This window comes from Azonexus sp., assembly GCF_041909095.1.
Taxonomy (GTDB): domain Bacteria; phylum Pseudomonadota; class Gammaproteobacteria; order Burkholderiales; family Rhodocyclaceae; genus Azonexus.
In genome coordinates this window covers 1-56341 of the sequence record NZ_JAYREB010000004.1, presented here as the reverse complement: position 1 = coordinate 56341, position 56341 = coordinate 1, and the positions used below count along the sequence as shown (strand labels likewise).

Sequence of the window (56341 nt, the reverse complement as noted above, 5' to 3'; positions counted from 1 at the left end):
CGTAGCTGGGGTTGGCGTTGAGCAGTTCGTCGAGACGCGCCGGGTTGGCCCGCGCCCAGGCCTGGATGCCCTGCATCGACGCCTCTTCCAGCTTGAGGTCGCCGCGGTCGACGAGCAGGCGGCCGATCGAGCGGTAGGGATGGCCGTTCTGGTCGGCGTAATTGACCCGCAGCAGGCTGCCGTCGGGCAGGCGGATGCGCCCGGAGCCCTGGATCTGCAGGAAGAAGAGTTCGACCGCGTCATCGACCCAGGCCAGGGTCTTGGCCGGCAGGCGCTTGCCCTGGGCGGCGATCTCTCCGCGCGACCAGTAGGGAACGACCTTGTTGCCTTCGATCCGGCCGCGCACGCGCTTGCCCTTGAGTTCCGGGAAGAGATCGCCGAGTTCGACGGTCAGCAGATTGTCCGGCACGCCATGCACCGGGTAAAGGTTACGCTTGTCGCGCTGGCGGCTGCCCTGCAGCAGCGGTTCATAGTAGCCGGTGATCATGCCTTCGACGGCGCTGCGGTCGTCGGTCGATACCGCGTAGGGCTGCATGACGTTCTCGAAGTAGCGGCGGATCGCCTCGGCGGAGCGGGCGTCGACCTCGGCGGCGTGGGCGCAGGCCTGCTGCCACGAGGCGCCGCCGGCGCGGCTGCGCAGCGCCTGGCAGCTTTTCAGGAAAGGTTGCCAGGCGGCGCTCAGGTCATCTTCCTGCCAGCCCGGCAGCTCGCTCCAGGCGGCCAGCGTGAACACCCGGCTGAACGCGGGGGCGGCCGGCTTGTCCGCGGCGGCCTCGGCGCAGGGCGGGCAGTCCGGCGCCTTGGCCGTGGTTTCCGGCGAGACGATGCGCGGCGGCACGGCACAGGCGGCCAGTGCCAGCGTGGCGGCGAGAATGGCGGTTTGGAGTTTTGACATGGCTTTGGTTAGAGTGAGCAACTTTTCCCGAGTATACCTGTGACGATGATCGATCCCGCCCAACTCGAACGCTTGCTGAACCGCGCAGAACACGTCCTGTCCCGCCTCGAAGGCATCCTGCCGCCGCCCCCGGTACAGCCCGACTGGGCCGGCGCGGTGGCCTTCCGCTGGCGCAAGAGTGGCGGCCGCGGCTGGCTGCAGGGCGTCGCCTACCCGCACCCGATCCGCCTTGCCGACATCGAGACGGTCGACGATCAGAAGGCGCGCATCGTCGCCAACACCCGCCAGTTCGTCGCCGGCCACGGCGCCAACAACGTGCTGCTGACCGGCGCCCGCGGCTGTGGCAAGTCCTCGCTGGTGAAGGCGGTGCTCAACGAATTTTCAGCCGACGGGCTGCGCCTGATCGAGGTCGACAAGCACGACCTGGTCGACCTGCCGGACATCGTCGACCTGGTCGACGGGCGGCCGGAGAGGTTCATCATCTTCTGCGACGACCTCTCGTTCGAGGCCGGCGAGACCGCCTACAAGGCGCTGAAGTCGGTGCTCGACGGTTCGGTCGCGGCGCCGCCGGCCAACGTGCTGATCTACGCCACCTCCAACCGCCGCCACCTGATGCCGGAGTACATGTCGGAAAACCTCGAAGTGCAGCGCGTCGGCGACGAAATCCATCCCGGCGAGGCGGTCGAGGAAAAGGTCTCGCTGTCCGAACGCTTCGGCCTGTGGATTTCCTTCTACCCCTTCTCGCAGGACGATTACCTGGCGGTCTTCGCGCACTGGGCACGGGAGTTCGGCGTCGCCGCAGCGGTGATCGCCGGCAGCGAGCGCGAGGCGCTGAACTGGGCGCTGTCGCGCGGTTCGCGTTCGGGCCGCGTGGCCTGGCAGTTCGCCCGCGACCTCGCCGGCCGTCAGCCGGAGGGCGGCGCGTGAGCGATATCGTCGAAGTCGCGGCGGCGGTGATGCTGCGCGCCGGCGGCAGCGAGTTCCTGCTCGCCCAGCGCCCGGTGGGCAAGGTTTACGCCGGTTACTGGGAGTTCCCCGGCGGCAAGGTCGAACCCGGCGAGAGCGTGCGCGACGCGCTGGTGCGCGAACTGCAGGAGGAACTGGGCATCACCGTCACCGCCTGCCACCCCTGGCTGACCCGCGAACATATCTATCCGCACGCCACGGTACGCCTGAATTTCTGGCAGGTGACTGCCTGGCAGGGCGAAATCGGCATCACCGCGCCACTTGAGCACAGCGCGGTGGATTGGCAGCGGCGCGGCGCGGCGGCCAGCGTCGCCCCCATCCTGCCGGCCAACGGGCCGATCCTGAAAGGCCTGGCGCTGCCCGAGACGATGCTCGTCTCGTCGCTCGACGCAACGACGCCGACGGCCTGGCTGGCTCGACTGGAACACCGCCTGCAGAGTTCCGGCGACGTCCTGCCGCCGCTCGTCCAGGTGCGCGACAAGACACTACCGGCAACGGAGCGCGCCACCTTTGCCGCTGCCGTGGTCGAACTGGCGCGGCGCTACGGCGCGCCGGTGGTGATCAACGACGACCCGGCGCTGGCTGCCGCCTGCGGCGCCGACGGCGTGCACCTTTCCGCGACGGCGCTTGCCGCCTGCGTGGCGCGCCCGGATTTCGCCTGGGTCGGCACGTCCTGCCACACGGCGGCGGAAATCGCCCGCGCTGGCGAACTGGGGCTGGATTACGCGCTCTTGAGTCCGGTGCTGGCGACGCCGACCCACCCCGGCGCCCCCGGACTGGGCTGGCCGGAATTCGCCCGGCGCTGCGCCGGCAACACCTTGCCGGTGTTCGCCCTGGGCGGCATGCGCGAGTCGCTGCGCGACAGCGCCCGCGAGCACGGCGCCCACGGCATTGCGCTGATGCGCGGCTGGTAGGAAAGAAGAAGCGGCGCGCCGTTCAGCGCGGCGTGCTGCTGAAGTCGATGCCCGGCGCTGCGGTTTCCTCGTCGGTCGGCGCACCGGGGATGGTGTAGCTCTCGCTCGCCCAGGCGCCGAGATCGATCTGCTTGCAGCGTTCGGAGCAGAAGGGGCGCCAGCGGTTTTCCGGCGACCACGGGGATTCCTTGCCGCACTGTGGGCAGCGGACGAGACGAGGCGGTTTCACAGGTTGCAGAAGGTCAGCTTGAATTCGACGTCGCGCTCGCAGCCACGCGCCTTCAGCTCGTTGAGCGGCGGCTTGGTGAAGCGGATGTTGAGGAAGTACTTGTTGGCGCTGACTTCGGGCACCGCGGCTTCTTCCGCCGCCAGTTCGACGCGCACCATCTGCGCCGAGGTACCGCCGAGGTTGAGCTGGAACTGACCGTTGCTGGCAACATGCTGCTTCGGCCGGCCGCTCGAACGCAGCAGGCGAAGGACGATCGCCGATGCGTCGCGCAGCGCGAACAGCGGCTTGCTCCAGGCTTCCAGCGCATTGCGCCGGGCTTCCGGCGTGCGGTGCAGCCACCAGTGGTAGGACGGCAGGTCGAATTCGCAGACGCCGCCGGGAATCGCCGCCCGGCTCTTGATGCTCATCAGCCAGTCGTTGTCGCGCAGGTACTGGCCGATCTTGCCGCTCATCGCCAGCAGCGAGGCCGACGACTGTTCGATTTCGTAGAGCGCGCCGGACAGCGCCTCTTCGGAAATGTCCGGGTTGTTGCGAAAGGCGAGCAGGGTCTGGCGTTGCCGTTCGAGTTCCTGGATCAGGTCCATCTTGAGGTCGGCGCGACCGGCGGCCTCAAGGATTTCGAACAGCGTGACGAGGGCCACGTGATGTTCGTGCTGACCGTCGGCCCGAGCGAAATACGCCGTCTTCTCGAAAAGGTCTTCGAGACGCAACAGCGTACGGATGCGCTCGTTGAACGGGTATTCGTAGGTGATCACTCGGCCGGGTTCCGGAAATCGGAAAAATTTGCTGAATTCTGAGGCATTTGCGAGCAAATCTCAACAGCCAGCTTTAAGTTCTGCCGGCAAGATGAAGATATTTTGCATGCAGTTCGGCAACCGCCCGGTAAAGAATTGTGCGCTCGCCGTCATTGAGCACGATGTCGTCGGCAATCGCCAGCCTTGCCTCACGGCTGGCCTGGGCAGCGAGGATGGCGCGCACCTCGGCTTCGCTGATGCCGTTGCGCGCCATGACGCGGACGATCTGCAGGTTTTCCGGGCAATCGACGACCAGGATGCGCCGGCAGCGTTCGCGGTAGCTGCCGGATTCGACCAGCAGCGGCACGGCGAGGATGACGTAAGGCGCCGTCGCCGCCCGGCAGCGGGCGTCGGACAACTGGCGGATCAGCGGATGGAGGATGCCTTCCAGGCGCTGGCGCACGCCGGGGTCGGCGAAGGCCAGGCGGCGCATCGCGGCGCGGTCGAGGGCGCCGGACGGATCGGCGATCGCCGGCCCGAAGGCGGCGATCAGCGCCGGCATCGCGGCCCCGCCGGGCGCCGTCAGTTCGTGGGCGATGGCATCGGTATCGACCAGCGCCGCGCCGAGTTCGACGAAGGCATCGGCAACGGTACTCTTGCCGCTGCCGATGCCGCCCGTCAGGCCGACGACGAAGTCGCTCACGGACAGCGTTTCGGCGTGCTTTTCGGCAGGGCGCCAGCGAGCGCGCTGCGCAGGGCGTCGGCACGACTGGCCGGACCGCGGATTTCGAGGCGCGGCTTGCTTTCCTTGCCGTCCTTGTCCGGCCGCTGGGCAACCCGCGCCGAACGCACCCCCTTGTCCTGCAAGGTGGCCAGATGGTCGTTGGCGCCCTTCTCGCTGCTGAAGATGCCGAGCGAGATGGCGTGACGCTGACCACCTTCCTGAATGATGAAGTAATCGGTGATGCCGATCGCCTTCAACTCGGCGGCCTTCTTCTCGGCCGCCGCCCGGTTCGCCTGCGGCGGGATCGACACCCACCAGCCACGGTTCTCGACGCTGGTTTCACGCCAGGTGAAATCATCGAAGCCACCGGCCAGGACCCGCCGCACCCGGTCGCCCTCGACCTGACTCAAGCCTTCCCAGCTCAGACAGACGACCGCCGACGCCTGGGCTTTGGCGGCCTCCTTGGCTGCTGCTTCCTTGGCTGCTGCTTCCTTGGCTGCCGCTTCCTTCTTGGCCGCAGCCTCTTTGGCTGCTGTCTCCTTCTTGGCGGCGGCTTCTTTCGCGGCCGCTTCCTTGGCAGCCTTGGCGGCTTCCTTGGCCGTCAGCGCCGGTTTTTCCGCTGGCTCTTCCTCCGGCTCCGGCACTTCGGCTTCCAGTGCCGGAGCCGGCTGCGGCAGCGCTGGCGCTTCGCCGCGAGCGACGATGCGGATGCTTTCCGGCTTGATCTGCTGCGTGATGCGCACGCTTTCACCAACCTCCGCCGAACCGATCAGTCCCTGGCTGAAGGCGTAGAACAGCAAGTTGCCGAGGACGAGCAGGAAGACGATGAACTTCACGATCTCAGCCGACCTGGGGCAGGTGCTTCAGCGATTCGACGATGGCTTCGGCCGGGTACTCGTAATCCTCCAGCTTGCCGGCGAAATACTTGTCGTACGAGGCCATGTCAAAGTGACCGTGACCGGTCAGGCAGAAGAGGATCGTCTTGGCTTCGCCGGTCGCCTTGCAGCGCAGGGCTTCGTCGATGGCGGCGCGGATGCCGTGGCAGGATTCCGGTGCCGGGATGATGCCTTCGGCGCGGGCGAACTGGACGCCTGCCTCGAAGGTGCCGACCTGCGGCACCGCCACCGCTTCCAGCAGCTTTTCGTGGAAGAGTTGCGAGAGCAGCGGCGAGGCGCCGTGGTAACGCAGGCCGCCGGCGTGGATGCCGGGCGGCATGAAGTCGTGGCCGAGGGTGTACATCTTCATGATCGGCGTGTAGCCGGAGGCGTCGCCGTAGTCATAGGTGTAAGCGCCCTTGGTCAGCGTCGGGCAGGAGGTCGGCTCGACCGCGACGCAGCGCAGGTTTTTCGCGCGCGGGTCGCCGGCCGCCTTGTCCGCCAGGAAAGGGAAGGCGATGCCACCGAAGCTGGAACCGCCGCCGCAGGGCCCGAAGATCACGTCCGGATAGAGGCCGATCTTGGCGAACTGCTTCTTCGCTTCGAGGCCGATCACGGTCTGGTGCAGCAGCACATGGTTGAGCACCGAACCGAGGGTGTAGCAGGTATTGGGGTCGGCGGCGGCTTCCTCGACCGCTTCCGAAATCGCCAGGCCAAGCGAGCCCTGGCATTCCGGGTCGGCAGCCAGCGCGGCGCGGCCGGCGTTGGTCAGATTGGTCGGCGAGGCGAAGACCTCGGCGCCCCAGGTCTGCATCATCGAGCGGCGGAAGGGCTTCTGCTGGTAGCTGACATTGACCATGAAGACGCGCACTGGCAGGCCGAACATCTGGCCGGCGTAGGCGATCGACGAGCCCCACTGGCCGGCGCCGGTTTCGGTGGTCAGCTTCTTGGTGCCGGCCAGCTTGTTGAAATAGGCCTGCGGCACGGCGGAATTCGGCTTGTGCGAACCGGCCGGCGAAACGCCTTCGTACTTGAAGAAGATCTTGGCCGGCGTACCCAGTGCCTGCTCCAGGCGCAGTGCCCGGCACAGCGGCGCCGGGCGCCATTGCGCGTAAATCTGGCGCACTTCCTCGGGAATCGGAATCCAGCGCTCGGCACTCATTTCCTGCTCGAGGATGGGACCGGGGAAGATCGCCCCCATTGCTTCCGGCGGCACCGGCTTGCCATCCGGCCCGAGCGGCGGCGCCGGCGGGTTGGGCATGTCGGCGACGACGTTGTACCAGTGGGTGGGGATTTCTTCCTGCTCGAGGTTGATGCGCAACGGTGTCATGTTTTTCTCTCTCCCTGCGGTCGGCGCCGCAAAGCCGGTAAATTACTCCAAAACCCCGCCCGGACCAAGGGCGCGGCCGTCTGATCCGGAGTAAAGTAGCGCCTGTTTTTTGCCCGCCAACCCGTGTCGACCTTGATCTTTCACCCCCTGCTCCAGCATGCCGCCAGCCCGCCACCGGCCGGCCTGATGATCGCCGTCACGGCCAGCCGTGGGGCCGCCGGCGAACTGCAGCTGGATTACCGGCTGCACGGTGTCACCATCCTCGCACTGCCGCCACCGGCCGTCGCCGGCCCGGCCGACGGCCTGTGGCAGCACACCTGCTGCGAAGCCTTCATCGCCGTGGCCGACGGCCCGGCCTACCGCGAATTCAACTTCGCGCCGTCCGGCCAGTGGGCGGTGTACGACTTCGCCGACTACCGTCAACGCAACGAAAGCTGGCAACCGCCAGCAGCACCGCAGATTTCCTGCCGCCGCGACGGCGACACGCTGTACCTGATGGCGACCGTTCCCGCCGCGCTGTTGCCGGCCAACGCCGCCCGCCTCGGTCTCAGCGTCGTCGCCGCCACCCCAGCCGGCGACAGGAGCTACTGGGCGCTGGCCCACGCCGCCGCCCAGCCCGATTTCCACCTCGCCGCCAGCTTCGTGCTGCCCCTGCCATGACGCAAAAACTCCTGTTCGGCATCGACCGTCTGCTTGCCGACTCCGATCTGCGCCGCCCGCTCGCCGGCCGCCGCCTCGCCCTGCTCGCCCACCCGGCGTCGGTCACTGCCGACCTGACGCACAGCCTCGACGCCCTCGCTGCGCTGCCCGACCTCAAGCTCACCGCCGCTTTCGGCCCGCAACACGGGATCAAGGGCGACAAGCAGGACAACATGGTCGAATCGCCGGATTTCGTCGATCCGCAACTGGGCATCCCGATCTTCAGCCTGTACGGCGAAGTGCGCCGGCCGACGGCGGCGATGATGGAAACCTTCGACGTGCTGCTGGTCGACCTGCAGGACCTCGGCTGCCGCATCTACACCTTCATCACCACGCTGCGCTACGTGCTCGAAGCCGCCGCCGCATCCGGCAAGGAAGTCTGGGTGCTCGACCGCCCCAACCCGGCTGGCCGACCGGCCGAAGGTTTCACGCTGCGCGCGGGTTGGGAGAGCTTCGTCGGTGCCGGCCCGCTGCCGATGCGCCACGGCCTGACCATGGGCGAACTCGGCGCCTGGTTCATCGCCCAATTGCAGCTCGACGTCGATTACCGCGTCATCGAGATGCAGGGCTGGCAGCCCGACGTCGCGCCCGGTTACGGCTGGCCGCTCGGCGAGCGGACCTGGATCAACCCCAGCCCGAACGCGCCCAACCTGTCGATGGCGCGCGCCTACGCCGGCACCGTCATGCTCGAAGGGACGACCTTGAGCGAAGGGCGCGGCACGACGCGACCGCTGGAATTCCTCTTCGGCGCGCCGGACATCGACGCCGCCGCGGTGCTCGTCGAGATGCAGGCGCTCGCTCCTGACTGGCTGACCGGCGGCAAGCTGCGCGTCTGCTGGTTCGAGCCGACCTTCCACAAGTTTCACGGTCAACTGTGCCAGGCGCTGCAAATCCACAGCGAAGGCCCCTACTACGACCACGCCGCGTTCCGCCCCTGGCGCCTGCAGGCGCTGGCCTTCAAGGCGATCCGCCGCCTCTACCCGGACTACCCGATCTGGCGCGACTTTGGCTACGAGTACGAATTCGAGCGCCTGGCCATCGACCTGATCAACGGCTCGCCGCTGCTGCGCGAATGGGTGGACGATCCGGCGGCGACGCCGGCCGATCTCGACGCCGCCGCGCGCGCCGACGAACAGGCCTGGCTGGCCGAACGCGAAGGCTTCCTGCTCTACCGATGAGCCCGGAATTCGCCGCGCCGCTGCTCGCCATCGAGACCCACCCGCTGCAAACGACCATCGTCGCCGTCTTCGCCGTCGTCTACCTCGGCATGTTCCTCGGCGGCCTGCCGAAGCTGAAGCTCGACCGCAGCGGCGTCGCGCTGCTCGGCGGCATCGCCGTCGTCGGCATCGGCGCGATGACGACCGAGGAAGCGGCGCGTGCCGTCCATCTGCCAACCATCCTGCTGCTCTTCGCCTTCATGGTCGTTTCAGCACAGATGCGCCTGGGCGGTTTCTACACCGAAGTCACCCGGCGCGTGGCCGCGCTGCCGCTCGCCGAACCCTGGCTGCTCGGCGCCCTGATCTTCGTCGCTGGCGCGCTGTCGGCGGTGTTCTCCAACGACATTGTCTGCCTGGCGATGACGCCGGTGGTCGCCCGCCTGTGCATCGAGCGCCGGCTCGACCCGGTGATTTTCCTGGTAGGCCTCGCCTGCGCCGCCAACATCGGCTCGGCGGCGACCTTGATCGGCAATCCGCAGAACATGTTGATCGGTTCGGTGCTGCAACTGCATTTTGCCGACTACCTGTGGCGGGCGCTGCCGCCGGTCGGGCTCGGCCTGCTCGCGCTGTGGGCCTGGCTGGTGTTCGCGCCGCGCCGCCTCACCCTGCCGCCGCCCGCCGCCCCGGTCGACGAGGCGCTGCCCGAGTTCGACCGCCTGCAGACCGCCAAGGGCCTCGCCGTCGCCACCGTGCTGCTGGTCGTCTTCCTGTGCACCGACTGGCCGCGCGAAGTCGCCGCCCTGGTCGGCGCCGGCGTGCTGCTGCTGTCGCGGCGTTTCCATTCCTCGCACGTCATGGGCTTCGTCGATTGGGAACTGCTGGTGCTCTTCGTCGGCCTCTTCGTCGTCAATCACGCTTTCGACGGCACCGGCCTGGCCGCCATCGCCGTTGCCTGGCTGGCCGGCCACGGCATCCACCTGGGCGATAGCGGGCCACTGTTCGCGGTCGGCGTCGGCCTCTCCAACCTGGTTTCCAACGTGCCGGCGGTGATGCTGCTGCTGCCGCACCTGAAAACCCCGGAGGCTGGCATCACCCTGGCGCTGGTCAGCACGCTGGCCGGCAACCTGCTGCTGGTCGGCTCGATCGCCAACCTGATCGTCGTCGACCTCGCCCGCAAACAGGGCATCGCCATCGACTGGCGCCAGCACCTGCGCATCGGCCTGCCGGTGACGGCGCTAACGCTGGCGATCGCCTGGGGCTGGCTGATTTTGTAAAACTCCCGGGAACCGAATGGCGATTCGGCACCCCAAGTCGTTTCCAGAACATCTGCAGAAATCCATGGCCAACCCGCAACTCAAAGAATTCTTCACCAGCCTTCAGTCGAGCATCGTCGCCGAACTCGAAGCCTTCGACGGCAAGCCTTTCCTGACCGACACCTGGCAGCGCCCCGAAGGCGGCGGCGGGATTTCCCGGCTGATCGAGGAAGGTGATTTCTTCGAGCGCGGCGGGGTCAATTTCTCGCACGTCACCGGCCACGCGCTGCCCGCCTCCGCCACCGCCGTCCGCCCGCAACTGGCCGGCCGTGCCTGGGAGGCGATGGGCGTCTCGCTGGTGCTGCACCCGCGCAATCCCTACTGCCCGACGGCGCACATGAACGTGCGCTGCTTCGTCGCCAGCACGGCAGGCGAGGACGATGTCTGGTGGTTCGGCGGCGGCATGGACATGACACCTTATTACGGGCAGCGCGAGGACGTCACGCATTTCCACCGTACCTGCCGCGACGCGCTGGCGCCCTTCGGCGACGATGTCTACGCCAAGTACAAGCAGTGGTGCGACGAGTATTTCTTCCTCAAGCACCGCAACGAACCGCGCGGCGTCGGCGGCGTCTTCTTCGACGACCTCAACGAGGGCGGTTTCGAGCGCTGCTTCGCGCTGACCCAGGCGGTCGGCCAGGCCTTCACCAGCGCCTACCTGCCGGTGCTGGCGAAGCGCCGTGCCTCGCCCTACGGCGAACGCGAACGCGATTTCCAGGCCTACCGGCGCGGCCGCTACGTCGAGTTCAACCTGGTCTGGGACCGCGGCACCCTGTTCGGCCTGCAGTCGGGCGGCCGTACCGAGGCCATCCTGATGTCGCTGCCGCCGGTCGTCAAATGGCGCTACGACTGGCAGCCGGCGCCGGGCAGCCCGGAAGCTGAACTCTACGAGGTCTTCCTGAAGCCACAGGACTGGCTCTGAGCCGGCGGCGGCCGGCTCACTTCAGCGTGTTCGGGGCGACCGCCGCGCGATAGTGGCGGTTGGCGTCGTCGACGCGTTCGAGCTGGTCGTCGAGACGCGCCAGTTCGAGGTGGCCGGCCTGGGTGTCCTCGACCGCCAGCGACGCTTCCAGGAAACTCTGCGCCTTGCCCCACAACCGCTGGCGCGCGCACATCCGACCCAGCGCCAGGAGCAGCCCGGCGTGCGCCGGCCGTTGCCGCAGCCAGGCTTCGCCACGGGCGATACGCGATAGCTGGTCGCCGCCGGCAAGGCTGCCGTAGATCGCTGGCAGTTCGCTCTGCCAGGCCTCGTCGTCGTTGCCTTCCAGTTGTTCCTCGATCAGTTTCTGCGCATCGGCGTCGGCTCCCGCCGCGGCCAGGCCGCGCACCGCGGCGAGGACGACCTTGAGGCTGCGTTCCGCCTCCGGCAGCTTGCGCAGGTAGGCGACCAGCGCCGCGCGGTCGGAGCCACAGCGCGCGAGATTGGCCAGATGCGCCTTGCTCGACAGCGCATTGACCAGTTCCGGTGCCAGCGCGTCGCGCTTGGCCAGTTGGCGCAGCAGTTTGAGCACGCCGTCCCAGTCGCCGAGCCCCTGGCGTGCCCGCAATTCCAGACGCAGGGCGGCGATGTGCCGCCCCTGCTTGCCCTGCAGACGCTGCAGCGCGGCCAGCGCTTCGGCGAAACGGCGCTCCTCGTTGTACATCTCGGCTTCCAGCATCAGCGTCGCCGCTTCGTTGCGCGCGTCCTGCTGCTTGGCCTTTTCCAGCCATTCCTGCTGGCGCCCCGGTTCGCCCAGGCGCTGCGCGGCGCGGGCGGCGATCAGCGCCGCCAGGGCCGGCGCCCGGCCGGCGTCGTAGGCTTCGCCGGCGCGCTTCAGGGCCTGGCCGAAACGGCCTTCGAAGAGGTGGCGCACGGCGTCCTGGAACATCTGCCCGGACTTCTCGCGCAACTGGCGCCGGCGATAGGCGCTGACCTGCCCCGGCATGCCCAGGGTCAGCGACAGCGTGCGCAGGCCGGCGTAGGCGACGACAAAGGCGAGGAGCAGCGCCAGCACGAAGAAGTTGAGCGACACCTCGACCCGCCAGGGCGGCACGACCAGCAGCACGTAGCCGGCGTTGAGGCTGGCAACAAGCGCGACGATCACCGCCAGGGCGAACAACAGGAGCAGCCAGGCCAGCCCCTTCACTGTTTTTCCCCGCTGTCGCGCAAGGCTTCCAGCGCCTGCTGGCTGGCCCGCAGGTCGGGCAGTTCGAGGACGATGTCGGCGCCGGCAAGTTCCTTCAGTTGCGCCAGGGCTGCGGCGACCGCGCGGTCATCGCTGGCAAAGTAGCGACCCAGCCAGTCCTGTGCCGCCTTCAGATCGTTGCGAAAGCTCGCCTCGTCACGCGCGAACAGCGCGAGACGGGCGCTGAGCAGACGCAGCTTGAGGTTCTCGCGCAGGAAGAAGCCCTGTTCGGGCGCCAGCAGCGGCGCTTCGTCGCGGTCGAAGCGCTGGATGCGGATCAGGTTACGCACTTCCTGCCAGGCATCGGCCAGCGCCAGGCGCCACCAGGGCAAGGCCGGCGCTGCGTCGGTCACCACCGCGACCGGCGCATCCTCGTGCGGCCGGGCATGCGCGGCGAAGGGGAACTGGTCGATGCCGCGCAGCATCTCCTCGAGACGCAGGCTGATGCCGGCGAGATCGACGCGCGGCAGGCCGTCGAGGCGAGCGATGTCGGCCGCCAGCGCCTTGCGCAAGGGCAGCAGGCTGGCCTTGTCGAGACGGGCGAGCTGGGCATCGGCGGCGCGCAGGGCAAGCAGCGCGACCGGCACGTCGCCGGCCAGTTGCAGTTGCTGTGCGGCCAGCGTCACGTCGCGCTCGATTTCGAGCAGATCGGCGGCCTCGCGGCCGCTGGCGACATCCTGGAACAGCGCCTGCAGTGCCGCTTCCTGATCGCGGCTGGCTTCCTGGCGGGCTTCGAGGGTGGCGATGCGCTCGCCCAGGCCGGCCAGCATTTCCTTGTGCGCGGCACTGTCAAGATCGGCGAAACGGCGATTGACGTCGGCGCGCAGGCTGTCGATTTCGCGCCTGCTATCGACCACATGCCAGGCCAGCACACCACCGAGCAGCAGCGCCGGAACCAGCCACAGCGCCCCCTGAGCGCCGCGGCGGCGGGGCGCCACACGGGGCGCTTCCGGCTCGACGGCGGGAGTTGAAGATTGTTCTGCGTTCATGCGCACCAATTATAAGCAAGTAATCCGCGGATCAGGCCGCTGTCGGCGCCTGCGGTGAGCACCACGCGTTTCAGACCGTGGACGCGGGCAGCTTCGGCGATCCGGGCATGTGGCACGAAGAGCGGGGTTTGCTGCAAGTATGCCCGGCCCTCGGCCGGCAGACCGTCGACCAGGTAGCGCAGCGCCTCGCTGCTGGAAACGACGATGGCATCGAGACGACCGGCGCCCCAGGCGTCGACCAGGCTGGCGAAGCCGCCGGCCGGGCCGCTGCGCCGATAGCAGGTGACGGCATCGACGCTCGCTCCGCGCTGGCGCAAGGTGTCGGCGAGCAGTTCGCGGCCACCGTCGCCGCGCAGGATGGCGACCCGGCAGCCGGCGACGGCGGCCGGCGCCAGTTCGGGCAGGGCGAGCAGGCCTTCCGAGTCGAAGCGGTCGCGCGGCGCGATGCAACCGGCGATGCCGGCGTCCTCCAGCGCCCGCACGGTGCCCGGGCCGACCGCGGCCGGGGTCAGCGTTGCCGGCCAGTCGCCGGCGGCAAGCAGGGTCGGCAGCGCGTGACTCACGGCATTGGGGCTGACGAAGACGGCCAGCCGGTAGTCGGCGAGCTGCCGGGCGAGCGTCTCAAGCTGGCCGCGATCTTCGGCCGGGGCGATTTCCAGCAGCGGAAACAGCAGGGCGTCGCCGCCAGCGGCGGCGATCAGCTTGGCCAGCGGCGCCGCCTGGTCGCGCGGCCGGGTGACGACGATGCAACGACCGGCCAGCGCGCCGGAATCCATCGTCTTCAGTGGCAAGCCAGCCCGGCGAGGATGGCGTCCGCCCCCTGCGCCCGCAGCATCTCGGCCAGTTGCAGGCCGAGCGTCTCGTCGGCGTCGGGGGCGCCGCGCACTTCGGCGCTGACCATCTGCTGGCCATCGACGCTGGCGACGAAGCCGCGCAGCCAGAGCTGGCCGTTGTCGATGATCGCGTAACCGCCCAGCGGCACCTGGCAGGAACCGCCCAGGGCCCGCGACAGCGCGCGTTCGGCCTTGACGCAGTGAGCGGTATCCGGATCGTTCAGCGGCGCGACAACGGCAGCCATCGCGGCATCACCGGCCAGCAGTTCGATGCCGAGCGCGCCCTGGCCGGGCGCCGGCAGCGATTGTTCGGCGCTGAGCACCGCCTTGACCCGGTCGGCCAGGCCGAGACGGATCAGGCCGGCGGCAGCCAGGATGATCGCGTCGTACTCGCCGGCGTCGAGCTTCTTCAGGCGGGTGTCGAGGTTGCCGCGCAGGCTCTTGATCACCAGTTGCGGATAGCGGGCACGCAGGGTCGCCTCGCGGCGCAGGCTGGAGGTGCCGACGACGGCGCCGGCCGGCAGTTCGTCGAGGCCGGCGTACTTGTTGGAGACAAAGGCGTCGAGCGGATTTTCACGGGCCGAGATGGCAGCCAGCACGAAGCCTTCCGGCATCGTCATCGGCACGTCCTTCATCGAATGCACGGCGAGATGCGCCTCACCGGCCTGCATCGCCACTTCCAGTTCCTTGATGAACAGGCCCTTGCCGCCGATTTCGGCGAGCGGGCGGTCGAGGATCTGGTCGCCGCGCGTGGTCATGCCGAGAATGACAACTTCCGAGGCCGGATTTAAACTCGCCAGACGCCCCTGGACATGGATGGCCTGCCACATGGCGAGACGGGATTCACGGGTGGCGATGACAATTTTCTGAGGAGCAGACATGAGGCAATCCTGGAATGACGGGGTCAGGCTGATCGGGGCCCTGATTCTAGCATGCCTCCCCCTGGCCTCCCCGGCCGCCGAAGCGCTGCCGGCGGCCGCTGCGCTGGATGCCGAAGCCGCTGCCGCGGCCCGCGCCGGTGGCCCGCTGATCGTCATTTTCAGCCGCGCCGACTGCAGCTTCTGCCAGACCGTGAAGCGCGACTACCTGCAGCCACTGGCCGCCGACCCGCGTTACGGCAAGCGGGTCGTCATCCGCGAGTTGCGCCAGGACAGCGACGCCGCGCTACGTGATTTCGCCGGCCGACCGACCACCCACGCCGCCTTCGCCGCCGCCGAAAAGGTCAAGCTGGTGCCGGTGGTCGCTTTCTACGGACCGGGCGGACGCCGCCTGCACCCGCCGATCGTCGGCGCCCGGCTGCCGGATTTCTACCAGACTTACCTCGAGGACGCCGTCGAGCAGTCGACTCTCGCCCTGAAAAAACCATGAACGACATCGTCAAACCGACCACGCAACGTCCGGAACACCCGGATTTCTGGTGCAGCCGCTTCGGCACCGGCGCCATTCCCTGGGATGCCGGCGGCGTTCCCGCCGACTTCGCCGCCTTCGTCGCCGCCCGGGCGCCGCTCGAAACCCTGGTTCCGGGTTGCGGCAGCGGCTGGGAAGCGGCTTTCCTGGCCGGCGCCGGCTGGCCGGTGACGGCGCTCGACTTCTCGCCGGTGGCGGTGGACAAGGCGCGCGCCGTGCTCGGCACGGCAGCGGTCGACCTGGTCTGCGGCGACTTCTTCGCCTACCAGCCGCCACGGCCGCTCGAACTGATCTACGAGCGCGCCTTCCTCTGTGCCTTGCCGCGCAAGCTGTGGGACGACTGGGCGCGCCAGGTCGCCGCGCTGCTGCCGCCGGACGCCCTGCTTGCCGGCTATTTCTTCGTCTGCGACCAGTTGAAGGGTCCGCCCTTCGGCATCCGGCAAGAGCAGCTCAGCGCGCTGCTCGAAGCCGACTTCCTGTGCATCGAGGACCAGCCGGTCAGCGACTCGATCCCGGTCTTTGCCGGCCGCGAACGCTGGCAGGTCTGGCGCCGGCGTTAAGGCGCGCCAGCAGACAGGTAGCGCAGCAGCATTTCGGCCAGCCGCTCCGGCACCACCGGCTTCGCCAGGAAATCGTCCATGCCGGCGTCAAGACAGCGTTGCCGGTCCTCGGCGAAGGCATTGGCGGTCATCGCCAGAATCGGCAGCGTCGCGCAACCCGCCAGGCGGCGGATCGCCTGCGTTGCCTGCAGGCCGTCCAGGCGCGGCATCTGCATGTCCATCAGGATCAGGTCGTAAGCCCCCGCCTCAGCCATCGCCACAGCCTGCTCGCCGTCCTCGGCAGCATCGACGACGAGGCCGAAATCCTCCAGCTGGAGCACGGCGATCTCGCGGTTGACCGGCTCATCCTCGACCAGCAGCACGCGCCGCCCGGCGTAATCGCGGCGCAGCCGGGTTTCGGCCTCGTCGAGGCCGGGTGGTGGAGGCGCCACGTTGGCGCCGCGCGCCAGGCGGACCGTAAACCAGAAGGTGCTACCCTGCCCGGGCTGGCTGTTGACGCCGGCTTCGCCGCCCATCAGCCGGGCCAGCCGGCGGGTGATCGCCAGGCCCAGGCCGGTGCCGCCGTAATGCCGGGTGGTCGAGGCATCGGCCTGCTCAAAGGCGGAAAACAATCGTGGCAACACTTCCGCCGGTATGCCGATACCGCTGTCTTCGACCTCGAAACGCAGGCTGACTGCTGCTTCGTCCTCGCCTTCGACCAGAACCCGGATGACGATCCCGCCGCGCTCGGTGAATTTCAGCGCGTTGCTGACGTAGTTGAGCAAGGCCTGCTGCAGCCGGGTCGGGTCGCCGAGCAGGGGCTGCGCCAGCGTGGCCACCTCGCTGCGCAGTGACAAGCCGCGGTCCTGGGCGCGCTCGTGTACCATCGACAGAACATTGGCGACCAGCGCCGCCGGCTGCAGCGGCAGTGATTCGAGGACGAAATGACCGGCCTCGATCTTCGACAGGTCGAGCACCGCATTGATGATTTCCAGCAGATGCCCGCTCGCCGCTTCCAGCTTGTCCATCTGCCCGGCCTGCCGCTCGTCCAGCCCGCCCTTGCGGACCAGCCGGGCCATGCCGAGGATGGCGTTGATCGGCGTCCGGATTTCGTGGCTCATGTTGGCCAGGAAAGCGCTCTTGGCGACACTCGCCGTCTCCGCCGCCTGCTTGGCCTGTGCCAGCTGGCGGGTGCGCAGCTCGACCAGTTCCTCGAGATGCCCACGATGTGCCGCCAGCTCGGCTTCGATGCGCCGTCTTTCGGTGACATCGCGCAAGCTGCACTGGATCAGCGTGCGATCAGCCAGCCGGATCGCGCCAAGCATGACTTCGGCGACGAAGCTGCGACCGTTGTCGAGACGCCGGTGCGTCCACTCGAAACGCGGAAAGCCGCCCAGCCGGGTCTCGTCGATCAGGCGCTCAGCCAGGGCCTGTGACGCTTCGCCATCTTCCTGCAGGGTCGGCGACAGGCCGACCGGTGTGCGCCCCAGCAGGTCCTCGCGGCGACTGGCGCCAAACAAGACCAGTGCGCTCGGATTGCAATCGACGATACGCGGCCCGTCGAGAATCAGGACGCATTCGGCGGTCGATTCAAAGAGCTTGCGGTAACGCAGCTCGGACAACTGCAGGGCTTCGGTCCGCTCGGCCACCCGTTGTTCGAGGGCGGCGTTGGCCTCGCGCAAGGCCTGGTCGGCGCGCCGCCAGCGGCGACTGAAACGGAAGGCGAGAAGCATGCCGATCAGACAGGGCACCAGCACCATCAGCGCCACCGACTGGATGACGCGCTGCACCTGCGGTGCGATCGCCGCGCTCAGCGCCCGCTCGCTGCGCTCCAGACTGAGGTGCCAGCCGTGAGCCAGCGGCACGACGAAGCGCAACCAGGGTTCGCCGCTGCCATCGGTGAAACGTTCGACCCCGTCCTTGCCCGCCAGCGAGCGGTCCGGCGCCTGGCCCGCGCTGGCGCCGGCGCCGGAGTCGGCAACCTTGGCACCGGCAGCGTCAAACAGTGCGGCGTGCTCGAAGGGCGCGATGTGCTCGGCGACCAGCAGGTCGGCCAGGCGGCTCAGGTGAAGGACGCCGCCCAGGTGCAGGACGATGCGCCCCGTGGCGTCGCGCACCGGGACGTCGATTGCCACCGCCGGCACCCCGTCGGCACCGAGGAAGCCCCCTGACACCACGGCCTCGCCGCTGTGCGCCGCATCGCGGAAATAGCGCCGGTCGGCCAGGTTGTACTTGCGCAGCGCGCGCTGCACGCTGAAGGGATGCGAGATGTAGTGATCGCCCTCCGGCGTCAGCACGAAGAGGACAGAGAAATTACCCTGGCGGCGCAGGTTTTCGAGAATCTCGTGTTTTTCCGGATCGACGCTTTCGGGAATGCCGTTGATGCTGCGATCGATCTGCGCCAGCGCCGGCAGATCGCGGAAGGCACGCGTCTGCGCGGCGAGGCGCAGCAATTGCAGCGGCTGTTCGATCTCGGCGTCGAGCCTTGCCGCCAGCGCGGCAACGAAGGCTCGGTTGTCGTCGATCCAGCGCTGCACTGCCCAATCAAGCAAGGAGGCGCGCAGGAAGAAGAGGAGCAGGACCAGCGACAGCAGCGTCGGTAGCAGCACCAGGGCAACGATGTGGCGTCGCTCTTCCTTCATCCTGGTCGCGCCCCCTGCCAATGATTGCAAATTTGGTGATTATGCGCGCAAGCCCCGCCAAAGCAAGACCGGGAAATCCCGCCCCCGGGGGCTTGCCGCTACGGCCCCGCCGGATCGCTGACGAAACCTATCCTGACCAGGCCGTTGCGCGCTGCGACCGCCATCACCTGCGCCACTTTTTCGTAGGGCACCAGGCGGTCGGCGCGGATGTGCAGTTCCGGCGCTTGCGCCTGGGCGGCGGCGGCGGCGCAGCGCGCGGACAGTTCTTCGAGCGTCACCGGCTCGCCGTTCCAGAACATCTCGCCGCTCTCGCGCAGGCCGAATTCGATGTGCTCGGGCTTGGTCAGGTTCACCGCGCTCGCTGCCTTCGGCAGGTCGATCTTGACCGCGTGCGTGAGCAGCGGCGCGGTAACGATGAAGATGACCAGCAGCACCAGCATCACGTCCACCAGCGGGACCACGTTCATCTCGGCCTTCGGGCCGTCGGCCTGGCCGCGGTAGCGGCGAAAGTCGCCGGCCGCCATCAGCCGCCCCGGGCGCCGCCGGCGGCTTCGTGCTTCACCGTCAGCAACACGTAGAGGTCATGCGCGAAACCTTCGAGGCGCGCCAGCCACAGCCGGTTGCGCCGGCTGAAGGCGTTGTAGGCGAGGACCGCCGGAATCGCCACGGCGAGACCGAGGGCGGTCATGATCAGCGCCTCGCCGACCGGCCCGGCGACCTTGTCGAGCGTCCCCTGGCCGGACAGGCCGATCTGCACCAGCGCGTGGTAGATGCCCCAGACGGTGCCGAAGAGGCCGATGTAGGGGGCCGCCGAGCCGGCCGAGGCGAGCACGGTGAGGCCGTGTTCGGCGGCGGCGGCTTCCTGGTCGATGGTGTTGTTCAACGTCCGCGTCAGGTATTCGGCAAGACCACCGGCGGTCGCCAGCTTGTCGTCGCCGGCCGCCGCTTCCTCGGCCGCGTCGATCGCGTTCAGCGCCAGACGGGCGAAGGCGTTGTCGATCTTCTCGGCGCGCAGGCGTTCGCCGAGTCCGCTGCGCGAACCGCCCTGCCAGAAGCGGGCGAGGAAGGCCGTCGCCTGGCGCTGCGCCAGATAGTTGGCCAGCCACTTGGTGACGATCAGGTACCAGCTCGCCACCGACAGCAGCAGCAACAGGCCGAGCACGATGCGCCCGACGCCATCCGCCTGGGCAAGAAAATGGGCAAAGCCCAGGCCTTCGACAACCGCGGGTTCCATCGATCAGTTTCCTTCCAGCACGAAATTAAAGGGTTGCAGCGCCGTCGCCTCGACCGCCTGGCCGTTGCGCCGGGCCGGTGTGCAGCGCCAGCCGCGCACGGCGCCGAGCGCCGCCTCGTCGAGCCGCGGGTAGCCGCTGCTGCGCTCGATGTTCGCCGCAGCGACCTTGCCGCGCTCGTCGAGCGTCACCCGCAGCACCACCTTGCCGGTTTCCCCGAGACGGCGCGACTGCGCCGGGTAGGCCGGCGCCTGCCGTTCCGGACAGACCACCGACAGCTCGCCGCCCAAGGCCACCGGCCCCTGCGGCAAAGGCAGCGGCGGTGCCGGCGACGCCACCTCGACCGGCGGCGTCGGCAGCGGCGCTGGCACCACCGGTTCGGCAGGACTGAGCACCGGCGCTTCAGCCACCAACTGGCGCGGCGCCGGCTTTGGCAAGGGCTTCGGCTCGGGCGGTTTGGGGGCCGGCTTGGGCGCCAACTGCTGCGGCGCCGGCGGGGCGATGAAATTGACCATCAGCGTCACCGCTTCATCCGGCATCGGCAGCAGCCGCTGCGCCATCAATGCCCACAGCGCCAGACCGTGCACCGCCAGGACGAGGGCGATGCCCAGCCAACGGGCAGCCGCTGGCGAGGAAGGAGGAAGGGACGACGGGCGCAAGATGGGCGGCGGATGATGGCGAAGCTTCGGGATGATACGCAAGAAGTCGCAGGCTGGCATCCGCCGGCCGGCCGCCGACCGGCTTTCAGAAGTTCGCGTAAAGACCCGCGGTCACCGTGCGCCCGGGCGCCAGGTAACCGATGCCGTCGTAGACCTTGTCGCCGACGTTGACGACATTCAGGCGCGCGCTGAAAGTTTTGTCCAGCGGGTAGCTGGCGGTCAGGTCGAGCGTCGTATAGGCCTTGTAGAACTTGCTGTTGATGTCGTCGGCGTAGCGCTTGCCGACCCGGTTGACGGCGGCGGACAGGTTGGCGCCGCCGGGCCAGCGGTAATCAACGCGCAACTGTCCCTGGCGGCGGGGCACGCTGGTCAGCGACTTGCCTTCGAGATCGGTGTTGCTGGAATTCTCCTCGATCCGCGAGCGGTTGAAGGTGAAGCTGGCGCTCAGCGCCAGCGCCTCGCTCGGGCGGTAAGCGGCTTCCAGCTCGAGACCACGGGTGGTGACGGCACCGACGTTGATCTTGTCGACGTTGGTCGCGTCGCGACGGACCGAGTAGATGAAGTCCTTGGCGTCGTTGTAATAGAGCGTTGCCTTGACGTAGCCGCGCTGGCCAAAATAGTAGTCGGCACCAAGATCGTAGGCCTTGACGGTTTCCGGATCGAGATCGGGATTCGCCCAGTAGGTCGTCGTGCCGCGCCGGGTGTTGGCGTAGAGGTTGAACATGTCCGGCAGGTTGAAGGCACGGCCGGCGCTGGCGCGCAGGTTGAACGACTCGTTGACCTTGAACAGGGTCGCCAGCTTGGGCGAGAAATCACCGTCGGAACGCTTGCGGTAGCTCGTGCTGGGCTGACCGACGCCGCTGTCGACCTGGTTGCCGCCGGTGGTCCAGTGATCGTAGCGGCCGGCCAGGTTGAGCTTCCAGCGCGCCGTCAGCGCCATTTCGTCCTGAATGAAGACGCCGTAACGGCGCAGGTCGCCGCGCGTATCGCGCAGGCGGCTGCTGCCCGGATAGGAGAAATGGTTGTCGACGTCGCCGTCGAGGAAATCGAGGCCCAGCGTGACCCGGTGGATGCTGCCCAGCGAGAGGGAATGCTGGGCGTTGAATCCGACGCTGCGGTCCTCGTAACGCCCTTTCTCGGAGATCGTCGCGTAGGTCAAAGGATTCAGCGTGTCGGCCCACTGCTTGCCGAAGCGGCCGTAAAGCGCGACAGAGGTGTTCGAACTTTCCCCATCGCGCACGTAGCGCACGGTCGGCACGTATTGTTCGCGTTTCGACGGCTGGTAACCCGGCGCCCCCGGGTAGTAGAAGCCGGTGGCTTCGTCCTTGAGGTAGCTGAGCCCTGCTTCGACGAAGGACTGGGCGTCGATCTCGTGCAGCAACTTGACCCCGGCGTTGTCCTTGACGGTGCCGATCTTGTCGCGATTGGCCGCCGGGATGGTGGTGTCCGGGCGCCACATGTCGTAGCCGTCGCTGGCGAAATGGCTGGCCGAGAAGCGGATCGAGGTAGCACCGAAGCGCTGCGAATGCGAGGCCAGCAGGCGCTTGCTGCCCAGGCTGCCGTATTCGGCGCCGAAGCGCGTTTTCGTACCCGGTTCGGGCGCCCGCGACAGCACGTTGATGACGCCGCCCATCGCATTGGCGCCATAGAGCCCTGAGCTGGCGCCGCGCACCACTTCGACGCGCTCGACGTCCTGGGTGCTCAGTTGCGACCAGTCGACCTGGCCGTCGTAGAGCACATTCATCGGAATGCCGTCGAGCAGCACCAGGGTCCGGCTGTTGCCGGGCAGGCCGCGGGTATAGGTCTGGGCGATGCGGTTCGGCGACGAGGCGTCCATGCGCGCCGCGTAAACGCCCGGCACGCCCTGCAGCACCTGGTCGACAGTGGTGGCGCCGGAGGCTTCGATGCGCGCCCGGTCGATCACCGACACCGCCGCCGGCACCTCGCGGATCGACTGTTCGGTGCGGGTCGCGGTGACCACGACCTGAGCGAGGCCGCGCTCGTCTTCGGCCATGGCGGTAGTCGCGGCAAGGCAGCCGCAGGCCAGCAGCAGGCGCCGGGCTGGCTCGGTCATCTGGAACATGTTTTTCCCCCTGAGATTCCGCTGCGGCCGGCCCCCTGCCGTCCGCCGTGCAGGGGCGGACTATACGGAGCGCCCGCCGGGGCCCGGAATGTGGCAAATTGCCGCATCCCGCCGGGCCACCCGACTCGGCGACCGGGAAACGCCCACTTCACGTATCATTTCCGGCTTCTCTCCGGACCCCGATCACGATGAACCGCGCAGCGCCCCAAACCATCTACCTCAAGGACTACACCCCGCCGGCCTGGTGGATCGACACCGTCGACCTCGATTTCGTCATCGCAGCCGGCGCCACCACGGTCAGCGCCCGCCTCGCGCTGCGCCGCAACCCGGCTGTCGCCGCGCAGCCGCTGGTGCTCGACGGCGAGGAACTGGAAACGCTAAGCGTCAGCGTGGATGGTCAGCCGGCAAGCTACGTCGCGACGCCAACCACGCTGACGCTGGCCGACCTGCCCGACACCTGCACGCTGACCACGGTCGTGCGCATCGACCCCGATCGCAACACCCGTTTCTCCGGCCTCTACCGTTCGCAGGACGGCTACTTCACGCAGTGCGAGGCGCAGGGTTTCCGCCGCATCACCTGGTTCCTCGACCGGCCGGACGTGATGTCGGTCTACACCGTGACCCTGCACGCTGACAAGAGCGCTTTCCCGGTCTTGCTCGCCAACGGCAACCCGGTCGCCGCCGGCGACGAGACCGACGGCCGCCACTGGGCAACCTGGGCCGACCCGTTCAGGAAACCGGCCTACCTGTTCGCCGTCGTTGCCGGCAAGCTCGACGTGCTGCGCGACAGCTTCCGCACCGCGTCCGGCCGCGACGTCCAGCTCGCCATCTACGTCGAACCCGGCAAGCTCGACCAATGCCCGCACGCGATGGCGGCGCTGCAGAAATCCATGAAATGGGACGAAGAACGCTTCGGCCTCGAATGCGACCTCGACCACTACATGATCGTCGCCGTCGGCGACTTCAACATGGGCGCGATGGAGAACAAGGGGCTCAACATCTTCAACACGAAGTATGTGCTCGCTCGCCCGGACGTTGCGACCGACGTGGATTTCGAGAACATCGACCGGGTCGTCGCGCACGAATACTTCCACAACTGGACCGGCAACCGCGTCACCTGCCGCGACTGGTTCCAGCTCTCCTTGAAGGAAGGCCTGACCGTGTTCCGCGACCAGGAATTCGGCGCCGACCTGCACAACCGGCAGACCGCCCGCATCCGCGAGGTGCGCGGCCTGCGCGCCGCGCAGTTCCCGGAAGATGCCGGGCCGATGGCGCACCCGATCCGGCCGGCGAGCTTCGTCGAGATCAACAATTTCTACACCGCCACCGTCTATGAAAAGGGCGCCGAAGTCATCCGCATGATCCAGACGCTGATCGGCCGCGACGCCTTCCGCGCCGGCATGGACGAATACTTCCGCCGCCACGATGGGCAGGCGGTGACCTGCGAGGACTTCGTTGCCGCGATGGCCGCCGCCAGCGGTTTCGACTTCAACCAGTTCATGCGCTGGTACAACCAGCCGGGCACGCCGAAGGTCGTCGTCGACGGCCATTACGACCCGCTCGACCGTAGCTACACGCTGACCTGCACGCAAAGCAACCCGCGCGCCAGCGACGATGCGCCGGCACTGATCCCGATCCGCGTCGCGCTGTTCACCGAAGAAGGCGAACTGATCACGGGCAGCGAACGCACCCTGCAACTGACCGCCAACAGCCAGTCCTTCGTCTTCAATGACATCGGCGACGAACCAGTGCCCTCCCTGCTGCGCGACTTCTCGGCGCCGGTCAATCTCGAGTTCGACTACACGGCGGAGCAACTGACCCTGCTGCTGGCCTTCGAGTCCGACCCGTTCAACGCCTGGGAAGCCGGGCAGCGCCTGGCATCGACGCTGATCCTCGCCGCCGCCCAAGCGATCGCCGCCGGCCAAACGCCGCACTGGCCGGAAAGCTTCACCGCCGCCTGCCGCCGCCTGCTGCAGACGCAACGCGAACGCGGTGCTGCCTTCGTCGCCGAAGCGCTCACCCTGCCCGGCGAAACGACGCTGGCTGAACAACTGGAGATCGTCGATCCGGACGCCCTGCACGCTGCCCGCAACGGCCTGCGCCGCCACCTCGCCGAACAGCTCGAAGGCGAGTTTTCCGGCCTTTACGCCGCGTTGACCGTCAAGGAAGCCTACGCGCCGGACAGCGAACAGGCCGGCCGCCGCGCGCTGCGCAACCTGTGCCTGTCCTACCTCCTCGAGCTCGACAGCGACGCCTTGCGCCGGATGGCCTACGCGCAGTTCCGCGAAGCCGACAACATGACCGACCAGTTCGCCGCACTGGCCGCGCTGGCCAACGTCAACGCCGCCGTCTGCGTGCAGCGCGAGCAGGCGCTGGCCGAGTTCTACGAGCGCTGGAAAGACGAAGCGCTGGTCGTCGACAAGTGGCTACAGGTGCAATCGACCAGCCGCCGGCCCGACACGCTGGCCACGGTGAAGGCGCTGACACAGCACCCGGCCTTCGACGCCGGCAACCCGAACAAGATCTATGCACTGATCCGCGCCTTCGGCGCCAATCTGGTCCGCTTCCACGCCGCCGACGGCAGCGGCTACGCCTTCATGGCCGAGCGCATCCTGCTGCTGCACGAGCGCAACCCGCAGGTCGCCTCACGACTGGCACGCAGCTTCGACCGCTGGCGTAAATTCGACGCCGCCCGCCAGGCGCATGCCCGCGCGGCACTTGAGCACATCCAGGCGCACCCGGGACTGGCGCGCGACGTGCTGGAGGTCGTGAACCGGGCGCTGGCCTGACCCCGGGCGGGCAAAAAGCGCTGGACTTGCGCCGCCCGCCCGTGGTCAAATGCATTCGACATGAAACAATGTCGCTTGGGGATGCATTGCTGGTTGTTTGGCTTGGCCCCGGGGCGATTTGAATCAAGCGGAGAGCAATGATGGGTATCCTCGATCAACTGAAAGCCTTGTTCGGCCGCCCCGCCCGGGCCCCGGAACCGCTCGCCAAGGTGGTGCCGATGCCGGTGGAAAGACGGCAGCGGCCGCGGGTCGATCCACCGCCCGGCACCTGCGTGCTGATCATCGACGACTCCAAGACGGTGGTTGCCGTGCTGCGCAAGTTCCTCCGCTCGGCCGGCCTCGACACCATCGAATGCTTCGATGCCGAAAGCGGCCTCATCCAGTTGCAGGAAAAGCGCCCGCAACTGGTCTTCCTCGACATCATGCTGCCCGGCATGAACGGTTTTGCCGCCCTGCGCGCCATCCGCCGCGACGCCCAGACGCGTGACACACCGGTGATCATGATGAGCGGCAACGAACAGGCGATGGAACAGTTCTTCGGCACCCGCATTGGCGCCGACGACTTCATGAAGAAGCCCTTCAACCGCCAGGAAGTCTTCTTCCGCATCGAGCGCCTGCTCGACGAAAATGGCATTCCCCGCCGCAACAGCCAGCCGGCCGCCACGCCGCAGCCGCCGTCCAGCCAGGCGATCAGCGCTTAAGCCGGATTGCCCAGTCCGCCCCTGGCTGCCACCCACTGCCGGCGGCTGACCGGCAGTTTCTCAGATACCCCGCGGACCAGCGCCCAACCGTAAGCTTCGGCGTCATCGCCGGCCGCTTTCTCGAAACCCGCGATCGCCCGCCGCGCCACCAGCACCGCCCGGTGCAGGCGCAGGAACTGCTCGGGAAACTCGTTCTCCAGATGGGTCAGCGATTCGTCGAGCAGGTATTCTCGCTCGACAGTGCGCGCCGCGACATACTTGAGGTCGGCACGGAAATACAGCACTTCCTCGACCGGCACCAGCAGCAAGCGGCCGCGTTCGTGGCAGGAGAGATGCGTGCGCCCGCCGCCGCGCACCGCCTGACCGATACCGGCCAGCACTGAGGGATCGGGGCGCACGCCGGGCAACTTCTGCAACGCCGTCAGCAGACGCTGGGCGCGTACCGGCTTCATCAGGTAATCGAGCGCGTTGAGATCGAAGGCCTGGACCGCGTAGTTGTCATAGGCAGTGGTGAAGATCACCGCTGGCGGCGCCGCCAGCCGGCCGAGGTGCGAAGCCAGTTCGATGCCGTCCATGCCGGGCATGCGGATGTCGCAAAGCACCACGTCGACCGCTTGCTTTTCCAGTTGCTCGAGCGCCTGCAGACCGTTCGCCGCCTCGCCGACGATCTCGCCCGGACACTGTCCGGCGATGTCGCCAAGCAGGGCGCGCAGGCGCTCGCGGGCCAGCGGTTCGTCATCGACCAGCAGGATTTTCAGCGGGGTTTGGCTTGGCATGGCAGCACGATGCGGACTTCGTAATGATGATCGTCGATCTCGGTCTCCAGCCGAGCCTCGAGATCGTAATACAGGGCCAGGCGTTCGCGGATGTTAAGCAATGCCATCTGGTTACCGGCGGCAGGCGCGACGCGACCGACGGTCGGGTTGACGATGCGGATGTGCAGTTCGTCACCGCGCCGCGCCAGGCCGACGAAGACGGTGCCGCCTTCGGGCAGGGGCTCGATACCGTGGCGCACCGCATTCTCCAGCAAGGGCTGCAGCATCAGTGGCGGGATCGGCAGGTCGAGCGCCATCTCGCCGATCTGCCAGTCCACCGTCAGGCGCTCGCCCAGACGCAACTGTTCAAGTTCCAGATACTGCCGGCCAAGGGCAATCTCGTCAGCCAGGCTGACTCGCGCCGAGGGGTCGCGCATCGCCGCGCGGAACAGGTCGGACAGCGCTTCCAGCGCTGCCTCGGCTTCCTGTGGCCGGGCCCGGATCAACGACAGGACGGCGTTCAACGAATTGAACAGGAAATGCGGCCGGATCCGCGCGTTCAGCGCTGCCAGTCGCGCCTCGGCCTGGGCCGGCGACAGCGCCCGCGAACGCAGTTCGAAATAAAGCAGCAGCAGCGCCGTGGCGATGACCGCCAGCAGGCTGCCGCGCAGGATCGCCCCGGCCTCGACCAGACGCAGTTCATGGCCGTAGGCGAAGAGCGCCGCCGCCAGCCCGCCGGCCAGCGCCAGCACGCAGACCTGGCCGACGCGCAGGCGCAGGCGCCAGAGCAGGTCGCGAGCCAGCGACAGGATGCCGAGGCCGATCAGCAGTAGCGGTTCGACCACCGAGGCCAGATCGACGAAACGGTCAACCCAGCCGGCCAGGTCGGGCGACTGGATCAGCGCGGCGACGGCGGCGAGCAGGTTGATGCCGAGCAGGACGCGCAGCATGACGCCGAAGTTGCGCCAGTCGGGCAGCGGCTGGGTCGCCGGAAAGTGCCGTATACTTGTCATTCTTCTTGCGGATTCAACCGAATTCCTCATCTCGTTTCGCGCCCCATTGTAGACCCAAGTCATGACTTCCAACGCCAACCAATACACCTGGGCCGGCCGCTTCTCCGAGCCGGTCTCCGATCTCGTCAAACGCTACACGGCCTCGGTCGATTTCGACCAGCGCATGTGGCGCCAGGACATCCGGGGCTCGCTTGCGCACGCCCGGATGCTCTCCCGCCAGGGCATCATCAGCGGCGAGGACCTGGCCGACATCGAACGCGGCATGGCCCAGGTCACTGAGGAAATCGAGTCCGGTCAGCTGGTATGGTCGATCGACCTGGAAGACGTGCACCTCACCATCGAGAAGCGCCTCACCGCGCTCGTCGGCGACGCCGGCAAGCGTCTGCATACCGGCCGCTCGCGTAACGACCAGGTGGCGACCGACATCCGCCTCTACCTGCGCGACGCGATCGACGACATCCAGATGCTGCTGAAGGCCTTCCGCAGCGCACTGGTCGACCTCGCCGAAAAGGAAGCGGCAACGCCGATGCCCGGCTTCACCCATCTGCAGGTGGCGCAGCCGGTCACCTTCGGCCACCACATGCTGGCCTATTTCGAGATGTTCGGCCGTGACGCCGAGCGCTTCGCCGACGCCAGGAAGCGCGTCAACCGCCTGCCGCTCGGCGCCGCCGCGCTGGCCGGCACGACCTACCCGATCGACCGCGAATTCGTCGCCGAGCAGCTCGGTTTCGACGGGGTCTGCGAGAACTCGCTGGACGCCGTCTCCGACCGCGACTTCGCGATCGAATTCACCTCGGCCTGCGCGCTCCTGATGATGCACATCAGCCGCCTGTCGGAAGAACTGGTGATGTGGATGAGCCCGCGCGTCGGCTTCATCCAGATTGCCGACCGCTTCTGCACCGGCTCGTCGATCATGCCGCAGAAGAAGAACCCGGACGTGCCGGAACTGGCGCGCGGCAAGACCGGCCGCGTCTACGGCCAGTTGATCAGCCTGCTGACCCTGATGAAGTCGCAGCCGCTGGCCTATAACAAGGACAATCAGGAAGACAAGGAGCCGCTGTTCGACGCCGTCGACACGGTCACTGACACGTTGCGCATCTTCGCCGACATGGCCGGCGGCATCACGGTGCGCGCCGACAACATGCAGGCCGCGCTGACCCAGGGCTTCGCCACCGCCACCGACCTCGCCGACTACCTGACCAAGAAGGGCCTGCCCTTCCGCGACGCGCACGAAGCCGTCGGCCTGGCGGTCAAGGCGGCCGAGTTCAAGGGCGTCGACCTGCCCGGACTGACGCTGGAAGAATTCCGCCAGTTCTCGCCGCTGATCGACGACGATGTTTATGCCGTACTCACCGTTGACGGCTCGCTCGCCTCGCGCAATCACATCGGCGGCACAGCACCGGCCCAGGTGCGCGCCGCCATCGCCCGCGCCCGCAACCGCCTGTGAAGCTGCGCAGCCCGGAAAGCGCCGCCGCAGCGCTTTCCGGTTAAAATAAGCGTTTTCTGATTAACCTCCCCAGGAGAACGCATGAGCAGCAAATCCTACCGCGCCGTCACCACCGACCTGACCAGGGCGCTCGGCACCCTGCGCAAGGAACTGCCGGAAGCCACGCAAGGTTTCTCGGCAATGCACAATGGCGCGATGAAGGCCGGCGCACTGAGCGAACTGCAGAAGGAATTGATCGCGCTGGCGATCGGCATCGCCCAGCATTGCGACGGCTGCATCGGCTTCCACGTCAAGGCGTTGATCCGCCTCGGCGTGACCCGCGAGCAGTTCCTGGAAACCCTGGCGGTGAGCATCTACATGGGCGGCGGCCCCGGCTACATGACGGCTGCCGAGGCGCTGCGCGCCTACGAGGAATTCACCGCCGACAAGGCCGCCTGAACGGCGCGCGTTAAAAAGCCCCGGACAGTTGCCGGGGCTTTTTTCATGCTGCCGCGCTGCTCAGGCGCTGACGACGTCGGCCAGCATCTGCTGCAATTCGCCGGCGGCGTACATTTCCTTCATGATGTCGCAGCCGCCGACGAACTCGCCCTTGATGTAGAGCTGCGGAATGGTCGGCCAGTTGGCGTAGTCCTTGACCCCCTGGCGGATTTCCTCGTCGGCCAGGACATTGACCGTGACAAAGTCGTTCACCCCGCAGGCCTTCAGGATCTGCACCGCGGCAGCGGAGAAACCGCATTGCGGGAAGCGGGCATCGCCCTTCATGTAGAGGACGACCGGGTTGCCGGTGACGGTGGCGTGGATGCGTTGTTGTACGTCGGACATGGAGACTCCAGTTGCATTACAGGTGCCCGCCGGAAACGCGATCGTTGCCGGCCAGGTCGGGTTGCGTGAATGCGTCTTGGAACCCGGCGGCGGTCAATAAGTTCCGGCTCGCCGCCCCCTGGTCGTAACCATGCTCGAACAGCAGCCAGCCGCCGCCCGTCAGATGCGCCGCGGCGCCAGCGACGATGGCGCGGATGCAGCTCAGCCCGTCGGCGCCGTCGGTGAGCGCCATCTGCGGCTCGCAGGGCAGGCCGTCGCCGGCCAGATGCGGATCGCCGGCGGCGATGTAGGGCGGATTGGCGACGATCAGGTCGAAACGCTCGCCATTCAGCGCCGCGTACCAGTCGCTGTCGACGCAGCGCACGGCGGCGCCGAGACGGCCGGCGTTGTTGCGGGCGACGGCAAGCGCCGCCGGTGACAGATCGACGGCAAGCACCTCGGCCGTCGGACATTCCAAAGCCAGCGACACGGCGACGATGCCGGAACCGGTGCCCAGATCGAGCACTCGCGCCGGCTCCCTGGTGCGCAGTCGGGCCAGCGCCAGGTCGACCAGCAGCTCGGTTTCCGGACGCGGCACCAGCACCGCCGGCGAAACCTGAAACAGGCGGCCGCGGAACGCCGCCTCGCCGACGATGTAGGCCAGTGGCTCGCCGTTGGCGCGCCGTTCGACCCAGTCCAGGAACTGCGCGGCAGCCGGCGCCGCCAGCGGCGTTTCCGGGCGCGCCAGGAGGTCGGCATGGGTGCAGCCGCTGGCGCATTCGAGGAGCAGGCGGGCGTCGAGCCGGTCGATCTTCCGCCGTGCTGCGACCAGCGCTTCGCCCAGCGTCATTGCTGCTCGGCCAGTTCGGCGAGCAGGTCGGCCTGGTGTTCGGCGGCCAGCGCGTCGAGCACTTCGTCCATGTCGCCTTCCATGATCGCGGCGATCTTGTACAGCGTCAGGTTGATGCGGTGGTCGGTGACCCGGCCCTGCGGAAAGTTGTAGGTGCGGATGCGTTCCGAGCGGTCGCCGGAGCCGATCAGGTTCTTGCGCGTGCTGGCGATGTGGCTCTGCTGCGCCCGCACCTGGATGTCCTTGATGCGCGCCGCCAGCACCTTCATCGCCGACGCCTTGTTGGCGTGCTGCGAGCGGCCGTCCTGACATTCGGCGACGATGCCGGTCGGCAGGTGGGTGATGCGCACCGCCGAATCGGTCTTGTTGATGTGCTGGCCGCCGGCGCCGGAAGCGCGGAAGGTGTCGATCCGGAGGTCGGACGGATTCAGGTCGACGTCTCCCACCTCGTCGGCTTCCGGCATCACGGCGACGGTACAGGCCGAGGTGTGGATGCGGCCCTGGGTTTCGGTTTCCGGCACGCGCTGCACACGGTGACCGCCGGATTCGAACTTGAGCCGGGAATAGGCGCCGTAACCGGCGATCCGGCAGATCACTTCCTTGTAGCCGCCGAGATCGGATTCGCTGGCCGACAACACTTCGACCTGCCAGCGCTGACGCTCGGCGTAGCGCGCGTACATGCGGAAGAGGTCGCCGGCGAACAACGCCGACTCGTCGCCGCCGGTGCCGGCGCGGATTTCCAGGATGACACTCTTGTCGTCGTTGGGGTCCTTGGGCAGCAACAACTTCTGCAGCTCGATCTCGAGCGCCGGCAGGCGCGCCTTGGCGACGGCAATTTCCTCTTCGGCGAACTCGCGCAGATCGGGATCGCCGCGCATCGCCTCGGCTTCCGCCAGATCGTCTTCGGCTTGGCGGAAAGCAGCATAATGCGCAATCACCGGCTCGATCTCGGCGCGCTCGCGCGACAGACGAGTAAACTGGGCCATGTCGCCAGCCGCGTCGGGCGACGACAGCAGGCGATCGATTTCGTCGAGGCGATCGACCAGCAGATCCAGTTTTTGACGAATGCTAGCTTTCATCGGGCGACACAATACGACGAGGGAAACGGGGCCGTAATGTTACCCGACTTGCCCCCCGGTAATACACCGAGATTGCCAGGATGGGGTTCCGTCAGCATAATTGTTCGATTGTTCAGAATGTGCGATGTCAAATTTCCCAAATTCCGTGCTCGCCCTCGCCGCCACCCTTGAGCGGGGCTGGGCCAGTTACCGCGAACAGGGCGAGTTCGATCTCTTCGTCGAATTCACCCTGTCGCTGAACGGCCTGACCGAACAACTGCATCGTCTGCAGTTGCCGGGGCTGGTGCGTGCCTGTCAGGAACTGGAAAACACCGCCCTCTCCTTTTTTGGCGAACGCGACACCCACCCCATCTCGCTCGACCAGGCGGTCGCCATCGAGCGCAAGCTGAGCGTCATCCTCAACGAACTACGCCGCCACGAGACCCCGGCCATCCTGGCCCGGCGCGTTCTTGACAGCTCCGAGGGACAGGCCGCGGAAACCTGGAACAAGCCGCGCCGCGTGGTTCTCGTCAGTCGCGCCGACCACCCCTGGTCCACCTCGCTCTCGGAACAGCTCGGCTTCTTCGGCTTCAAGCCGGAAGGCATCCGCTGGGAAGAGCAGCCGACCGACAACGAGCCGCCGCTCGCCATCATCTTCATCCCCGACGTCGAAGGCCGCGCCTATCCGCCGGCGGCGATCACCGCGATCATCGCCCTGCGCACCCGCTTCCCGACCAGTTACTTCTACTGCCTGTCGGTGCCGTCCAACCTGCAGAGCATCGTCCTCCTGCAGCGCGCCGGTGCCGATGCCTGCGTGCCGGTCGGCAACAAGGTCAGCGACGTGCTGTCGCGCATCCTCGACCTGGTCGACATGCACGAGCAGGAGATGTACCGCGTGCTGATCGTCGAGGATTCGGCCACCGCCGTTGCCCATATCCGGCGCTCGCTGACCCAGCACGGCATCGACAGCAAGGCGATCAACGACCCGCGCCTGCTCCTCGAAGTCGCCAGCGAATACCGCCCCGATGCCATCCTGATGGACATGTACATGCCCTTCTGCACCGGCGTCGAAGTCACCAGCGCGCTGCGCCAGATTCCCGAATACCAGTCGCTGCCGGTAATCTACCTGTCGAGCGAGAACGACATCGTGCAGCAGGTCGAGGCGCTGCGCCTGGGCGGCGATCAGTTCCTGACCAAGCCGGTCAACCCGATCATCCTCGCCTCGGTGGTCAAGACCAAGATCGAGCGTTACCGGGAAATGCTCTATTCCGGCCAGCACGACAGCCTGACCGGGCTGTTCAACCACTCGACCTCCAAGCTCCAGGTCGAGCGCATGCTCAATGCCGCGCAGGCCGGTGGCCAGCTGGTGGTGGCGATGATCGACATCGACCGCTTCAAGGTGATCAATGACACCTATGGCCACCCGGTCGGCGACCAGGTAATCCGCAGCCTGGCCTGGCTGCTCCGCGGCCGCCTGCGTAACACCGACCTGGTCGGCCGCTACGGCGGCGAGGAATTCCTGATCGCGCTTCCCGACATCGACCCGGAACACGCGGTCCGCCTGATCGACCAGATCCGCCTCGATTTCGGCCAGCTACCGCACGCCCACGCCCAGGGCACGCTGCGCGTCACCTTCAGTTGCGGCGTCGCCGCGCTGCCCGATTACCTGACCACCTCAACCCTGATCGAAGCCGCCGACGACGCGCTGCTCGACGCCAAGCGCAGCGGCCGCAACCGCATCGTCCTCAACCGGCCGGCGGACAGTAACGCCTGAGGCCCGCCGCCGGCGCTCAGTCGCCGTGCAGGTGGAACAAACGCGCCACCGCCTGCTGCAGACGCTGCCTTTCTTCGCCTTCGGCGGCGCCAAGGGCACTGGTCGGCGCATGCAGGAGCTTGTTGCTCAAGCGCTGCGCCAGTTGCTCGACCACTTTCTCCGGCGCCTCGCCGCGCGCCAGCAGTTTCAGCGCGTGCTCGACCTCGTGGCGCCGCATGCGCTCGGCCGAATCGCGCAAGGCGCGGATCACCGGCACCGTGTCGCGCGCCTCCAGCCAGCCGATGAATTCCTGCACCCGCTGGCCGATGATCGCTTCCGCCTCGACCACCGCCGCCTGCCGCGACTCCATGCCGCTCTCGACGATCTGCGCCAGGTCGTCGACGGTGTACAGGAAGACGTCGTCGAGTTCGCCGACTTCCTCCTCGACATCGCGCGGCACCGCCAGATCGACGATGAAGATCGGCCGGTGGCGGCGCAATTTGACCGCCCGCTCGGCCATGCCAAGACCGATGATGGGCAGCGGACTGGCGGTACAGGAGACGACGATGTCGTGCTGCGGCAGTGCGTCGGCCAGTTCGTCGAGACGGATGGCGCGACCGGCGTAACGTTCGGCCAGCTCCCGCCCGCGTTCGACGGTGCGGTTGGCAACCGTCACCTGGCGCGGCTTTTCGGCGCAGAAGTGGGCGGCACACAATTCGATCATCTCGCCAGCGCCGATGAACAGGATGCGCTGACCGGCCACCGAATCGAAGATGCGTTCGGCAAGATGGACGCCGGCCGCCGCCATCGACACGATGTTGGCGCCGATCGCGGTGGTGCTGCGCACTTCCTTGGCCACCGAGAAGGCCCGCTGGAACAGCTTGTGCAACTGGCTACCAAGGGTGCCGACGTCTTCCGCGGCGCGCACCGCATCCTTGACCTGACCGAGGATCTGCGGCTCGCCGATGACCATCGAATCGAGCCCGCAGGCAACCCGGAAGGCATGACGCACGGCAGCCGGCTGGTCATGCACGTAGAGATAGGGCGCCAGTTCCTCGTACGCCACCTGATGGTAGGAGGTCAGCCAGTCGATCACCTGCTGCGCCGATTCCGCGGCACAGTAGATCTCGGTCCGGTTGCAGGTCGACAGGATCGCCACCTCCTTCACCACCTTGGCCTGCGCCAGCTCGGCCAGCGCGTGCTGCAGCTTGTCGGCGCCGAAAGCAACGCGTTCGCGGATGGCGAGCGGTGCCGAGTGGTGGTTGATGCCTAAGGTGAAGATCACGGGAAACTGGCGTAACGAAATTTGGTGCGCGATTATACACTGCCCCGAAACCCCACCTTTCCAGGCGCAAGGGAAACTGGTAGAGCGGGCCGAGAGCGGCTATCATCCTGCGATTGCTTAGTTGCCCGATCATCATGCGCCCGATTCCCCTCATCCTCTTGCTTGCCTCCCTGCTCAGCGCCTGCGCCACCGGCAACGACCCGTCGCGCTCCCGGCAGGTCGCCCAGAGCGGCGCCCTCAAGGTTCACCCCGGCCTGCTCGGCCAGGCGGTACCGACGGAACTGCAAGGAACGAGCCCAGTCGTCACCACGGCCGCCGCAGAACCCGCCGAAACGCCGATGCGCATGGACGAGGAAGGTCTGCGCACGCAACGCAGCGTCTATTTCGACCTCGACCAGGCAGCGATCAAGGCCGATTACGACCCCATCCTGCAGGCACACGCCCGCTACCTGGCGCGCAACCCGCAAACCCGGGTGCGCATTGAAGGCCACGCCGACGAACGCGGCAGCGGCGGCTACAACGACCGCCTCGGCCTGAAGCGGGCGCAGAGCGTGCGCGCCACGCTGCTCGGCCACGGCGCCGGCAGCACCCAGGTCACGGTCAAGACCTGGGGCAAGCGCAAGCCGAAGCTGCTCGGCCGCAACGAAGAAGCCTGGGCGGAGAACCGACGGGCCGACGTCATCTACGAGCAGGACGCAGGCAAATAATGCAAACCAACCCGGCGCCCGCCGGGTTTTTTTTGCACAGTGTTTCGGGAAGGCAAAGCCCCACACGAACCAGAACTAAAGTTATATATTCGCCTCCAAACGGCAACCGCAGCGGATGAGGAAATGCGGCGGAAAAGTCCGGCCAGCAACGCATGCCCCCTGGAGCGAACATGAAAAACAACCAGCCTGTCACGCAGAACGAGGTGCGCCTGGCGAGCGATACCTTCATCGTCTCCCGCACCGACCTCAAAGGCAGCATCACCTATGTCAATAACAGCTTCGTCGAGGTCAGCGGCTTCAGCCGCGAGGAACTGATCGGCCAGCATCACAACATCGTCCGCCACCCGGACATGCCGGCAGCGGCTTTTGCCGACATGTGGAAGACGATCAAGGCTGGCCTGCCGTGGCGAGGCATCGTCAAGAACCGCTGCAAGAACGGCGATCATTACTGGATCGAAGCCTTCGTCGTCCCGATCAAGAAGGACGGCCAAGCGAGCGGCTACCTGTCGATCCGCTCGCCTGCCCCGGCTGACAAACGGGCTGCCGCCGAGGCCGCCTACCGGGCTGCCGGCCAGCAAGGTTCGCTGCCTGCCACCGGCCGCCGGACGCTGAGCCTGCGCGCCCGCATCTGGCTGGCGATGGGCGCCCTGATCGTGCTGATGGCGACGATCGGCCTCGTCGGGCTCGCCAACCTGAAAAGCACTGACGAGGAACTGAACTCGATGTACCGCAACAACCTGGTGCCGTCGAACCTGGTCAACCGGATGATGTTCCTGCTCTCGGACAACCGCTCGCAGATCATGCTGGCCCTGCAGCACGACCCGGGCAGCCAGTTCGCCAAGCTGCACGACCATCCGCTCGACCTGCACGTCGAGGCGACCCTGAAAAACCGCCAGGAGATCAACAGCCTGCTCGAACAACTGCAGGCCATCAAACTCAGCGACAAGGAAACTGCGCTATTGCAGAAATTCGGTGAGGTGCGCGAACGCTACTCCAAGGAGGGCATCAATCTCGCACGTGACCAGCTCAAGCAGGGCTTGTTCATGGACACCAACGTCACCCTGCTGCGCAGCGTCAACCCGCTCTACGCCGAGATGCAACGGGAAGGCAATGCCCTGATCCAGGAAATCTCGGATGCCGCCAACGCCCGCTATGAAGCCGCATTGAGCCACTACTACTGGGTACGCAACCTCAGCATCGGCCTGCTGCTCGGCGCCATCCTGCTGACGCTGATCGGCGGCACGCTGCTGGTGCGTAGCGTGGTCGGCCCGATCCGCAAGGCGATCCACCTCTTCGACCGGATCGCCGAAGGCAAGCTGACCGACGAGATCGACATCGACGGTCGCGACGAGCCAGGCCTGCTGCTGTGCAACCTCGGCATCATGCAGAACACCCTGAAAGCGATGCTTGACGAGATCAATAGTGCCTCGCGCGCCATCGACATCCGCTGCCGCCAGCTGGAAAACCAGATGCGCCAGGTGTCGGCGCAATCCGAGCAGCAACAGGCGAGCGTCGAGGGCGTCGCGGCGGCGACCGAGGAGTTCAGCCAGTCGGTCCAGGAAGTGGCGGCCAACGCACAGGAAACCGCCAGCGCCGCCAGCCAGTCGCAACAGCGGGTCAACGAAAGCAACGCCAACATCAGCCAGAGCATGGCTGCCACGTCGCGGGTGGTCGATGCAGTCGCCGCCTCCAACCAGATCATCGACCAGCTCAACCAGTCGATCGCCAAGATCGGCGACATCACCGGGGTCATTGCCGACATTGCCAGCCAGACCAACCTGCTCGCCCTGAACGCTGCCATCGAAGCCGCCCGGGCCGGCGAACAGGGCCGCGGCTTCGCAGTCGTCGCCGACGAAGTGCGCAAGCTCGCCGAGCGCACCACCAGTTCGACCGCCGACATCAACAAGACGGTCGGCGAAATCCAGTCGGTAACAGCGCAGGCCGTCGCCAGCATGGATATCGCGTCGCAGGAAGTGGAAACCGGCATCGGCAAACTGCGCGACAGCGTCGCTGGCCTCGAAGGCATCACCCTGTCGTCGAGCCAGGTCTCGCAGATGGCCGGGCAGATTTCCGATGCCGCCCGCCAGCAGGGGGTGGCCAGCGAGGAGGTGGCGATCAGCATGCAGCAGATCACCGACCTGATCGAGCAGAACACCAGTGCCGCCCGCCAGGCCAGCCAGGCAGCCAGCGAACTGATGCAGACCTCGCAGACCCTGGCCAAACTGATCGGCGATTTCGAATTTCAGCGCCGCTGAATCCGCGCAGCCAGCGTAAAATCGGGGGCCCGACGGCCCCCGATCTTGTTTCCAGAACCCCGATGCCTCGCTGCCTGCAAACGCTGTTTGCCCTCGTCCTGCTGCTCCTCTCCCCCATCGCTGCCGCCCAGTTGCCGCCGACCGTCGCCCAGGCGCTGCAGGCGGCCGGCATCCGCGACAGCGGCGTCGCCGTCGTCGTCCAGCCACTCGACAGCGCCGCCCCGCTACTCGCCCACAACGCCGAGGCGCTGATGAATCCGGCGTCGGTGATGAAACTGCTCACCACCTACGCCGCGCTCGACCTGCTCGGCCCGGCCCACGTCTGGCAGACCGACGCCCTGGTCGAACGCGCCCCCACGGCCGGCGTCCTTGCCGGCAACCTCTACCTGCGCGGCAGTGGCGACCCCAAGCTGAGCAGCGACCAGCTCTGGTTCCTGCTGCGCCAGTTGCGCGTGCGCGGCATCGAGCGCATCAGCGGCGACATCGTCCTCGACCGCAGCGCCTTCGCGCCAGTCGCTTTCGACCCCGCCGCCTTCGACAACAAGCCGCAGCGCGCCTACAACGTCGGCCCGGACGCGCTGCTGCTCGACTTCCAGGCGCTACGCTTCACCCTGCAACCCGACATCGCCCGGCCGCGCATCCTGCTCGAATCGCCTAGCGCCGACCTGATCGTCGACAACGGCTTGCGTACCAGCGCCGGTCCCTGCCCCGGCGACTGGCGCGACCGCATCCAGCTCAGCGTCAAGCCGGAAGGCGGCGGCCGCCGCCTCGAAGTGCGCGGCAGCTACGCCAAGCAGTGCGGCGAACGCGCCCTCAACCTCGCCCCGCTCTCCGCCGACGCCCACGCCGACGGCCTGCTGCGCGCACTGTGGCGGGAACTCGGTGGCCGTCTCGACGGCCGCGTCCGCAACGGCCGCACGCCGGCCGGAGCGATCCCGTTCGCCCGCCAGGAGTCGGCGCCGCTCGCCGACCTCGTGCGCGACATCAACAAGTACAGCAACAACGTGATGGCTCGCCAGGTCTTCCTCAGCCTCGGCAACGACGGCGCACCGGCCAGTGCCGAACAGGCGCGGCGGCGCGTCGCCGCCTGGCTGGGCACGCGCGGCCTCGACTTTCCCGGCCTGGTGCTCGACAACGGCGCCGGCCTGTCGCGCCAGGAACGGATCAGCGCCAGCCAGCTCAACCAGTTGCTGCTCGACGCCTGGCGCAGCCCGCTGATGCCGGAATTCATCGCCAGCCTGCCGCTGGCCGGCGTCGACGGGACGATGAAGAAGCGCCTCAACGGCAGCCCGGTGGCCGGCCGTGCCCACATCAAGACCGGCACCCTCGACGGCGTACGCAGCGCCGCCGGCTACGCGCTCGACGCCAGCGGCCGGCGCTACGCCCTGAGCTTCCTGATCAACGACCCACAGGCCCAGGAAGGCGGCGCCGCGATCGACGCGTTGCTCGACTGGGTCGCCGCCCGGCAATGAGCCGCCCGACCCTGCCGGCGGCCTGGCTCGACGCCGCCGGCCTCAACCGGCACTACGTCTTCGACCTCGCCGCCCTGCCCGACACACTGACCGCCGCGCTGGCGATCGCCCCCGGCGAGCGGCAACTGATCCTGCTCGGCCACGCCGGCCGTCGCCTCTGGGAATGCGTGCAGGCCGCCGGCAGCAGCGGCGATCACCCGATCGACGACTACACGGTGGCGACGGTCGAGCGCTTTTTCGCCCGATTCCTGCCGCACAGCCGCTACCGCATCGTCTATCCCGGCGGCGCCGCAATTGGCCTGCAGTCGCTCGGCAGCCTGGCCGGCTGGCATCACCCCTCGCCCTTCATGGTCGGCGTCGATGCCGTCTGGGGAAGCTGGCACGCCTACCGTGCCGCCATCGTTGCCGACAGCGCCTTCCAGCCCGGCGGCAGTGCCGGCGGCGACAGCCCCTGCGCCGAATGCACCAGCCGCCCCTGCCTCGCCGCCTGCCCGGCCGGCGCTGCCGGCGAGCCCTTCCAGCTCGCCGCCTGCAGCGCCGAACGCCTGCGCCCCGGCTCGCCCTGCGCCCACCGCTGCCTGTCGCGCCTGGCCTGCCCGGTGGGCAGCGCGCATCGCTACACTGAAACCCAACTGCGGCACAGCTACGGCCACTCGCTCACCATGCTCGAAAAGTGGTCAGTGATGCGCTAGAGTGTGAGCAAGGTGACAAGGGCGGCGTGAACAGCGCCCCAACCATGCAACACAGGGAGATAGCCATGCATCGCCGACAATTCACGCTGAGCGCTCTCGGCCTCAGTATCGCCCCGCGACTGTTCGCTGCCACCAAAACCGGGCGCAAGGTCGTGGTCGCCTTCGCCCAGGACACCATGGCCAACGACTGGCGCGCCGCCCAGGTGCGCGACCTGCGCGAGGCGCTGGCAGTCCGGCCGGAAATCGAGTTCCTGTTCAGCGATGCCGGCGGCGACACCGCCCGCCAGGTGCAGGACATCGAGAACTTTGCTGCACGCAGCGTCGACGTCCTGATCACCAGCCCGCGCGATGCCGAACTGATGCGCGAGCCGATCGCCCGCGTCCATCGCCGCGGCATCCCGGTGATCCTGCTGTCGCGCCGGGTCAATGGCGAGGAGTTCACCCACTTCGTCACCGCCGACAACCGCGCCATCGCCCGCCAGGCGGCACAGCACCTGGCACGCCGGCTGAAAGGCAAAGGCCGCATCCTAGTTCTCCAGCACATCCCGACGACGACCCCTGGGCAACTGCGTACCGAGGGCTTCCTCGACGAGCTGAAGAATCATCCTGGCCTGCAGGTCGCCGCGATCAAACGCGCCGATTCGCAGCGGGCACTGGCCATCCTCAAGGTCGAAGAAGCACTGGCCGAGAAACTCGCCTTTGACGCCATCTACGCCCAGTCGGACAGCATGGCGCTGGGTGCAATCATGGCCCTGAAGAAGAACGGCATCGACCCGAAAACTCTGCCGATCACCGGCATCGACTTCATCAGCGACGCGCGCGCCGCCATCCTCGCCGGCGAACTCGACGCCAGCTTCACCTACCCGACTTTCGGCCGCGAAGGCGCCGAAGCGGCGCTGACCCTGATCGACGGCGGCAAGCCGGCGAGCAAGGAGCGCATCGTTCCCTCAATCACCGTTACGCGTGAGAATGCCGAGCGGGTCAAACCGATTTTCTAGGTGTGCGCAAACTCTCCCTGGCACAGCGCCTCCTCCTGCTGTGGTTTGCCGCGACCATTGCCGTGTTGCTGGTCGCCGGTGGTCTGTTCTCGCTGCTGCGCAGCCAGCAGTTGCAGAGCGAGGACGAAGGCCGGCTGGTTGCCGCCTGGCAGCACCTGGACAGCGAGATCGAATACCGCGCCGGTGAATTGTCCGGGATTGCCCGCCGCCTGGCCGAGTCGGCGGAGTTGCAGGCGACCCTCAACCTGTTTCACGGCTATTTCGCCCGCGAAGGCGGCGACCCCGACATCTTCGATTTCCCGGCCCGCGAACTCGCCGGCCACCTCGCCAACAGCGGTCGCGCCAGCGGACTCGACTGGCTGGTAGCCAACGCCGGCCACGGCAGCATCGCCGGCTATGCCGGGCACCGCCAGTTCTACTGGTCACACGGCAGCAGCGGCAAGCGGCAACTGCTGGCCACCCCGCCCGACGGCAGCGATTTTGCCGCCAGCGACAACATCGCCTTCGGCCGTCCGCCCGACAGCAGCGGCAAGGCCTATCTGACCACCTGCCGCGACCGCCCCGGCATCGCCATTGCCATCGACTACCCGGTGGTCCTCAGCATCCGCCAGATGACGATCGGCCACCTGTCGCTCGGCCGCTGCCTCGACCGCGACTTCTTCGAGCGCCTGGCAGGCGAAACTGGCCTCGCCTACGCCCTCGAAGGCATGCGGCCGCTGAAATCAGCGCAGATGCCGGACGCCCTGCTCGGTCTTAGCGGCAAGCAGCCACTAACCGCAGCCACCGCCTGGCTGCCGGCCTCGCAACTGGGCCGCGCCGGCGACACCGCCTTCGCCAGCATCGCCCTCGATCTTGCCGACGGCAACCGCCAGGAATTGCGTCTGGTCCGTCTCGGCGACCATGCCAGCACGCCGACCGCCGCCCTGATCGGCTCCGGCATGGCCAGCCTCGCCCTGGTCTCGCTTGCCGTCTTCATTGCCGGCCTGCTGTTCATGCGCGACCAGGTGACGCGACCGCTGCAACGCCTGATGGCGGCAGTCGACTCAGCTCGCGCCGGCAACTTCCAGCCGCTCGCCGGCAGCATGCCGGACAACGAGCTTGGACAACTGGGCGCCGTGCTCAACGAAACGATGATGGCGCTGACCCGCGAGCAGACCCACCTGCAAACGCTGGTTTCGACGATTCCCGACCTGATCTGGCTGAAGGATGCCAACGGTGTCTATCTCGACTGCAACCCGCGCTTCGAGGCTTTCTTCGGCGCCGGCAAGGCAGCCATCGTCGGCAAGAGCGACTATGACTTCGTCGACCGGCAGCTCGCCGACTTCTTCCGCGCCAAGGACACTGCGGCAATCGCCGCCGGCGTGCCGACCAGCAACGAGGAATGGCTGACCTTCGCCAGCGACGGCTACCACGGCATCTTCCTCACCACCAAGGCGCCGATGCGCCTGGCCGACGGCCACCTGATCGGCGTGCTCGGCATCGCCCACGACATCACCCCGCTGCGCCAGGCAATGGACGAACTGGCCGAACACCGCGACCGCCTGGAAGAGATGGTCGGCCAGCGCACCGCCCAGCTCGAAGCGGCCAACCGCCAGCTGGCCGAAACCCAGTTCGCGATGGACCGGGTCGGCATCGGCATCCACTGGGCCGACCCAGAAAGCGGGCAAATCACCTACGTCAACCATCATGCCGCCAGCCTGCTCGGCTACACCCCCGAGGAAATGCTCCGCCTGACGGTCAGTGAGATCGACCGCAATTACGACCCGGCGGCCTTTGCCGACGTGGTCCGTCTGGCCCGCGAACAGGGCGCCACCCGCCTCGAAAGCCGGCAACTGACCCGGGACGGCCGGGAAATCCCGGTCAGCATCAGTCTCAACTACCGCGAAGCCTGTGCCGAGCGGCCTGCCAGCCTGATCGCCTTCATCACCGACATCAGCCAGCAGAAGGAAGCGGAAAAGGCCCTGCACGACGCCAAGGAAGCCGCCGAAGCGGCCAACGTCGCGAAGAGCAGCTTCCTCGCCAACATGAGCCACGAAATCCGCACCCCGCTCCACGCCATCACCGGCATGGCCCACCTGATGCGGCGCAGCGGCCTGCCGGACGAGCAGCGGCAACGCCTGGACAAGATCGACATGGCCGGCCAGCACCTGCTGAACATCATCAATGCCATCCTCGACCTGTCGAAGATCGAAGCCGGCAAGTTCGAACTCGACGACGCCGAGGTGCAACCCGGCGCCATCCTCGCCAATGTCGCATCGATGCTGGTCGACAAGGCAGAAGCCAAGGGCATTGCCCTGCTCACCGACAACCAGGCTGGCGCCATCCGCCTGCGCGGCGACGCCGCCCGCCTGCAACAGGCGCTGCTCAACTTTGCCGGCAACGCGGTCAAGTTCACCGAACGCGGCAGCGTCACACTGCACACGCGCGTCGACAGTGACGACGAGAGCAGCGTCCTCCTGCGCTTTGAAGTCGAAGACACCGGGATCGGCATCGACAAGGCCGCCCAGGAACGCCTGTTCAACGCCTTCGAGCAGGCCGACAACTCGATCAGCCGGCGTTTCGGCGGCACCGGTCTGGGCCTGGTCATCAGCCGCAAGCTGGCCCGGGCGATGGGCGGCGACACCGGCGTCGACAGCGAGCCGGGGCATGGCAGCCGCTTCTGGTTCACCGCCCGCCTGCAACGTGCCAGCGGGCTGACGGCGGCGAGCGTGCCGTCAGCGCCCCCGGCCGATGGCAAGCAGGAAGCGGCCGAGCTGGTACTCGCCCGCGATTTCGGCCACTGCCGGCTGCTGCTCGCCGAAGACGAGCCGATCAACCGCGAGGTCGCCCTGGCCTTGCTCGCCGATGCCAGGCTCCAGGTCGACGTCGCCGAAGACGGCGAGCGCGCCGTCGCCAAAGCCAGCAGCCAGACCTACGACCTAGTCCTGATGGACATGCAGATGCCCAAGCTCGACGGCCTCGGCGCCACCCGCCAGATCCGCGCCCTGCCCGGCTGGCAGGACATCCCGATCCTGGCGATGACGGCCAACGCCTTCGCCGAAGACAAGGCGCGCTGCCTGGCAGCGGGGATGAACGACTTCATCGCCAAGCCGGTCGATCCGGAAGTTCTTTTCCAGACCCTGCTGCGCTGGCTGCGCAGCCGGGAAATCAGGCGTTGATCGTCTCGCCGGCGTTGAGCGCCAGCCAGCCACGGACGACGCGGTAGGCGACCCAGAAGCCGAGGCCGAGGATCAACACGAAGGCAATCGGGATGCCGATGATGGTGATCAGGAACAGACCGTATACGCCAAGCCACAGCACGGTGAACCAGAAGGTCCGGATCTGCCAGCGGAAATGGCTTTCCAGCCAGGTACCGCGGACTTCGCTGCGCATCCAGTAGTTGAGGAAGACGCCGAGCAAGGACGGCAGCCCGAAGACGAAACCGCCGACGATGGTCGCCGACGAGGTGACCCCGATCAATACGGCGATGGCGTGCAGGCCGTAGATCAGATGGGTGACATTGACCAGCGACGGACGGACGCCGCCGGGGCCGGATTCGATCGGTGGGTTCATGGCTTCTCCTCGGCCAGCATCTTCTGCAGGAACAGCGCCTGGCCGGCGGCCGGGTCGAGCACGTAAGGCGCGAAACCGGCGAGCTGGTAGGAGGCCATCGCCTTGTGATTGTTCGACAGCACTTCCAGCGTCAGCTTGCAGCAGCCGAGCGCGCGCGCCCTGGCTTCGGCCCAGGCCAGCAGCGCCTGGCCGATGCCCTGGCGGCGGTGCTCGCGACGCACGACGATGTCGTGGATGTTGAGCAACGGCCGGGCGGCGAAGGTCGAAAAACCGGCGAAGCAGTTGATCAGCCCGACCGCTTCGTCGGCGGCCAGCGCCAGCCCGCCGTGGAAGAAAGGCACGCCCTTGAGGCCATCGACCAGCGCCGCCTTCACTTCTGGCTTGAGGCCATTGCCGCCGCCCATCGGGTCCTGAGCGTAGTGGTCAAGCAGGTCGAGCAAGGCCGCGGCGTGCGCCGCATCGTTGAGGTCGAGATCGACGACGCGCAGGTTCATAAGCCGAGGCTCCCCCAGAGGTTGTCTACGCGCTGCTTCACATCCTTGTCCATGACGATCGGCCGCCCCCACTCGCGGTTGGTTTCGCCCGTCCACTTGTTGGTCGCGTCGATCCCCATCTTCGAGCCGAGGCCGGCGACCGGGCTGGCGAAATCGAGATAATCGATCGGCGTGTTGTCGACCAGTGTCGTGTCGCGCACCGCGTCGAAGCGCGTGGTCATCGCCCAGATCACTTCCTTCCAGTCGCGGATGTCGATGTCCTCATCGACGACGACGATGGTCTTGGTGTACATGAACTGGCGCAGGAAGCTCCAGATGCCGAACATGATGCGCTTGGCGTGGCCGGGGTAGGCCTTCTTGATCGAGACAATGGCCATCCGGTACGAGCAGCCTTCCGGCGGCAGGTAGAAATCGACGATCTCCGGGTACTGCTTCTGCAGCAGCGGGACGAACACCTCGTTGAGCGCCACGCCCAACACCGCCGGTTCGTCGGGCGGCTTGCCGGTGTAGGTGCTGTGGTAGATCGGCTTTTTCCGCATGGTGATGCGGTCGATGGTGAACACCGGGAACTCGGCCTGCTCGTTGTAATAGCCGGTGTGGTCACCGTAGGGCCCTTCGAGCGCTTTCTCGCCGGGATGGATGTGGCCTTCCAGCACGATTTCGGCGGAAGCGGGCACTTGCAAACCGGAGCCGAGGCACTGCGTCAGTTCAGTCTTGCCGCCACGCAGCAGGCCGGCGAACTGGTATTCGGAAAGGCTGTCCGGCACCGGCGTCACCGCGCCGAGGATGGTCGCCGGGTCGCAGCCGAGCACCACCGCCAGCGGGAAAGGCTGGCCCGGGTTGGCCTGCTGGTGATCGCGGAAGTCGAGCGCGCCGCCGCGATGCGCCAGCCAGCGCATGATCACCTTGTTTGGCCCGAGCACCTGCTGGCGATAGATGCCGAGATTCTGCCGGTTCTTGTGCGGGCCTTTGGTCACCACCAGACCCCAGGTGATCAACGGCGCGACGTCGCCCGGCCAGCAATGCTGGATCGGCAGGCGCGACAAATCGACATCCTTGCCCTCCCAGACGACTTCCTGGCAGGGCGCGTTGCTGATCTTCTTCGGCGCCATGTTGAGCACCTGCTTCAGCACCGGCAGCTTGTCCCAGGCGTCCTTCAGACCCTTGGGCGGTTCCGGCTCCTTCAGGTAGGCGAGCAGCTTGCCGACCTCGCGCAGCGCCTGCACCGATTCCTCGCCCATCCCGAGGGCAACGCGCTTCGGCGTGCCGAACAGGTTAGTGAGCACTGGCATCTCGTGTTTTCGGCCGCCGGTCGTCGCCTGCTCGAAAAGCAGCGCCGGACCGCCGGCGCGCAGCACGCGGTCGCCGATTTCGGTCATTTCCAGATGGGTGTCGACCGGCACGCCAATGCGCTTCAGTTCGCCGGTCTTTTCCAGTTGCGACAGGAAGTCGCGCAAGTCATGGTATTTCAAGAAAACTCCGTCGCCCGGGATTCAGACTTCGCCGAGCAGCATGCCGTAAACATAGGCCGACAGCGCGAAATGAGCGTGGCTGTCGGTTTCGACGAAACTCAGGCCCCACAGCACCGGCATCGCCGGATCGTCGCGGTTGTCGGCGAGCGAACGAATTTCGCACAGTACCGAGAGATAGGTTTCCAGCCCCTGGATGGCGAGCTTGAACTTGAGGCGGACCTTCTCGCCGATCGGTGCCAGCCGCTGCTTGGTGCGCAAGGCGGCGCCGGTGGCGCTGAGGTTGCAGATCTTGCCCGAAGCCTGCGGCGCATCGCGGTCGACGAACTCGATGGCGGCGATCATCTGCACGTCGATGCGCGGGCTCTTGCGCACTTCCTGGACGCGCAGGTCACGCGGGTAAGCCAGGTGCATGTGCGGGAAGGGCACCGAGGTCTGTCTGACCAGCGTCGTCGAGAAGGCGAAGGCGCGCTGTCCGGAGAAGAAGCGGCCGACGAAGGATTGTCCGTCGCGCAGCATCATCAGGCCGCCGGCGCTTTCCGGCGGGGTGACGATGATCCCCTTGTTCTTCTGGTAGCCGATCAGGAAGACGACGTAGCGCGGCTGTTCCGGCGAGACTTCGAGCTGGATCGCGTCGCCGACGCGGATGCGCGAGGTGTCGAAGGCGACATCGCGCGCCTGCTTCTCGGCGTTCGACAGCAGGCGGTAGACGCCGGGGGAAACCAGCGCGTCGATCGCCTCCAGCGTATCGAAAATCTCGCCCTGACGGCGAATCTGCTCGCGGGCCTCGTTGTAGAGATTCCAGCGCAAAGGCTGGCCGACCACGATGTCGCCGAGCCCGACCCGGGCAAAATTCCCCTCATTCACTGCCATGCCTTACCTCATACCCAGTAACTGGCGACCAGCCCCGCGAAGATCGCGGCCCCCACCCGGTTGTTGTCGAGAAAGGCCCTGAAGCAGGGCATGCGCTCCCGACCGCGGATCCAGAAGAAATGCCTGAGCATCATACCTGCGGCCAGCGCCAGCCCCAAGTAGAAGGGCCAGGCCAGACCGCGCTGCGCGCCGACACCGGCGAGGATGGCCAGGGTCACCGCGTAGCAGCCCATGACAGCGGCAACGTCGAAGCGGCCGAAGGTGATCGCCGAGGTCTTGATGCCGATCTTCAGGTCGTCGTTGCGGTCGACCATCGCGTATTCGGTATCGTAGGCGACCGCCCAGAAGATGTTGGCGAGCAGCATCCACCAGGCTTCCGCCGGCACCGTCGCGAGCTGCGCCGCGTAGCCCATCGGGATGCCGAAACCGAAGGCGATGCCGAGGTAGGCCTGCGGAATGGCAAGGAAGCGCTTGGTGAAAGGGTAGCTGGCGGCCAGGAAGACGGCCGGAATCGACAGCCAGATCACCAGCGGTTTGCCAAGCGCAACAACCAGCGCGAAACTCGCCAGGCAGAGCACGGCGAACAGCGCCAGCGCCTCGCGCGTGCTGACCCGGCCGGCGGTCAGCGGCCGCTCGCGGGTGCGCTCGACGTGCTTGTCGAAATCGCGGTCGGCATAGTCGTTGATGACGCAGCCGGCAGAACGCATCAACAAGGTGCCGAGGGCGAAGACCCAGACGACGATCCAGTCCGGCCGCCCGTCGGCGGACAGCCACAGCGCCCAGAAAGTCGGCCAGAGCAGCAGCAGGGTGCCGATCGGCTTGTCCAGCCGCATCAGTTTTTCGTAGAGGTCGAGCCGGGTGCGCAAGGCCTGCCAGTTCATGGCCGCCCCTCAGTGTACGACCGGGCGCTGGGCGCGCTGCCAGGCGATCACTGCCTGCCCGGAATGCGCCAGGATGGCCTGGTAACGCTCGGCCGGCAGCGCTTGGCGCAACGCGGCGAACAGCGTTTGCGTCGCTTCCTGCGCCACGGTCGATGCCGAATTATCCTGCAGCAGGCGAATCTGGATGCTGGCCAGGGCGTCGGCCAGCAGGCGCCAGCCGAGTTCCGGCATGCGCTGGTCAAGCGCCAGCATCAGGCCGCCCAGCGGGCGGACGATGTTTGCCGCTTGCTCGCCGGTCTCGCAGGCCGCCATGGCGTGCCACAGGGCGAGGTGGATGGCGCGCCGCAATTCGATCTTGAAATCGATCGCCGCCGCCTCGTCGCCGTCGAGTTGCGCGAAAAAGCGCTGGAAACGGGCGTCGGCCTGGGCGTCGAGCGCGCTGCGCAGGGCGCCGACCAGGGCCGTCAGCGCCGGGATCGCCGTCAGCTGGAAGGCCTGGCTGTAGGCCAGCCCCCACTGGTCGAGGCCGCTGATCAGCAGGGCCAGGCGCAGGGCGCGCCCGTCGTCGCTGCCGGCAGCCCGGCACCAGTTGCTGCAGCGGCTGCCGAGATCGGCGAGACGCGCCGTGTCGTCGGCGTCGTCGCTACTCACCGCCTGCCGGAAAACGCCGGCAAACACATCCTGCGCCATACGCGCCGCCTGGCGCTGCAGATCGGTATCGGCTAGGCCCGCCAGGGAATCGGCGGGAATCGACGAAGAAAGGCTCATCTTCAAATCCACGACATGGAAAACGCCTATTCTAACCGCTCAGCGGCGCTCGCCCCGGAGCGCCAGCACGCTTTCGAACAGTCGTTCCGGCGTCGCCGCCGCGGCATCCAGCGGCGCCCCGACCTTGAGCCCGATGGCCGAGAACATGCCGCGGCGGAACGGCGTCTTCATCGCCACCCCGTCGATGCGCGAGAAGAAACTGCCCCACAGCCCGGACAACGCCATCGGCACCACCGGCACCGGGTTGGCGGCGAGGATGCGGGCAACGCCCGGCCGGAAGGGCTGCAGCTCGCCGTCGGCGGTGATGTTGCCTTCCGGGAAGATGCCGACCAGCTGGCCGTCGGCGAGCGCCGCCGCGACTTCGGCGAAGGCCTTTTCCATCAACGCGGGATCTTCCTTGGCCGGGGCGATCGGGATCGCCCCGCAGTGGCGGAAGACGAAGCCGAGCAGCGGCGTGCGGAAGATGCGGTGGTCCATGACGAAACGGATCGGCCGCGGCGACGCCCCCATCAGGATCACCGCGTCGGCGAAGCTGACGTGGTTGGCGACGAGCAGCACCGGCCCGTTCAGCGGAATGTGCTCGACGCCCTCGCAGCGCAGCCGGTACACCGCCTTGACCAGCAGCCAGGCGACGAAGCGGAGCAGGAATTCCGGCACCAGCCCGTAGATATACACCGCGACCAGCGCGTTGAGCAGCGCCGCGATGCCGAACAGCGCCGGGATCGACAGCCCGGCGCCAAGCGCCGCCGCCGCGCCGAGTGCGCCGACGACCATGAACAGCGCATTGAGGATGTTGTTGGCGGCAATGATCCGGGCACGGTGCGCCGGCTCGCTGCGCGACTGCACCAGCGCGTAGAGGGGAACGATGAAGAAGCCGCCGAACATGCCCAGCATCAGCAAGTCGAACAGCACGCGCCAGACCGCCGGCAGACTGAGCAAGGCCGTCAGCTCGTGCGCCGTCGTGCCGACCAGGCCGACCGGCGACGCGAAGTAGAGGTCGATGCCGAACAGCGTCAAACCGATCGAGCCGAAAGGCACCAGGCCGATCTCGACATGCTTGCCGGACATCCGCTCGCAGAGCAGCGAGCCGACGCCGATGCCGACGGTGAAGATGGCGAGCAGCAGCGTCACCATGGTCTCGCCGCCGCCCAGCACGTTCTTCGTGTAGGCCGGGAACTGGGCGAGGAACAACGCGCCGTAGAGCCAGAACCAGGAGGCACCGAGGATGGAGAGGAAGACGCTGCGGTTGCCGCGGGCGAAGTTGATGCTGCGCCAGGTTTCGCTCAGCGGGTTCCAGTTGATCCGCAGTTCCGGCGCCGGCGGCGGCGCCTTCGGGATGCCGCGGCTGTAGAGATAGCCGAGCACGGCGACCGCCAGTCCGCCGATCGCGATCCACATCGGCTGGGCGACGCTGCCGGCGAGCAGGCCGCCGGCCAGGGTGCCGATCAGGATCGAGACGAAGGTGCCGGCCTCGATCAGCGCGTTGCCGCCGACCAGTTCGTCGGCATGCAGGTGCTGCGGCAGGATCGCGTACTTGACCGGCCCGAACTGCGTCGATTGCAGGCCGAGCAGGAACAGCGCGGCGAGCAGCCAGGCCAGGCTGTGGAGCGCGAAACCGACGGCGGCGATGCCCATGATGAGGATTTCCAGCAGCTTGGAAAAGCGCGCCAGCGCCGCCTTGTCGTACTTGTCGGCGAGCTGGCCGGCGGTCGCCGAAAAGAGGAAGAAAGGCAGGATGAAGATGCCGGCCGCCAGGTTGCCCAGAAGTTCCGGCGCGATGCTCGTCCATTGCGCCGCCTGGAAAGTCAGCAGGACGACCAGCGCGTTCTTGTACAGGTTGTCGTTGAAGGCGCCGAGGAACTGGGTGCCGAACAGCGGCCCGAAACGTTTTTCCTTGAGGAGTCCGAATTGTCCGCTCATGCGCGCTGGCCCGAAAAGATGCGGCGGGTGTCGAACACCGCCGGCGAAAAGGAATGCCCCTGCCAGTTGAGCAGGCGCTTGAGAACGAAATCGAAGAGTAGCGGATTGTGCTCGCGCAGCGCGTCGAGATCGACGACCGCGCCCTTCGGCAGCAGCCCGGCGCGGGCCAGCGTCGCCGCCGAAATCAGCGGCAGGATGCCGGGCAGCGGGTAGTCGGAACCGTGCAGCAGGCGCGGGTGCAGATCGACGCGTTCGAGCAGGGTGCGGATCACCGCCGGCTGGCGATTACGCAGCGCGATCGCCGAGATGTCGCCGTACAGCAAGTCCTTGGCGCGCGGCTCGGCCATCGCCTTGAGGAAGAGGTCGAAGCTGGGGCGCACGCTGCCGTCGTCGTCGAGGTCGCTGCCCATGGTCGCGCAGTGGGCGACGACGACCTTGACGCCGAGGTCGAGCGCCCGACGCAGACGCAGCGGGTTGCCGAAGGCCTGCGTGTCGCTGCCCCGCACCGCCTGCTCCTCGCCGCAATGAACGATCAGCGGCGTGGCGGATTCGGCCAGCACGCGATAGAAGGCATCGCACTTCGCGTCGGCCGGGTCCATCCCCTGCGCCGCCGGCAGCCACTTGACGGCGCGGGCGCCGCCGGCAATCGCCTGTTTCAGGTCGTCGACCGCCGTCGCGTGGTAGGGATGCAGCGACGCCACCCATTCGAAGCGCGCCGGGAACTCGCGCGCCAGCTTGGCCGCCCAGGCGTTCGGCACGTAGAAGGCCGAATGCTCCGGGTGCGCCTGGCCGGCCGCGTCGTGGAAACGCTCGAAGGCGAAGAGCATGACCTTGAAGCCTTCCGGCATCGCCTCGCACAGGTTGAGCAGGCGCGCCGTGTAGGCGGCATCGACGGCACCCGGCGCATCGTGCGCGCAGCCAGCGTTCATGTAGAACAGGCGCTGCGCGTAGTGCAGCGGATGCAAGGGCGACGACAGTTGCGGCCCGACCTCGATGCCGCTGCCGCCGTCGCCCAACCCGGCGAGATGAACGTGACAGTCCCACAGCCCGGCCGGATCGATGCCGGCCCAGGCCTGCTGCAGCCAGGGACTGTCGAGCAGGCGGACGGGAATCGCCGCGCGGCAGGGATTGACCACCACCGGTTTGGCCAGGCTGGCACCGGCGGCAGCCAGGGCACCGCCAGCCGCCAGCAGGCCGAGCCAACGGCGGCGTTGTGGATTGAATTGCATCACGCCGCCTCCGCCATCTGTTTCAAGGTCACATAATCGATCTTGCCGGTGCCGAGCAGCGGCAGCGCCTCGACCCGGACGATCTTGCGTGGCACCGCCAGTTCCGGCAGGCCGAGTTCGCGCGCCTTGCTGGCCAGCGCCTCGCGGGCCAAGGCCGGGTCGGTGGTGAACAGCACCAGCGCCTCGCCCTTGCTTTCGTCGGGCTGGCTCGACACCGCGTGCGGCTTGTCCGGCGCGGTGGCGATGGCGAGTTTCTCGACCACTTCCAGGCTGACCATCTCGCCGGCGATCTTGGCGAAGCGTTTGACCCGGCCGACGATCTTCACGAAACCCTCGTCGTCGATGTCGACCACGTCGCCGGTTTCGTACCAGCCGTCGCCGGCCGCCGAGGCCGGCGGCTGCAGTACGCCCGGCTGTTCGGCCTTGAGGTAGCCGGCCATGACGTTCGGACCGCGCACGTGCAGGATGCCGCCGTTGTCTATGCCCGGCACCGGCACCAGCTTGTGCTCGATGCCCGGCAGCAGGTTGCCGACGGTGCCGGTTTTGTACGCCATCGGCGTGTTGACCGCCAGCACCGGCGCCGTTTCGGTGGCGCCGTAGCCTTCGAAGATGCGCACGCCGAACTTTTCGAACCACTGGCTGCGCACCGCTTCGGAGAGCTTCTCGGCGCCGGCGACGACGTAGCGCAGCCGGTAGAAATCGTAGGGATGGGCGAACTTGGCGTAGTTGCCGAGGAAGGTCGAGGTGCCGAAGAGCACGGTGCAGTTGCGGTCGTAGGCAACCTCCGGGATCACCCGGTAATGCAGCGGCGACGGGTAGAGGAAGAGGTTGGCGCCGGTCAGCACCGGCAGCAGCGCGCCGGCGGTTAGACCGAAGCTGTGGAAGATGGGGAGCGCGTTCAACACCTTGTCGTCGACCGAGAAGTCGATCACCGCGCGAATCTGCGCGATGTTGGCAAGAATCGCCCGGTGCGGCAGGACGACGCCCTTCGGCTTACCCTCGGAGCCCGAGGTGAACAGCACCACCGCCGCGTCTTCCGGCGAGGCGTGCAGCTCAAAGGCGTGCGGGAAGCGGATCGCCCACAGCACCAGCCACAGCTTGTCGGCGAGGCCGATGCGCTCGCGGATGTCTTCCAGGTACAGGAGTTCGATGCCCCGCAGCCCGGCCAGCTTGTCGCCGAGCTTGGCCTGCTCGACGAAGGCGCGCGAGGTTACCACCGTCTTCACCTCGGCGGCGGTGCAGGCGGCCTGCATGGCGTCGGTGCCGGCGGTGTAGTTGAGCATCGCCGGCACGCGCTTTCTGGCGGTGAGGCCGAAGATCAGGCCGATGGTCGGCACCAGGTTGGGCAGCAGCAGGCCGACCTTCTCGCCCGGCCGCGACACGCGCTCGATCTGCCGGCCGAGAATCAGCGCCATCTTCAACAGGTCGTTGTACGAATACTCGATCTGCTTCACGTCCTCCAGCAGGCGCCGGCCGCGTCCATACACCCGGGCCGCGTCACACAGCGCGCCGTACAAGGTCTGGGTGGGGCGCGAAGCGAAGATCATCTCCTGCATCAGCTTGCGCATCTGCTCGCCGGCCTTGCGCCGCCGCTGCTTGGCGGTGGGCGCCTCGGGCATCGGGAAATGCGCTTCCGGCAGCACGGTCAGGCGGATTTTCGGAAAGATCACCTTCGGGTAACTGCCCGACAGGCGCGAGAAGTAGGAGCGCGACGCGCCATCGACGCGCACCGGGATCACCGTCGCGCCGGTCTTCGCAGCGACGAAGGCGGGGCCGTCATAGACCTTCATCAGCGAACCGGTGCGGGTGATCCGCCCTTCCGGGAAGATGACCACCGGCCGCCCGGATTCAATCAGCCGGATCACCTTCTTCATCGCCATCGGGCTGGTCGGATCGACCGCCAGGTAATCGACCTGCGACAGCAACAGGCGGAACCAGAAATTGTTGGCCACCCCGGTATGCACGACGAAAACCGGATCGAGCGGCAGGTAGAGGCCAAGCAGCAAGCCATCGAGGAAGGACTCGTGGTTGGCGACGATCAACAGCTTGCGCTGCGAAAAATCGGACTGCCGGAAGCGCACATCGACGCGGAACAGCAGGCCGACCAGCAGCCGCAGAAAAGGACGCAGCAAGGCACGCATCAGGTGGACTCCCGGACGTAATCGAGCACGTTGGTGAAAGTGGTTTCCAGCGCCTGGCGGTCGATCCAGAACCACACCTCCTTGCCGATCTTCTCCGAAGCCAGCACCCCGGCCTCGTGCAAGACCTTCAGGTGATGCGACACGGTCGACCGCGCCAGCGTCGACACCTCGGCAATCTGCCCCACATTGAGCCGCTCCCCCGGCTCGAACAGCAACAGGATGCGCTGCCGATGCTCATCGCCCAGGGCAACGAAGATCCTGGACATGACGGCCCACTGGGGGGGAATGGTTTGGCTGTAGTCGTTTTTCATGTCGATAAGTTTAGTTATATCGACATGATGGAGTCAAGGGAAATTTCGGGGAGTGCTCTCGTCCGCAGCTCAAGTTGAGACTTTCGCAGCTTAGATCGAGATAGCAAACCGTTGTGCCACAATGATCTGCAGGGTTTTTTGTTGCTCAGCTTGACGAAAAACCTCGAAATCAGGCGATTTGAGTTTTTTCGATCACGTTCCAGAAACACCTGTCGCCAATACAATCTGAGCGCGTTCAAGAACGACTCTTCACCTGTTGGGCGGCGGAGCAACGGCAGCTCATCGATTGCAGCGGCCGTTAAAGGCAAATGTTGAATGCGAACTGTTCGGCCAAAGCTGCCATCTAGAAAACGAGCTGCCGATGGCAGCCATACACGAAACTCCGGACATACCCACACGTCTCGGCGCCATGAGGTACTACGACAAAAATCGAAATTGCCTATCGGTCGCGTGACTTGCGCATCGAAGGGCGACACCTTGACCGCTACGGAGGCAGGTCTGGATTTACTGCCTACGAGCCCGTGTCCGTTTCGCGTGTTCTCGCTATCGATTGAGAACAGGTAGTAGCCGTTCTGGCCTGCAAGGCTGGCTTGGTAGAAAAAGACAATTGCGGCAGAGAATATTGATCGAAAAAACATAGAAGACGGCCAGATCATGAATGCCATGGATATATCACAACTGATTTTCCTGTTACTCTCACGGTATGTTTGATCTCTACTGGCAGTTTGAGGCCATAAACTGACAAAAAGTTAAGGGATTCAGGGGGCATGGTTGGATACATCAAGTGGAGCGCCAAGTAGTAACCCTCTTGCTGCAGCCCAGCGTGAAACGTCTGGTGCGCAAACGTTCGAGAAATACGAATACCAGTACCACTGGGCACTGTGCCGGATTCTTGGCGCTCACGAAGCCGCTGATGATTACGTAGTCTTCATAGAGCTTCATGAGGATGTTGTGCTGGCCACATCCACCAATGAGACCGTTGCAAGGTTCGAATTCAGCCAGGTTAAAAATGTACTTGAATCTGGTTGGACCGCTAAAAGGATCACTTCCGTACCCAAAGCGACAGCCAAGAAGGTAACAAACTCAATTCTCGGCAAAATGATCCAAGGGGTTCGTGCAAAACCCTTCGTTGATAAGCTCAACTCTCTCGACCTTGTGGCCACTTGCGGCTTCAATTTGCCGCCCAAAACAGAAGGCCTGAAGCTTTCGATCATCACGATCGGAGATCTTCACGATGACTGCTTGAAAGACATCCAAGCAGCAATCGACAAGGAGCTAAGTACCTACCCCCTCCCTAAATCACTGAGGTTCGTTACTCCTGACTTGCCCGCAACCGGATTTCAAGATGCTGCGATTGGTCGAATCTCCAGATTGGTCGACGTAATTGCACCGGGGGCCATGTGCAACGCCTCAACGATCTATCGAGTGCTGATTGACGACTTGCACCGTAAGGGAACGGTATCTTTTGACTTTACTGACTGGAACAACCTCGTAAAGAACAAAGGGACGACCCACAGCGAGGTTGCGCAGGTTATCTCGTCCAATACAGAAAAGAAGGGATTCGAGGCCTTCGAGAGAGACTTAGACGACATCCTTAAGGATCTCGAATTGAAATCTAACGATTAAGGTTAGATCGTGATCGCGAAGCGAGCCGCGATCTGAACCGGTTGTTGAACAAGCCCGGCTCGGTTTCTCTGGAAACAGCTTTTTGTGGTCAGCCCGGAAACCGGGCTGAAGGTCCG

52 protein-coding genes (1 of these 52 cut by a window edge) are annotated in these 56341 nt (G+C 66.7%); 20 read left to right on the top strand and 32 right to left on the bottom strand.

The genetic code is table 11. The annotated features are described in order from the left end of the window. A protein-coding gene (locus ACE3OV_RS09815; RefSeq protein ID WP_374326866.1) for a murein transglycosylase A crosses the window boundary here: on the bottom strand, window positions 1-895 show its 5' portion. 320 nt of this gene lie to the left of the window's left edge; 895 of the gene's 1215 nt are visible here — the first part of the coding sequence; its start codon is at window positions 893-895; the stop codon falls past the left edge of the window. 45 nt (window positions 896-940) lie between these two features. Here ACE3OV_RS09815 and ACE3OV_RS09810 point away from each other — a divergent pair, with 45 nt between their 5' ends. Then, the gene (locus ACE3OV_RS09810; protein ID WP_374326865.1) at window positions 941-1822 is read left to right on the top strand and encodes an ATP-binding protein; all 882 of its coding nucleotides are present in this window, start codon (window positions 941-943) and stop codon (window positions 1820-1822) included. Continuing rightward, complete coding sequence (locus ACE3OV_RS09805) at window positions 1819-2775, top strand: Nudix family hydrolase (RefSeq protein ID WP_374326864.1); 957 nt, start codon at window positions 1819-1821, stop codon at window positions 2773-2775. Before ACE3OV_RS09810 ends, ACE3OV_RS09805 begins: the two co-directional genes overlap by 4 nt. A 22-nt stretch (window positions 2776-2797) precedes the next feature. Here the strand turns inward: ACE3OV_RS09805 and ACE3OV_RS09800 are convergent, their stop codons facing one another. The 5 genes from ACE3OV_RS09800 to ACE3OV_RS09780 all read right to left on the bottom strand — a co-directional run bounded on the left by ACE3OV_RS09800 (window position 2798) and on the right by ACE3OV_RS09780 (window position 6667). Beyond that, on the bottom strand, window positions 2798-3004 hold the full coding sequence (locus ACE3OV_RS09800; protein WP_374326863.1) for a DNA gyrase inhibitor YacG: 207 nt from the start codon (window positions 3002-3004) through the stop codon (window positions 2798-2800). Then, window positions 3001-3759: a cell division protein ZapD gene (gene zapD, locus ACE3OV_RS09795; RefSeq protein WP_374326862.1), complete on the bottom strand. Its 759-nt coding sequence runs from the start codon at window positions 3757-3759 to the stop codon at window positions 3001-3003. Before zapD ends, ACE3OV_RS09800 begins: the two co-directional genes overlap by 4 nt. A 73-nt stretch (window positions 3760-3832) precedes the next feature. Further along, entirely contained in the window at window positions 3833-4447 is a 615-nt protein-coding gene (coaE, locus tag ACE3OV_RS09790; RefSeq protein ID WP_374327110.1) for a dephospho-CoA kinase, read from the bottom strand. Further along, a complete protein-coding gene (locus tag ACE3OV_RS09785) occupies window positions 4438-5298 on the bottom strand; it encodes an SPOR domain-containing protein (RefSeq protein ID WP_374326861.1) in 861 nt (286 codons plus the stop codon). Before ACE3OV_RS09785 ends, coaE begins: the two co-directional genes overlap by 10 nt. Window positions 5299-5302: 4 nt before the next feature. Next, window positions 5303-6667: a TrpB-like pyridoxal phosphate-dependent enzyme gene (locus ACE3OV_RS09780; protein ID WP_374326859.1), complete on the bottom strand. Its 1365-nt coding sequence runs from the start codon at window positions 6665-6667 to the stop codon at window positions 5303-5305. A gap of 132 nt (window positions 6668-6799) precedes the next feature. Between ACE3OV_RS09780 and ACE3OV_RS09775 the strand changes: the two genes are divergently transcribed. The 4 genes from ACE3OV_RS09775 to hemF all read left to right on the top strand — a co-directional run bounded on the left by ACE3OV_RS09775 (window position 6800) and on the right by hemF (window position 10758). Further along, window positions 6800-7327 carry a DOMON-like domain-containing protein gene (locus tag ACE3OV_RS09775; RefSeq protein ID WP_374326858.1) on the top strand — a complete coding sequence of 176 codons (528 nt, stop codon included), beginning with the start codon at window positions 6800-6802 and terminating at the stop codon, window positions 7325-7327. Then, on the top strand, window positions 7324-8544 hold the full coding sequence (locus ACE3OV_RS09770; RefSeq protein WP_374326856.1) for an exo-beta-N-acetylmuramidase NamZ domain-containing protein: 1221 nt from the start codon (window positions 7324-7326) through the stop codon (window positions 8542-8544). The genes ACE3OV_RS09775 and ACE3OV_RS09770 overlap by 4 nt, the downstream gene beginning before the upstream one ends. After that, the gene (locus tag ACE3OV_RS09765; RefSeq protein WP_374326855.1) at window positions 8541-9797 is read left to right on the top strand and encodes an anion transporter; all 1257 of its coding nucleotides are present in this window, start codon (window positions 8541-8543) and stop codon (window positions 9795-9797) included. The genes ACE3OV_RS09770 and ACE3OV_RS09765 overlap by 4 nt, the downstream gene beginning before the upstream one ends. Before the next feature lie 64 nt (window positions 9798-9861). Beyond that, window positions 9862-10758 (top strand): oxygen-dependent coproporphyrinogen oxidase, encoded by an 897-nt coding sequence (hemF, locus tag ACE3OV_RS09760; protein WP_374326854.1) that lies wholly within the window; start codon window positions 9862-9864, stop codon window positions 10756-10758. 16 nt (window positions 10759-10774) lie between these two features. Here the strand turns inward: hemF and ACE3OV_RS09755 are convergent, their stop codons facing one another. From ACE3OV_RS09755 to hemC, 4 genes are read right to left on the bottom strand one after another with little or no spacing between them, the layout of a single operon-like run. Further along, window positions 10775-11962 (bottom strand): heme biosynthesis HemY N-terminal domain-containing protein, encoded by a 1188-nt coding sequence (locus ACE3OV_RS09755; RefSeq protein WP_374326853.1) that lies wholly within the window; start codon window positions 11960-11962, stop codon window positions 10775-10777. Then, window positions 11959-12990 carry a uroporphyrinogen-III C-methyltransferase gene (locus tag ACE3OV_RS09750; protein WP_374326852.1) on the bottom strand — a complete coding sequence of 344 codons (1032 nt, stop codon included), beginning with the start codon at window positions 12988-12990 and terminating at the stop codon, window positions 11959-11961. The genes ACE3OV_RS09755 and ACE3OV_RS09750 overlap by 4 nt, the downstream gene beginning before the upstream one ends. Then, the gene (locus ACE3OV_RS09745; RefSeq protein ID WP_374326850.1) at window positions 12987-13781 is read right to left on the bottom strand and encodes a uroporphyrinogen-III synthase; all 795 of its coding nucleotides are present in this window, start codon (window positions 13779-13781) and stop codon (window positions 12987-12989) included. Before ACE3OV_RS09745 ends, ACE3OV_RS09750 begins: the two co-directional genes overlap by 4 nt. Further along, complete coding sequence (gene hemC, locus ACE3OV_RS09740) at window positions 13772-14704, bottom strand: hydroxymethylbilane synthase (protein ID WP_374326849.1); 933 nt, start codon at window positions 14702-14704, stop codon at window positions 13772-13774. The genes ACE3OV_RS09745 and hemC overlap by 10 nt, the downstream gene beginning before the upstream one ends. Between hemC and ACE3OV_RS09735 the strand changes: the two genes are divergently transcribed. Beyond that, on the top strand, window positions 14703-15191 hold the full coding sequence (locus ACE3OV_RS09735; RefSeq protein ID WP_374326848.1) for a thioredoxin family protein: 489 nt from the start codon (window positions 14703-14705) through the stop codon (window positions 15189-15191). The genes hemC and ACE3OV_RS09735 overlap by 2 nt on opposite strands. Further along, window positions 15188-15790: a methyltransferase domain-containing protein gene (locus ACE3OV_RS09730; RefSeq protein ID WP_374326847.1), complete on the top strand. Its 603-nt coding sequence runs from the start codon at window positions 15188-15190 to the stop codon at window positions 15788-15790. The genes ACE3OV_RS09735 and ACE3OV_RS09730 overlap by 4 nt, the downstream gene beginning before the upstream one ends. On the opposite strand, the gene ACE3OV_RS09725 is transcribed toward ACE3OV_RS09730, so the two are convergent. From ACE3OV_RS09725 to ACE3OV_RS09705, 5 genes are all read right to left on the bottom strand, one after another. Next, window positions 15787-18411, bottom strand: a complete 2625-nt coding sequence (locus ACE3OV_RS09725) for a response regulator (protein WP_374326846.1) — start codon at window positions 18409-18411, stop codon at window positions 15787-15789. The two genes, ACE3OV_RS09730 and ACE3OV_RS09725, sit on opposite strands and share 4 nt — an antisense overlap. Before the next feature lie 98 nt (window positions 18412-18509). Continuing rightward, the gene (locus tag ACE3OV_RS09720) at window positions 18510-18935 is read right to left on the bottom strand and encodes an ExbD/TolR family protein (RefSeq protein WP_374326844.1); all 426 of its coding nucleotides are present in this window, start codon (window positions 18933-18935) and stop codon (window positions 18510-18512) included. After that, window positions 18935-19645 (bottom strand): MotA/TolQ/ExbB proton channel family protein, encoded by a 711-nt coding sequence (locus ACE3OV_RS09715; RefSeq protein ID WP_374326843.1) that lies wholly within the window; start codon window positions 19643-19645, stop codon window positions 18935-18937. Before ACE3OV_RS09715 ends, ACE3OV_RS09720 begins: the two co-directional genes overlap by 1 nt. Before the next feature lie 3 nt (window positions 19646-19648). Next, entirely contained in the window at window positions 19649-20302 is a 654-nt protein-coding gene (locus tag ACE3OV_RS09710; RefSeq protein WP_374326841.1) for an energy transducer TonB, read from the bottom strand. Between the two features lie 85 nt (window positions 20303-20387). Further along, window positions 20388-22385, bottom strand: coding sequence for a TonB-dependent receptor (locus ACE3OV_RS09705; protein WP_374326839.1), 1998 nt, complete (start codon window positions 22383-22385; stop codon window positions 20388-20390). Window positions 22386-22573: 188 nt separating this feature from the next. On the opposite strand from ACE3OV_RS09705, the gene pepN reads away from it, so the two are divergent. Continuing rightward, window positions 22574-25174 (top strand): aminopeptidase N, encoded by a 2601-nt coding sequence (pepN, locus tag ACE3OV_RS09700; RefSeq protein WP_374326838.1) that lies wholly within the window; start codon window positions 22574-22576, stop codon window positions 25172-25174. 140 nt (window positions 25175-25314) lie between these two features. After that, window positions 25315-25875, top strand: a complete 561-nt coding sequence (locus ACE3OV_RS09695; protein ID WP_374326837.1) for a PleD family two-component system response regulator — start codon at window positions 25315-25317, stop codon at window positions 25873-25875. Here the strand turns inward: ACE3OV_RS09695 and ACE3OV_RS09690 are convergent. After that, window positions 25872-26651, bottom strand: coding sequence for a LytR/AlgR family response regulator transcription factor (locus ACE3OV_RS09690; RefSeq protein WP_374326836.1), 780 nt, complete (start codon window positions 26649-26651; stop codon window positions 25872-25874). The genes ACE3OV_RS09695 and ACE3OV_RS09690 overlap by 4 nt on opposite strands. Continuing rightward, window positions 26630-27643, bottom strand: a complete 1014-nt coding sequence (locus ACE3OV_RS09685; RefSeq protein ID WP_374326835.1) for a sensor histidine kinase — start codon at window positions 27641-27643, stop codon at window positions 26630-26632. Before ACE3OV_RS09685 ends, ACE3OV_RS09690 begins: the two co-directional genes overlap by 22 nt. 61 nt (window positions 27644-27704) lie before the next feature. Here ACE3OV_RS09685 and argH point away from each other — a divergent pair, with 61 nt between their 5' ends. Then, window positions 27705-29090, top strand: a complete 1386-nt coding sequence (gene argH / locus ACE3OV_RS09680) for an argininosuccinate lyase (RefSeq protein ID WP_374326834.1) — start codon at window positions 27705-27707, stop codon at window positions 29088-29090. An 81-nt stretch (window positions 29091-29171) separates the two neighbouring features. Beyond that, window positions 29172-29528 (top strand): carboxymuconolactone decarboxylase family protein, encoded by a 357-nt coding sequence (locus ACE3OV_RS09675; protein WP_374326833.1) that lies wholly within the window; start codon window positions 29172-29174, stop codon window positions 29526-29528. Between the two features lie 60 nt (window positions 29529-29588). On the opposite strand, the gene grxD is transcribed toward ACE3OV_RS09675, so the two are convergent. The 3 genes from grxD to prfA are packed head-to-tail and all read right to left on the bottom strand — an operon-like array spanning window position 29589 to window position 31820. Next, complete coding sequence (grxD, locus tag ACE3OV_RS09670; protein ID WP_374326832.1) at window positions 29589-29912, bottom strand: Grx4 family monothiol glutaredoxin; 324 nt, start codon at window positions 29910-29912, stop codon at window positions 29589-29591. A gap of 16 nt (window positions 29913-29928) precedes the next feature. Continuing rightward, the gene (gene prmC, locus ACE3OV_RS09665; protein WP_374326831.1) at window positions 29929-30741 is read right to left on the bottom strand and encodes a peptide chain release factor N(5)-glutamine methyltransferase; all 813 of its coding nucleotides are present in this window, start codon (window positions 30739-30741) and stop codon (window positions 29929-29931) included. Beyond that, entirely contained in the window at window positions 30738-31820 is a 1083-nt protein-coding gene (prfA, locus tag ACE3OV_RS09660; RefSeq protein ID WP_374326830.1) for a peptide chain release factor 1, read from the bottom strand. Before prfA ends, prmC begins: the two co-directional genes overlap by 4 nt. Window positions 31821-31944: 124 nt before the next feature. Between prfA and ACE3OV_RS09655 the strand changes: the two genes are divergently transcribed. After that, window positions 31945-33573, top strand: a complete 1629-nt coding sequence (locus tag ACE3OV_RS09655) for a diguanylate cyclase (RefSeq protein WP_374326828.1) — start codon at window positions 31945-31947, stop codon at window positions 33571-33573. Window positions 33574-33589: 16 nt separating this feature from the next. Here the strand turns inward: ACE3OV_RS09655 and hemA are convergent, their stop codons facing one another. Next, entirely contained in the window at window positions 33590-34837 is a 1248-nt protein-coding gene (gene hemA / locus ACE3OV_RS09650; protein WP_374326826.1) for a glutamyl-tRNA reductase, read from the bottom strand. A 134-nt stretch (window positions 34838-34971) separates the two neighbouring features. Between hemA and ACE3OV_RS09645 the strand changes: the two genes are divergently transcribed. The 6 genes from ACE3OV_RS09645 to ACE3OV_RS09620 all read left to right on the top strand — a co-directional run bounded on the left by ACE3OV_RS09645 (window position 34972) and on the right by ACE3OV_RS09620 (window position 44119). Then, window positions 34972-35544 (top strand): OmpA family protein, encoded by a 573-nt coding sequence (locus tag ACE3OV_RS09645; protein ID WP_374326824.1) that lies wholly within the window; start codon window positions 34972-34974, stop codon window positions 35542-35544. A gap of 170 nt (window positions 35545-35714) precedes the next feature. Next, window positions 35715-37799 (top strand): methyl-accepting chemotaxis protein, encoded by a 2085-nt coding sequence (locus tag ACE3OV_RS09640; protein WP_374326823.1) that lies wholly within the window; start codon window positions 35715-35717, stop codon window positions 37797-37799. 62 nt (window positions 37800-37861) lie between these two features. Further along, on the top strand, window positions 37862-39271 hold the full coding sequence (gene dacB / locus ACE3OV_RS09635) for a D-alanyl-D-alanine carboxypeptidase/D-alanyl-D-alanine-endopeptidase (RefSeq protein ID WP_374326822.1): 1410 nt from the start codon (window positions 37862-37864) through the stop codon (window positions 39269-39271). Further along, the gene (locus tag ACE3OV_RS09630) at window positions 39268-39963 is read left to right on the top strand and encodes a hypothetical protein (protein WP_374326821.1); all 696 of its coding nucleotides are present in this window, start codon (window positions 39268-39270) and stop codon (window positions 39961-39963) included. Before dacB ends, ACE3OV_RS09630 begins: the two co-directional genes overlap by 4 nt. A 65-nt stretch (window positions 39964-40028) precedes the next feature. Continuing rightward, the gene (locus ACE3OV_RS09625) at window positions 40029-40961 is read left to right on the top strand and encodes a substrate-binding domain-containing protein (protein ID WP_374326820.1); all 933 of its coding nucleotides are present in this window, start codon (window positions 40029-40031) and stop codon (window positions 40959-40961) included. Between the two features lie 2 nt (window positions 40962-40963). Then, window positions 40964-44119: a PAS domain S-box protein gene (locus tag ACE3OV_RS09620; protein WP_374326819.1), complete on the top strand. Its 3156-nt coding sequence runs from the start codon at window positions 40964-40966 to the stop codon at window positions 44117-44119. Here the strand turns inward: ACE3OV_RS09620 and ACE3OV_RS09615 are convergent. The 11 genes from ACE3OV_RS09615 to ACE3OV_RS09565 are packed head-to-tail and all read right to left on the bottom strand — an operon-like array spanning window position 44109 to window position 55264. Further along, entirely contained in the window at window positions 44109-44513 is a 405-nt protein-coding gene (locus tag ACE3OV_RS09615; RefSeq protein ID WP_374326818.1) for a DUF4870 family protein, read from the bottom strand. The genes ACE3OV_RS09620 and ACE3OV_RS09615 overlap by 11 nt on opposite strands. After that, window positions 44510-45007 carry a GNAT family N-acetyltransferase gene (locus ACE3OV_RS09610; protein WP_374326817.1) on the bottom strand — a complete coding sequence of 166 codons (498 nt, stop codon included), beginning with the start codon at window positions 45005-45007 and terminating at the stop codon, window positions 44510-44512. The genes ACE3OV_RS09615 and ACE3OV_RS09610 overlap by 4 nt, the downstream gene beginning before the upstream one ends. Further along, the gene (gene ubiD / locus ACE3OV_RS09605) at window positions 45004-46479 is read right to left on the bottom strand and encodes a 4-hydroxy-3-polyprenylbenzoate decarboxylase (protein WP_374326816.1); all 1476 of its coding nucleotides are present in this window, start codon (window positions 46477-46479) and stop codon (window positions 45004-45006) included. The genes ACE3OV_RS09610 and ubiD overlap by 4 nt, the downstream gene beginning before the upstream one ends. A 21-nt stretch (window positions 46480-46500) precedes the next feature. Beyond that, a complete protein-coding gene (locus ACE3OV_RS09600; protein ID WP_374326815.1) occupies window positions 46501-47349 on the bottom strand; it encodes a flagellar brake protein in 849 nt (282 codons plus the stop codon). 8 nt (window positions 47350-47357) lie between these two features. Next, window positions 47358-48230 carry a 4-hydroxybenzoate octaprenyltransferase gene (ubiA, locus tag ACE3OV_RS09595; protein WP_374326813.1) on the bottom strand — a complete coding sequence of 291 codons (873 nt, stop codon included), beginning with the start codon at window positions 48228-48230 and terminating at the stop codon, window positions 47358-47360. Window positions 48231-48239: 9 nt separating this feature from the next. Beyond that, window positions 48240-48998 (bottom strand): hypothetical protein, encoded by a 759-nt coding sequence (locus tag ACE3OV_RS09590; RefSeq protein ID WP_374326812.1) that lies wholly within the window; start codon window positions 48996-48998, stop codon window positions 48240-48242. Window positions 48999-49037: 39 nt separating this feature from the next. Beyond that, window positions 49038-50918 carry an MFS transporter gene (locus ACE3OV_RS09585; protein ID WP_374326811.1) on the bottom strand — a complete coding sequence of 627 codons (1881 nt, stop codon included), beginning with the start codon at window positions 50916-50918 and terminating at the stop codon, window positions 49038-49040. Further along, window positions 50915-52147, bottom strand: coding sequence for an amidohydrolase family protein (locus tag ACE3OV_RS09580; RefSeq protein ID WP_374326810.1), 1233 nt, complete (start codon window positions 52145-52147; stop codon window positions 50915-50917). The genes ACE3OV_RS09585 and ACE3OV_RS09580 overlap by 4 nt, the downstream gene beginning before the upstream one ends. Further along, a complete protein-coding gene (aas, locus tag ACE3OV_RS09575) occupies window positions 52147-54288 on the bottom strand; it encodes a bifunctional acyl-ACP--phospholipid O-acyltransferase/long-chain-fatty-acid--ACP ligase (RefSeq protein WP_374326809.1) in 2142 nt (713 codons plus the stop codon). The genes ACE3OV_RS09580 and aas overlap by 1 nt, the downstream gene beginning before the upstream one ends. Next, window positions 54288-54599, bottom strand: a complete 312-nt coding sequence (locus ACE3OV_RS09570) for an ArsR/SmtB family transcription factor (RefSeq protein WP_374326808.1) — start codon at window positions 54597-54599, stop codon at window positions 54288-54290. The genes aas and ACE3OV_RS09570 overlap by 1 nt, the downstream gene beginning before the upstream one ends. A 14-nt stretch (window positions 54600-54613) precedes the next feature. Further along, the gene (locus ACE3OV_RS09565; protein WP_374326807.1) at window positions 54614-55264 is read right to left on the bottom strand and encodes a hypothetical protein; all 651 of its coding nucleotides are present in this window, start codon (window positions 55262-55264) and stop codon (window positions 54614-54616) included. Window positions 55265-55370: 106 nt separating this feature from the next. On the opposite strand from ACE3OV_RS09565, the gene ACE3OV_RS09560 reads away from it, so the two are divergent. Beyond that, window positions 55371-56225 carry a DUF4297 domain-containing protein gene (locus ACE3OV_RS09560; protein ID WP_374326805.1) on the top strand — a complete coding sequence of 285 codons (855 nt, stop codon included), beginning with the start codon at window positions 55371-55373 and terminating at the stop codon, window positions 56223-56225. Window positions 56226-56341: the final 116 nt, after the last annotated feature.

Bases quoted from the DNA above. Each gene is read 5' to 3' on its own strand.
- ACE3OV_RS09810 (WP_374326865.1), top strand. From the start codon at position 941: ATGATCGATCCCGCCCAACTCGAACGCTTGCTGAACCGCGCAGAACAC.
- ACE3OV_RS09780 (WP_374326859.1), bottom strand. From the start codon at position 6,667: ATGACACCGTTGCGCATCAACCTCGAGCAGGAAGAAATCCCCACCCAC.
- ACE3OV_RS09770 (WP_374326856.1), top strand. From the start codon at position 7,324: ATGACGCAAAAACTCCTGTTCGGCATCGACCGTCTGCTTGCCGACTCC.
- ACE3OV_RS09765 (WP_374326855.1), top strand. From the start codon at position 8,541: ATGAGCCCGGAATTCGCCGCGCCGCTGCTCGCCATCGAGACCCACCCG.
- hemF (WP_374326854.1), top strand. From the start codon at position 9,862: ATGGCCAACCCGCAACTCAAAGAATTCTTCACCAGCCTTCAGTCGAGC.
- ACE3OV_RS09750 (WP_374326852.1), bottom strand. From the start codon at position 12,990: ATGAACGCAGAACAATCTTCAACTCCCGCCGTCGAGCCGGAAGCGCCC.
- ACE3OV_RS09735 (WP_374326848.1), top strand. From the start codon at position 14,703: ATGAGGCAATCCTGGAATGACGGGGTCAGGCTGATCGGGGCCCTGATT.
- hemC (WP_374326849.1), bottom strand. From the start codon at position 14,704: ATGTCTGCTCCTCAGAAAATTGTCATCGCCACCCGTGAATCCCGTCTC.
- ACE3OV_RS09730 (WP_374326847.1), top strand. From the start codon at position 15,188: ATGAACGACATCGTCAAACCGACCACGCAACGTCCGGAACACCCGGAT.
- ACE3OV_RS09725 (WP_374326846.1), bottom strand. From the start codon at position 18,411: ATGAAGGAAGAGCGACGCCACATCGTTGCCCTGGTGCTGCTACCGACG.
- ACE3OV_RS09720 (WP_374326844.1), bottom strand. From the start codon at position 18,935: ATGGCGGCCGGCGACTTTCGCCGCTACCGCGGCCAGGCCGACGGCCCG.
- ACE3OV_RS09715 (WP_374326843.1), bottom strand. From the start codon at position 19,645: ATGGAACCCGCGGTTGTCGAAGGCCTGGGCTTTGCCCATTTTCTTGCC.
- ACE3OV_RS09705 (WP_374326839.1), bottom strand. From the start codon at position 22,385: ATGTTCCAGATGACCGAGCCAGCCCGGCGCCTGCTGCTGGCCTGCGGC.
- pepN (WP_374326838.1), top strand. From the start codon at position 22,574: ATGAACCGCGCAGCGCCCCAAACCATCTACCTCAAGGACTACACCCCG.
- ACE3OV_RS09695 (WP_374326837.1), top strand. From the start codon at position 25,315: ATGGGTATCCTCGATCAACTGAAAGCCTTGTTCGGCCGCCCCGCCCGG.
- ACE3OV_RS09690 (WP_374326836.1), bottom strand. From the start codon at position 26,651: ATGCCAAGCCAAACCCCGCTGAAAATCCTGCTGGTCGATGACGAACCG.
- ACE3OV_RS09685 (WP_374326835.1), bottom strand. From the start codon at position 27,643: ATGACAAGTATACGGCACTTTCCGGCGACCCAGCCGCTGCCCGACTGG.
- argH (WP_374326834.1), top strand. From the start codon at position 27,705: ATGACTTCCAACGCCAACCAATACACCTGGGCCGGCCGCTTCTCCGAG.
- ACE3OV_RS09675 (WP_374326833.1), top strand. From the start codon at position 29,172: ATGAGCAGCAAATCCTACCGCGCCGTCACCACCGACCTGACCAGGGCG.
- grxD (WP_374326832.1), bottom strand. From the start codon at position 29,912: ATGTCCGACGTACAACAACGCATCCACGCCACCGTCACCGGCAACCCG.
- prmC (WP_374326831.1), bottom strand. From the start codon at position 30,741: ATGACGCTGGGCGAAGCGCTGGTCGCAGCACGGCGGAAGATCGACCGG.
- prfA (WP_374326830.1), bottom strand. From the start codon at position 31,820: ATGAAAGCTAGCATTCGTCAAAAACTGGATCTGCTGGTCGATCGCCTC.
- ACE3OV_RS09655 (WP_374326828.1), top strand. From the start codon at position 31,945: ATGTCAAATTTCCCAAATTCCGTGCTCGCCCTCGCCGCCACCCTTGAG.
- ACE3OV_RS09645 (WP_374326824.1), top strand. From the start codon at position 34,972: ATGCGCCCGATTCCCCTCATCCTCTTGCTTGCCTCCCTGCTCAGCGCC.
- ACE3OV_RS09640 (WP_374326823.1), top strand. From the start codon at position 35,715: ATGAAAAACAACCAGCCTGTCACGCAGAACGAGGTGCGCCTGGCGAGC.
- dacB (WP_374326822.1), top strand. From the start codon at position 37,862: ATGCCTCGCTGCCTGCAAACGCTGTTTGCCCTCGTCCTGCTGCTCCTC.
- ACE3OV_RS09630 (WP_374326821.1), top strand. From the start codon at position 39,268: ATGAGCCGCCCGACCCTGCCGGCGGCCTGGCTCGACGCCGCCGGCCTC.
- ACE3OV_RS09625 (WP_374326820.1), top strand. From the start codon at position 40,029: ATGCATCGCCGACAATTCACGCTGAGCGCTCTCGGCCTCAGTATCGCC.
- ACE3OV_RS09615 (WP_374326818.1), bottom strand. From the start codon at position 44,513: ATGAACCCACCGATCGAATCCGGCCCCGGCGGCGTCCGTCCGTCGCTG.
- ACE3OV_RS09610 (WP_374326817.1), bottom strand. From the start codon at position 45,007: ATGAACCTGCGCGTCGTCGATCTCGACCTCAACGATGCGGCGCACGCC.
- ACE3OV_RS09600 (WP_374326815.1), bottom strand. From the start codon at position 47,349: ATGGCAGTGAATGAGGGGAATTTTGCCCGGGTCGGGCTCGGCGACATC.
- ubiA (WP_374326813.1), bottom strand. From the start codon at position 48,230: ATGAACTGGCAGGCCTTGCGCACCCGGCTCGACCTCTACGAAAAACTG.
- ACE3OV_RS09590 (WP_374326812.1), bottom strand. From the start codon at position 48,998: ATGAGCCTTTCTTCGTCGATTCCCGCCGATTCCCTGGCGGGCCTAGCC.
- ACE3OV_RS09585 (WP_374326811.1), bottom strand. From the start codon at position 50,918: ATGAGCGGACAATTCGGACTCCTCAAGGAAAAACGTTTCGGGCCGCTG.
- ACE3OV_RS09580 (WP_374326810.1), bottom strand. From the start codon at position 52,147: ATGCAATTCAATCCACAACGCCGCCGTTGGCTCGGCCTGCTGGCGGCT.
- aas (WP_374326809.1), bottom strand. From the start codon at position 54,288: ATGCGTGCCTTGCTGCGTCCTTTTCTGCGGCTGCTGGTCGGCCTGCTG.
- ACE3OV_RS09570 (WP_374326808.1), bottom strand. From the start codon at position 54,599: ATGAAAAACGACTACAGCCAAACCATTCCCCCCCAGTGGGCCGTCATG.
- ACE3OV_RS09565 (WP_374326807.1), bottom strand. From the start codon at position 55,264: ATGGCATTCATGATCTGGCCGTCTTCTATGTTTTTTCGATCAATATTC.